The organism is Streptococcus chenjunshii, assembly GCF_003086355.1.
In the GTDB taxonomy this organism is placed as follows: Bacteria; Bacillota; Bacilli; order Lactobacillales; family Streptococcaceae; genus Streptococcus; species Streptococcus chenjunshii.
On the sequence record NZ_CP031733.1, the window covers coordinates 1 to 57,671 of the forward strand.

47 protein-coding genes, 18 tRNA genes and 3 rRNA genes are annotated in these 57,671 nt (G+C 40.8%); 64 read left to right on the forward strand and 4 right to left on the reverse strand.

The window, feature by feature from the left end; all coding sequences use genetic code 11:
* The 6 genes from dnaA to DDV21_RS00030 all read left to right on the forward strand — a co-directional run bounded on the left by dnaA (position 1) and on the right by DDV21_RS00030 (position 5,228).
* Positions 1 to 1,362 (forward strand): chromosomal replication initiator protein DnaA, encoded by a 1,362-nt coding sequence (gene dnaA / locus DDV21_RS00005; protein ID WP_116878856.1) that lies wholly within the window; start codon positions 1 to 3, stop codon positions 1,360 to 1,362.
* Positions 1,363 to 1,516: 154 nt separating this feature from the next.
* Positions 1,517 to 2,650, forward strand: coding sequence for a DNA polymerase III subunit beta (dnaN, locus tag DDV21_RS00010; RefSeq protein WP_116878855.1), 1,134 nt, complete (start codon positions 1,517 to 1,519; stop codon positions 2,648 to 2,650).
* A gap of 358 nt (positions 2,651 to 3,008) precedes the next feature.
* Positions 3,009 to 3,890, forward strand: a complete 882-nt coding sequence (locus DDV21_RS00015; protein ID WP_116878854.1) for a diacylglycerol/lipid kinase family protein — start codon at positions 3,009 to 3,011, stop codon at positions 3,888 to 3,890.
* Between the two features lie 82 nt (positions 3,891 to 3,972).
* Positions 3,973 to 4,179: a DUF951 domain-containing protein gene (locus DDV21_RS00020; protein ID WP_116878853.1), complete on the forward strand. Its 207-nt coding sequence runs from the start codon at positions 3,973 to 3,975 to the stop codon at positions 4,177 to 4,179.
* 135 nt (positions 4,180 to 4,314) lie between these two features.
* Positions 4,315 to 4,632 carry a helix-turn-helix domain-containing protein gene (locus tag DDV21_RS00025; protein ID WP_116878852.1) on the forward strand — a complete coding sequence of 106 codons (318 nt, stop codon included), beginning with the start codon at positions 4,315 to 4,317 and terminating at the stop codon, positions 4,630 to 4,632.
* 80 nt (positions 4,633 to 4,712) lie between these two features.
* Positions 4,713 to 5,228, forward strand: a complete 516-nt coding sequence (locus DDV21_RS00030) for an RDD family protein (protein ID WP_116878851.1) — start codon at positions 4,713 to 4,715, stop codon at positions 5,226 to 5,228.
* A gap of 42 nt (positions 5,229 to 5,270) precedes the next feature.
* Here DDV21_RS00030 and DDV21_RS00035 read toward each other — a convergent pair whose 3' ends face one another.
* Positions 5,271 to 5,489: a hypothetical protein gene (locus tag DDV21_RS00035; protein ID WP_116878850.1), complete on the reverse strand. Its 219-nt coding sequence runs from the start codon at positions 5,487 to 5,489 to the stop codon at positions 5,271 to 5,273.
* Between the two features lie 197 nt (positions 5,490 to 5,686).
* On the opposite strand from DDV21_RS00035, the gene DDV21_RS00040 reads away from it, so the two are divergent.
* From DDV21_RS00040 to DDV21_RS00210, 35 genes are all read left to right on the forward strand, one after another.
* The gene (locus tag DDV21_RS00040; RefSeq protein ID WP_241964680.1) at positions 5,687 to 6,136 is read left to right on the forward strand and encodes a helix-turn-helix domain-containing protein; all 450 of its coding nucleotides are present in this window, start codon (positions 5,687 to 5,689) and stop codon (positions 6,134 to 6,136) included.
* Positions 6,137 to 6,360: 224 nt separating this feature from the next.
* Positions 6,361 to 7,476 carry a redox-regulated ATPase YchF gene (gene ychF / locus DDV21_RS00045; protein WP_116878848.1) on the forward strand — a complete coding sequence of 372 codons (1,116 nt, stop codon included), beginning with the start codon at positions 6,361 to 6,363 and terminating at the stop codon, positions 7,474 to 7,476.
* 133 nt (positions 7,477 to 7,609) lie between these two features.
* Positions 7,610 to 8,179 carry an aminoacyl-tRNA hydrolase gene (gene pth, locus DDV21_RS00050; protein ID WP_116878847.1) on the forward strand — a complete coding sequence of 190 codons (570 nt, stop codon included), beginning with the start codon at positions 7,610 to 7,612 and terminating at the stop codon, positions 8,177 to 8,179.
* A gap of 2 nt (positions 8,180 to 8,181) precedes the next feature.
* Positions 8,182 to 11,679, forward strand: a complete 3,498-nt coding sequence (gene mfd / locus DDV21_RS00055) for a transcription-repair coupling factor (RefSeq protein ID WP_116878846.1) — start codon at positions 8,182 to 8,184, stop codon at positions 11,677 to 11,679.
* A gap of 175 nt (positions 11,680 to 11,854) precedes the next feature.
* Positions 11,855 to 12,127, forward strand: a complete 273-nt coding sequence (locus tag DDV21_RS00060) for an RNA-binding S4 domain-containing protein (protein ID WP_116878845.1) — start codon at positions 11,855 to 11,857, stop codon at positions 12,125 to 12,127.
* On the forward strand, positions 12,114 to 12,485 hold the full coding sequence (locus tag DDV21_RS00065; protein WP_116878844.1) for an FtsB family cell division protein: 372 nt from the start codon (positions 12,114 to 12,116) through the stop codon (positions 12,483 to 12,485). Before DDV21_RS00060 ends, DDV21_RS00065 begins: the two co-directional genes overlap by 14 nt.
* A 4-nt stretch (positions 12,486 to 12,489) precedes the next feature.
* Complete coding sequence (locus DDV21_RS00070) at positions 12,490 to 12,618, forward strand: SP_0009 family protein (RefSeq protein WP_116878843.1); 129 nt, start codon at positions 12,490 to 12,492, stop codon at positions 12,616 to 12,618.
* Positions 12,618 to 13,904 (forward strand): serine hydrolase, encoded by a 1,287-nt coding sequence (locus DDV21_RS00075; RefSeq protein WP_116878842.1) that lies wholly within the window; start codon positions 12,618 to 12,620, stop codon positions 13,902 to 13,904. Before DDV21_RS00070 ends, DDV21_RS00075 begins: the two co-directional genes overlap by 1 nt.
* A 1-nt stretch (position 13,905) precedes the next feature.
* Positions 13,906 to 15,183, forward strand: a complete 1,278-nt coding sequence (gene tilS / locus DDV21_RS00080) for a tRNA lysidine(34) synthetase TilS (RefSeq protein ID WP_116878841.1) — start codon at positions 13,906 to 13,908, stop codon at positions 15,181 to 15,183.
* A 4-nt stretch (positions 15,184 to 15,187) separates the two neighbouring features.
* On the forward strand, positions 15,188 to 15,733 hold the full coding sequence (gene hpt / locus DDV21_RS00085) for a hypoxanthine phosphoribosyltransferase (protein ID WP_116878840.1): 546 nt from the start codon (positions 15,188 to 15,190) through the stop codon (positions 15,731 to 15,733).
* A 24-nt stretch (positions 15,734 to 15,757) separates the two neighbouring features.
* On the forward strand, positions 15,758 to 17,719 hold the full coding sequence (gene ftsH, locus DDV21_RS00090; RefSeq protein WP_116878839.1) for an ATP-dependent zinc metalloprotease FtsH: 1,962 nt from the start codon (positions 15,758 to 15,760) through the stop codon (positions 17,717 to 17,719).
* 403 nt (positions 17,720 to 18,122) lie between these two features.
* Positions 18,123 to 19,679, forward strand: a 16S ribosomal RNA gene (locus DDV21_RS00095).
* Positions 19,680 to 19,751: 72 nt separating this feature from the next.
* A tRNA-Ala gene (locus DDV21_RS00100) sits at positions 19,752 to 19,824 on the forward strand.
* Between the two features lie 205 nt (positions 19,825 to 20,029).
* Positions 20,030 to 22,929 (forward strand): 23S ribosomal RNA (locus DDV21_RS00105).
* A gap of 58 nt (positions 22,930 to 22,987) precedes the next feature.
* Positions 22,988 to 23,103: ribosomal RNA gene (gene rrf, locus DDV21_RS00110) — 5S ribosomal RNA — on the forward strand.
* Together the 16S, 23S and 5S rRNA genes with 18 tRNA genes alongside form the textbook arrangement of a ribosomal RNA operon.
* 4 nt (positions 23,104 to 23,107) lie before the next feature.
* Positions 23,108 to 23,180 (forward strand) — tRNA-Val (locus DDV21_RS00115).
* A gap of 79 nt (positions 23,181 to 23,259) precedes the next feature.
* Positions 23,260 to 23,332: transfer RNA gene (locus DDV21_RS00120), tRNA-Asp, on the forward strand.
* 13 nt (positions 23,333 to 23,345) lie between these two features.
* Positions 23,346 to 23,418: transfer RNA gene (locus DDV21_RS00125), tRNA-Lys, on the forward strand.
* A 14-nt stretch (positions 23,419 to 23,432) separates the two neighbouring features.
* Positions 23,433 to 23,516 (forward strand) — tRNA-Leu (locus DDV21_RS00130).
* Positions 23,517 to 23,526: 10 nt separating this feature from the next.
* Positions 23,527 to 23,599 (forward strand) — tRNA-Thr (locus tag DDV21_RS00135).
* Between the two features lie 2 nt (positions 23,600 to 23,601).
* Positions 23,602 to 23,673: transfer RNA gene (locus tag DDV21_RS00140), tRNA-Gly, on the forward strand.
* Between the two features lie 6 nt (positions 23,674 to 23,679).
* Positions 23,680 to 23,765 (forward strand) — tRNA-Leu (locus DDV21_RS00145).
* A 14-nt stretch (positions 23,766 to 23,779) separates the two neighbouring features.
* Positions 23,780 to 23,853, forward strand: a tRNA-Arg gene (locus tag DDV21_RS00150).
* 5 nt (positions 23,854 to 23,858) lie between these two features.
* Positions 23,859 to 23,932, forward strand: a tRNA-Pro gene (locus DDV21_RS00155).
* 7 nt (positions 23,933 to 23,939) lie between these two features.
* Positions 23,940 to 24,013: transfer RNA gene (locus DDV21_RS00160), tRNA-Met, on the forward strand.
* A 26-nt stretch (positions 24,014 to 24,039) separates the two neighbouring features.
* A tRNA-Ile gene (locus DDV21_RS00165) sits at positions 24,040 to 24,113 on the forward strand.
* 10 nt (positions 24,114 to 24,123) lie between these two features.
* Positions 24,124 to 24,213: transfer RNA gene (locus tag DDV21_RS00170), tRNA-Ser, on the forward strand.
* Positions 24,214 to 24,290: 77 nt separating this feature from the next.
* Positions 24,291 to 24,364: transfer RNA gene (locus DDV21_RS00175), tRNA-Met, on the forward strand.
* Between the two features lie 14 nt (positions 24,365 to 24,378).
* Positions 24,379 to 24,451, forward strand: a tRNA-Phe gene (locus tag DDV21_RS00180).
* Positions 24,452 to 24,458: 7 nt separating this feature from the next.
* Positions 24,459 to 24,529, forward strand: a tRNA-Gly gene (locus tag DDV21_RS00185).
* Positions 24,530 to 24,558: 29 nt separating this feature from the next.
* Positions 24,559 to 24,632: transfer RNA gene (locus tag DDV21_RS00190), tRNA-Ile, on the forward strand.
* Positions 24,633 to 24,653: 21 nt separating this feature from the next.
* Positions 24,654 to 24,741, forward strand: a tRNA-Ser gene (locus tag DDV21_RS00195).
* A gap of 82 nt (positions 24,742 to 24,823) precedes the next feature.
* Positions 24,824 to 25,651: a rod shape-determining protein MreC gene (gene mreC / locus DDV21_RS00200; RefSeq protein WP_116878605.1), complete on the forward strand. Its 828-nt coding sequence runs from the start codon at positions 24,824 to 24,826 to the stop codon at positions 25,649 to 25,651.
* Positions 25,651 to 26,154 (forward strand): rod shape-determining protein MreD, encoded by a 504-nt coding sequence (gene mreD, locus DDV21_RS12035; protein ID WP_116878604.1) that lies wholly within the window; start codon positions 25,651 to 25,653, stop codon positions 26,152 to 26,154. The genes mreC and mreD overlap by 1 nt, the downstream gene beginning before the upstream one ends.
* Before the next feature lie 105 nt (positions 26,155 to 26,259).
* A complete protein-coding gene (locus DDV21_RS00210) occupies positions 26,260 to 27,684 on the forward strand; it encodes a PcsB-like coiled-coil domain-containing protein (RefSeq protein WP_116878603.1) in 1,425 nt (474 codons plus the stop codon).
* Between the two features lie 372 nt (positions 27,685 to 28,056).
* On the opposite strand, the gene DDV21_RS00215 is transcribed toward DDV21_RS00210, so the two are convergent.
* From DDV21_RS00215 to DDV21_RS00225, 3 genes are all read right to left on the reverse strand, one after another.
* Entirely contained in the window at positions 28,057 to 28,689 is a 633-nt protein-coding gene (locus tag DDV21_RS00215; protein ID WP_241964681.1) for a CPBP family intramembrane glutamic endopeptidase, read from the reverse strand.
* Between the two features lie 423 nt (positions 28,690 to 29,112).
* Positions 29,113 to 29,574, reverse strand: a complete 462-nt coding sequence (locus DDV21_RS00220; RefSeq protein WP_116878602.1) for a CAAX protease — start codon at positions 29,572 to 29,574, stop codon at positions 29,113 to 29,115.
* 136 nt (positions 29,575 to 29,710) lie between these two features.
* Positions 29,711 to 29,905: a helix-turn-helix transcriptional regulator gene (locus DDV21_RS00225; protein WP_116878601.1), complete on the reverse strand. Its 195-nt coding sequence runs from the start codon at positions 29,903 to 29,905 to the stop codon at positions 29,711 to 29,713.
* Between the two features lie 466 nt (positions 29,906 to 30,371).
* Here DDV21_RS00225 and DDV21_RS00235 point away from each other — a divergent pair, with 466 nt between their 5' ends.
* The 23 genes from DDV21_RS00235 to DDV21_RS00345 all read left to right on the forward strand — a co-directional run bounded on the left by DDV21_RS00235 (position 30,372) and on the right by DDV21_RS00345 (position 57,500).
* Positions 30,372 to 31,349, forward strand: coding sequence for a ribose-phosphate diphosphokinase (locus DDV21_RS00235; RefSeq protein ID WP_116878599.1), 978 nt, complete (start codon positions 30,372 to 30,374; stop codon positions 31,347 to 31,349).
* Between the two features lie 358 nt (positions 31,350 to 31,707).
* The gene (locus DDV21_RS00240; protein ID WP_116878598.1) at positions 31,708 to 32,883 is read left to right on the forward strand and encodes a pyridoxal phosphate-dependent aminotransferase; all 1,176 of its coding nucleotides are present in this window, start codon (positions 31,708 to 31,710) and stop codon (positions 32,881 to 32,883) included.
* Positions 32,873 to 33,637, forward strand: a complete 765-nt coding sequence (recO, locus tag DDV21_RS00245; protein WP_116878597.1) for a DNA repair protein RecO — start codon at positions 32,873 to 32,875, stop codon at positions 33,635 to 33,637. Before DDV21_RS00240 ends, recO begins: the two co-directional genes overlap by 11 nt.
* Positions 33,638 to 33,811: 174 nt before the next feature.
* The gene (gene plsX / locus DDV21_RS00250) at positions 33,812 to 34,810 is read left to right on the forward strand and encodes a phosphate acyltransferase PlsX (RefSeq protein ID WP_116878596.1); all 999 of its coding nucleotides are present in this window, start codon (positions 33,812 to 33,814) and stop codon (positions 34,808 to 34,810) included.
* Between the two features lie 18 nt (positions 34,811 to 34,828).
* The gene (locus DDV21_RS00255; RefSeq protein WP_116878607.1) at positions 34,829 to 35,071 is read left to right on the forward strand and encodes an acyl carrier protein; all 243 of its coding nucleotides are present in this window, start codon (positions 34,829 to 34,831) and stop codon (positions 35,069 to 35,071) included.
* A gap of 126 nt (positions 35,072 to 35,197) precedes the next feature.
* Positions 35,198 to 35,908, forward strand: coding sequence for a phosphoribosylaminoimidazolesuccinocarboxamide synthase (gene purC / locus DDV21_RS00260; protein ID WP_116878595.1), 711 nt, complete (start codon positions 35,198 to 35,200; stop codon positions 35,906 to 35,908).
* Between the two features lie 253 nt (positions 35,909 to 36,161).
* Positions 36,162 to 39,887 carry a phosphoribosylformylglycinamidine synthase gene (locus DDV21_RS00265; protein ID WP_116878594.1) on the forward strand — a complete coding sequence of 1,242 codons (3,726 nt, stop codon included), beginning with the start codon at positions 36,162 to 36,164 and terminating at the stop codon, positions 39,885 to 39,887.
* 213 nt (positions 39,888 to 40,100) lie between these two features.
* On the forward strand, positions 40,101 to 41,552 hold the full coding sequence (gene purF, locus DDV21_RS00270; RefSeq protein WP_116878606.1) for an amidophosphoribosyltransferase: 1,452 nt from the start codon (positions 40,101 to 40,103) through the stop codon (positions 41,550 to 41,552).
* 170 nt (positions 41,553 to 41,722) lie between these two features.
* Positions 41,723 to 42,751 (forward strand): phosphoribosylformylglycinamidine cyclo-ligase, encoded by a 1,029-nt coding sequence (gene purM, locus DDV21_RS00275; RefSeq protein WP_116878593.1) that lies wholly within the window; start codon positions 41,723 to 41,725, stop codon positions 42,749 to 42,751.
* Positions 42,744 to 43,286 (forward strand): phosphoribosylglycinamide formyltransferase, encoded by a 543-nt coding sequence (gene purN, locus DDV21_RS00280; RefSeq protein ID WP_116878592.1) that lies wholly within the window; start codon positions 42,744 to 42,746, stop codon positions 43,284 to 43,286. The genes purM and purN overlap by 8 nt, the downstream gene beginning before the upstream one ends.
* 57 nt (positions 43,287 to 43,343) lie before the next feature.
* Positions 43,344 to 44,015 (forward strand): GNAT family N-acetyltransferase, encoded by a 672-nt coding sequence (locus DDV21_RS00285; RefSeq protein WP_199286022.1) that lies wholly within the window; start codon positions 43,344 to 43,346, stop codon positions 44,013 to 44,015.
* A 44-nt stretch (positions 44,016 to 44,059) separates the two neighbouring features.
* The gene (gene purH / locus DDV21_RS00290) at positions 44,060 to 45,607 is read left to right on the forward strand and encodes a bifunctional phosphoribosylaminoimidazolecarboxamide formyltransferase/IMP cyclohydrolase (RefSeq protein WP_116878590.1); all 1,548 of its coding nucleotides are present in this window, start codon (positions 44,060 to 44,062) and stop codon (positions 45,605 to 45,607) included.
* Between the two features lie 39 nt (positions 45,608 to 45,646).
* Positions 45,647 to 46,399: a hypothetical protein gene (locus DDV21_RS00295; protein WP_116878589.1), complete on the forward strand. Its 753-nt coding sequence runs from the start codon at positions 45,647 to 45,649 to the stop codon at positions 46,397 to 46,399.
* Positions 46,400 to 46,995: 596 nt separating this feature from the next.
* Entirely contained in the window at positions 46,996 to 47,943 is a 948-nt protein-coding gene (locus DDV21_RS00300; RefSeq protein WP_116878588.1) for a sugar-binding transcriptional regulator, read from the forward strand.
* A gap of 173 nt (positions 47,944 to 48,116) precedes the next feature.
* Entirely contained in the window at positions 48,117 to 48,914 is a 798-nt protein-coding gene (locus DDV21_RS00305; protein WP_116878587.1) for an SDR family oxidoreductase, read from the forward strand.
* A 610-nt stretch (positions 48,915 to 49,524) separates the two neighbouring features.
* Positions 49,525 to 49,953, forward strand: coding sequence for a PTS sugar transporter subunit IIA (locus DDV21_RS00310; protein ID WP_116878586.1), 429 nt, complete (start codon positions 49,525 to 49,527; stop codon positions 49,951 to 49,953).
* On the forward strand, positions 49,950 to 50,441 hold the full coding sequence (locus DDV21_RS00315) for a PTS sugar transporter subunit IIB (protein WP_116878585.1): 492 nt from the start codon (positions 49,950 to 49,952) through the stop codon (positions 50,439 to 50,441). The genes DDV21_RS00310 and DDV21_RS00315 overlap by 4 nt, the downstream gene beginning before the upstream one ends.
* Before the next feature lie 35 nt (positions 50,442 to 50,476).
* Positions 50,477 to 51,274 carry a PTS mannose/fructose/sorbose transporter subunit IIC gene (locus DDV21_RS00320; protein WP_116878584.1) on the forward strand — a complete coding sequence of 266 codons (798 nt, stop codon included), beginning with the start codon at positions 50,477 to 50,479 and terminating at the stop codon, positions 51,272 to 51,274.
* A 200-nt stretch (positions 51,275 to 51,474) separates the two neighbouring features.
* The gene (locus tag DDV21_RS00325) at positions 51,475 to 52,317 is read left to right on the forward strand and encodes a PTS system mannose/fructose/sorbose family transporter subunit IID (RefSeq protein WP_116878583.1); all 843 of its coding nucleotides are present in this window, start codon (positions 51,475 to 51,477) and stop codon (positions 52,315 to 52,317) included.
* 26 nt (positions 52,318 to 52,343) lie between these two features.
* On the forward strand, positions 52,344 to 53,558 hold the full coding sequence (locus tag DDV21_RS00330) for an iron-containing alcohol dehydrogenase (protein WP_116878582.1): 1,215 nt from the start codon (positions 52,344 to 52,346) through the stop codon (positions 53,556 to 53,558).
* 198 nt (positions 53,559 to 53,756) lie between these two features.
* On the forward strand, positions 53,757 to 54,989 hold the full coding sequence (locus DDV21_RS00335) for a zinc-binding dehydrogenase (RefSeq protein ID WP_116878581.1): 1,233 nt from the start codon (positions 53,757 to 53,759) through the stop codon (positions 54,987 to 54,989).
* Positions 54,990 to 55,136: 147 nt separating this feature from the next.
* A complete protein-coding gene (locus tag DDV21_RS00340; protein WP_116878580.1) occupies positions 55,137 to 56,132 on the forward strand; it encodes a Gfo/Idh/MocA family protein in 996 nt (331 codons plus the stop codon).
* A 207-nt stretch (positions 56,133 to 56,339) separates the two neighbouring features.
* On the forward strand, positions 56,340 to 57,500 hold the full coding sequence (locus DDV21_RS00345) for a LysM peptidoglycan-binding domain-containing protein (RefSeq protein ID WP_116878579.1): 1,161 nt from the start codon (positions 56,340 to 56,342) through the stop codon (positions 57,498 to 57,500).
* Positions 57,501 to 57,671: the final 171 nt, after the last annotated feature.

Genomic DNA, 57,671 nt, shown 5'->3' on the forward strand with positions numbered 1-57,671 from the left:
ATGACTGAAAATGAACAAATTTTTTGGAATAGGATCTTGGAACTGGCTAAAGGCCAATTAAAACAGGCAACTTATGAATTTTTTGTTTTAGATGCTAAATTGATTAAAGTTGAAAATCAGGTTGCTATTATCTATCTTGATCGCATGAAAGAGTTATTTTGGGAGAAAAACCTCAAACCTGTTATTTTGACAGCAGGTTTTGAAATATTTAATGCCGAAATTTCAGTAGAGTATGTTTATGATGAACAGGCTGCCTTCCAGGAAGAACAAACAGCATCAGGACAAAGTTTCAATACTGCACCTGTTACAGCTCCTTTAGCACCTATCCAATCAGACTTAAATCCAAAATACACTTTTGATAACTTTATTCAAGGGGATGAGAACCGCTGGGCCGTTGCCGCTTCAATTGCTGTAGCAAACACACCTGGAACTACCTATAATCCTTTATTTATATGGGGAGGACCTGGTCTTGGAAAAACTCACCTTCTTAATGCCATTGGAAATTCTGTTTTGCAGGATAAGCCTAACGCCCGTATAAAATATATTACAGCTGAAAATTTTATCAATGAATTTGTTGTCCATATCCGCTTAGATACGATGGATGAATTGAAAGAAAAATTTCGCAATCTTGATATCCTTCTTATAGACGATATCCAGTCTTTAGCTAAAAAAACGTTATCAGGTACACAGGAAGAATTCTTTAATACATTTAATGCTCTCCATAATAACAATAAACAGATTGTTTTGACCAGCGACCGCACTCCTGATCATCTTAATGATTTAGAGCAGAGGCTGGTCACGCGCTTCAAATGGGGACTGACAGTTAACATCACGCCTCCTGATTTTGAAACACGTGTCGCGATTTTAACAAATAAGATTCAGGAATACAGTTTCGTTTTCCCTCAGGATACTATTGAGTATCTGGCGGGGCAGTTTGACTCAAATGTCCGTGATTTGGAAGGGGCTTTAAAGGATATCAGTCTCGTAGCCAATTTTAAACAAATTGAAACAGTTACAGTGGATATTGCAGCAGAAGCTATTCGTGCTCGTAAGCAGGACAGTCCCAATAGAATTACAGTAATTCCAATTGAAGAAATCCAAAGTCAGGTTGGGAAATTCTATGGAGTCACTGTAAAAGAAATAAAAGCGACTAAACGAACGCAAGATATTGTCTTAGCCAGACAAGTTGCTATGTTTCTTGCGCGTGAAATGACGGATAACAGCCTTCCAAAAATCGGTAAAGAATTTGGCGGACGTGATCATTCAACTGTTCTCCATGCTTATAATAAAATAAAAAATATGATTTCTCAGGATGACGGACTGCGTATTGAAATCGAAACGATAAAAAATAAAATTAAATAGTACAGTGGATAAAAGGGGATTTTAGGCTAAAGTTTTCCACAGCTTGTGAACAAGTCTCAGCCTTAGAGACAGTTCTAATCAGCTTATTTATACACTGTATACACAAGACCTACTATTACTACTAAACTAATACTAATAAAATAAAGGAGCTCCCATGATTAATTTTTCAATAAATAAAACTTATTTTCTTCAAGCTTTAAATGCTACAAAGAGAGCTATATCTTCGAAAAACGCGATTCCTATCCTTTCTGCTTTAAAGATTGAAGTCAGTTCACAAGATATCACCTTAACAGGTTCTAATGGACAAATTTCTATTGAAAATACTATTCCAGCTTCAGATGAAAATGCTGGTTTATTAATTACCTCTACTGGATCTATTCTCTTAGAAGCCAATTTTTTTATTAATATCGTATCCAGTCTTCCAGATATTACTTTAGATTTTTCAGAAATTGATCATCATCAAGTTGTCCTGACAAGCGGAAAGTCAGAAATTACGCTAAAAGGTAAAGATGTTGAACAATATCCGCGCCTGCAGGAAATTGAAACAGATAGCCCGCTTGTATTGGAAACAAAATTATTAAAATCAATTATTTCTGAAACAGCTTTTGCAGCCAGTTTACAGGAAAGCAGACCTATTTTAACCGGTGTTCATATGACGCTTAATAATAAAGAATTTAAAGCAGTCGCAACTGATTCACATCGTATGAGCCAGCGTCAGGTAACCTTAGATCATGCTGCCAATGACTTTGATGTTGTTATTCCAAGCAAGTCTTTACGGGAATTTGCTGGCGTTTTTACAGATGATATTGAAACTGTAGAAGTTTTCTTTTCAGCAAGTCAGATGCTTTTTAGAAGTGAACATATCAGTTTTTACACTCGTTTACTTGAAGGAAATTATCCTGATACTGACCGTCTGCTCGTAAAAACATTTGAAACAGAAGTCACTTTTAATACTGCTGTTTTACGTTCTGCTATGGAGCGAGCTCATCTGATTTCAAACGCTACTCAAAATGGGACAGTTAAACTTGAAATTGTGAATAACGGTGTTTCAGCACATGTTAATTCACCTGAAGTTGGGAAGGTTAATGAGGAATTGGATACAGTTGGCCAGTCAGGCGAAGACTTAACAATCAGCTTTAATCCAACGTACTTAATTGACGCTTTGAAAGCACTTAAAAGTGAGGAAGTTCTCATCCGCTTTATTTCTCCGGTTCGTCCGTTTACTCTAACACCTAAAGATGATAAAGAAGATTTTATTCAGCTGATTACCCCTGTGCGTACCAATTGATAGCTAGTACAATTCAAGACAAATTAAACAATCTGGAGGCAGGGACAAAAGTCCTGCCTCGTTTTACTTTTTTTAACAGTTGAGTTGCAGTAGTTGATTGGAAGTTTTTAACCCTTATTACTCATGGGATAGCAGCCTCCCTAATCAACTGTGCGGGGATGGGACAACAAAATCAAAATCGTCACTTTATGACAATTTACCAATTTTTGCCCCACTCTCTCTTAACTATTATTGGGAGACAAATCTCACAGACTGTTAAATAGTTTTCTTTCAGTAAAGCAGGTTAATATTTGCTAATATTATATATTGTTGAAGGGTTGTCCTTCTATTAGAATTTTTTGTTATAATAACAGTTATTATGACACTTTATATTATTGCTAACCCTCATGCCGGCCGTCATCAGGCCAGATTAATTGTTAAACAGATTAAGGAGCTGTCATCAGCGCAAGATGTAAAAAGTTTTTATACACGCTATAAAGATGATGAGCGCAGACAGGTAAACACAATTCTTCAAGAATTTCAGGAAAAAGACTTTCTTTTGATTATTGGGGGAGATGGGACACTTTCAAAGGTGCTTTACTATTTGCCGCAGCATATTCCTTTTGCTTACTATCCGTCTGGTTCAGGTAATGATTTTGCGCGTGCCCTGTCTTTGCCCGATTTAAAAACAACACTTGCTTTATGTCAAAAAAGAAGTGTGAGAGAAATTACAGTATTTACATATGAAAACGGCTTGCTTTTAAACAGTTTAGATGCAGGTTTTGCAGCCTGGGTCATCCAAAAAGCCGAAAACTCTTCCTTAAAAACGTTTCTCAATAAATGTCATCTAGGCAGCTTAACCTATCTTGTTATTGCTGTTAAATTGCTGTTAAGCAAGCCTACAGCTGATATAACAGTTACGAATAGAGATGGGAGCATCAGGCATTTTCAAAAAGCTTTTTTCTTTTCACTAGCCAATAATACCTATTTTGGCGGGGGAATTATGATTTGGCCAACAGCCAGCGCTTTTAACAGGAATTTAGATTTTGTCTATGCTGCTGGAAAAACTTTTCCTCAACGTATCAGTATTTTACTAGCCCTTGTTTTTAAAAAGCATGATATTTCTCCCTATTTTTATCATGAAGAAATGGAGAAAGTATCTCTGGAATTTCCTAAAAATACTTTAGTCGAAATCGACGGAGAAATTGTCAATGCTAACAGGATTACTTTGAAAGCTCAGAAACGCTATATTTATCTGTAATTCATATAAAAAACAGTTAAATGCTTGAGCAAAAATGCAAATTTTTGGCAATCTTTGTATCTTAGTAAGGAGTAAGAAATAAATGCATAAATATGAAATCGGAAGTTTCATTGAAATGAAAAAACCTCATGCCTGTGTTGTTAAAAAAACTGGTAAAAAAGCAAATAGGTGGGAAGTTATACGTATTGGTGCAGATATTAAAATTCAATGCACTAATTGCGATCATATTGTTATGATGAGCCGATATGATTTTGAACGCAAAATAAAAAAGATTTTTTCGCAACCGTAAAAATCCTATTAATTTAGGATTTTTATGCTGATGTGCAACTTAGAGTAGCCAATATTTTACTTGTTTAGCTTTATCTTTGCTGTTAAATGTTCAGGTTTTTTCGTAAACTGGTATTAAGAAAGAGAGGAAAACACAATGTTACTATTTCCAAATCAGTTAAAAAAATATCGAACTGAGCGCGGTATGTCGCAAGAAGAATTGGCAAATAAACTCTTTATTTCACGGCAGGCTGTTTCAAAATGGGAAAAAGATGAGGCAAAGCCTGATTTAGATAATGTTGTAAAATTATCTGAGATTTTTGATATCAGCTTAGATGAGCTTATTTTGGGAAAAGAAAGTACAGTTCAGCCAGTTTATGAGTCTGAATTTCTCTCTAATCCTAATACTGGTACTTATGAAAAACAAAGAAAGCCAAAAATAGAAAATTTTTATGACTTTGTGGCTCACTTTTGACCGCTGTTGCTGATTGTTTTTTGGGGAGTGTCTTACTTTATCTATAAAATTATTGAATTGTTTATGGTGAGGAAATAGCTATGGTAACAGCAAATAATGATATCTCATTAAAATCCCGTATCAAAGAGCTGTTCGTTGACTATCTGCTGATTATTGCTTATCTCATTATTTTACTTCTACTGTCGCTTAGTTTCTATATTTTTATTTTCGGCAAAATTCCCTACCTCACTTTGCTTCAGTCGCAGCTAATAGCTGGGTTAACTTCTGTTGTACCAGTTGTTATAGGTTTTTCATGGATGGATTATTGTGGTGGCAGTTTCGGGAAAAGAAAGGCAGGACTCAGACTTTCCTATCAGAAAAAGACATTTTTGGCTGCTTTAATTCGTAACATCATTAAATTTCTCCCTTGGCAGTTAGGGCATATGGGAACGATTGATGGTATTTATACAGATTATACCAGTTTATTTGGCCATATTTGCACTTCTGCTAGTTTGATTTTACTGTTTATTTTGCTATGGATGGGACTTTTTAGGAAGGATAAGCGCCATTTAGGAGATTTGTTAGCAGGAACTCAAGTTGTAAAAAAAAGAGTCTGAAACAAGAACGTTCAAACTCTTATATAGTGTGACAGACTGAGCTTATCCTTTTTGTACTAGCCCATTTAATTTCAGTGATTTTTTTATTTTAAACCAAAAACGAATTTGATAAAATAAGGCAAATAAGGTGGAAATTAAAAATCCCAGCATAAAAATTTTTTCTCTCCAAGCAAAAAAAGCAATATAAATAAGTATAGCTAAGAGATAAAAAACAATTAAATAATGCTGTTTTTGGATTTGTTTATTAACATAGTCTGACATCAGCAACTCCTCCTTTTTTATTTTTTTATTTATTATAACTTTTGATATTTCGTCTGAAAAGAAATATGGAGTGGCATTAAGGTTATTTAACGTAGCATAGGCTGACACAAAGAATGATTTATTTTAAAATAAAAGCAGGTTGACAGTCTTGTAGATATTTTGTCAATATTTATGTCAACAGCACAGAAAAGGAGAATATGATGCAAAAAAGCAGAACAACTGTTCCAGTTCACAGCTTAGGTGAAAAAATAAAAACTCAGCGTAAATATTTGGGCTTATCTCAGGAAGAATTGGCAGAGAAACTTCATGTATCTCGTCAAGCAATAACGAAGTGGGAAAATAACAGAGGTATTCCAGAAATCGGAAATCTGATAGCTATCTGTGATTTTTTTAATTGGGAGTTGGATAGCCTTATTAAGGATAATCAGCTGGTCAAAGAAAAATTAATCGCAGACAGTGCTTCAAAAAAGTGGCACTTACTGGTCATTATATATTTACTTGCTGTCGTCATTTATATTATAGTATTGACCTTTACAGCAAGAATGTTCATGGTTGGTCTCTTAATTGCAACAGTCTTTATGCTTTTTTATGAATTAAGAATTTTTGTCAAAGAGAAAATTTATCAGCAACGTCTCCCTAAGAAATAAATATTATAAAGTAACCAGAAGCTGCAGCTGGAAATACTGATTTTTATGGAAAAAGACTCATGGTTGATTTAGAGAATTCATAATTGATTACTAATAGATTGCTCCTCTGATGATATTGATACATCAGAACGGCTCTACAAATATTTGGAGAATTGCTGAGCTTTTTTCTCTAGTTTTTGTTATAATAAACAGTGTTAAAATTTTAATGACGGAGAAATAAAAAAATGGCTTTAACAGCAGGTATTGTTGGTTTACCAAATGTTGGTAAATCAACTTTATTTAATGCAATTACAAAGGCAGGAGCAGAAGCTGCCAACTATCCTTTTGCGACTATTGATCCAAATGTCGGAATGGTAGAAGTTCCGGATGAACGTTTACAGAAACTGACAGAACTTATTAAGCCGAAAAAAACAATTCCGACAACTTTTGAATTTACAGACATCGCCGGTATTGTTAAAGGAGCATCACAGGGAGAAGGGCTTGGAAATAAATTTCTTGCCAATATCCGTGAAGTTGATGCAGTTATTCATGTAGTGAGAGCTTTTGATGATGAGAATGTTATGCGGGAACAAGGCCGCGAGTCCGATTTTGTTGATCCGATTGCTGATATTGAGACGATAAATTTGGAGCTGATTTTAGCTGATTTAGAGTCAATCAATAAACGTTATGCACGTGTTGAGAAAGTAGCCCGTACACAAAAAGATAAGGATTCTGTAGCCGAATTCCATATTCTACAAAAAATAAAACCTGTCCTTGAAGATGGAAAATCAGTCCGGACCATTGAATTTACAGATGATGAACAGAAAATTGTTAAGCAACTGTTTTTATTGACAGCGAAACCAGTTCTTTATGTTGCAAATGTTGATGAAGATAAGGTTGCTGATCCGGATAAGATAGCATATGTTCAGGAAATTAAGAAGTTTGCACAAACTGAAAATGCTGAAGTTGTTGTTATTTCAGCACGTGCTGAGGAAGAAATTTCAGAATTAGATGATGAAGATAAAGAACTTTTTCTTGAGGACTTAGGCTTGCATGAATCCGGTATCGATAAATTAACACATGCCGCCTATTATTTGCTGGGACTTGGGACTTACTTTACAGCAGGTGAGAAAGAAGTGCGTGCTTGGACCTTTAAACGGGGAATTAAAGCTCCTCAAGCTGCAGGAATTATCCATTCAGATTTTGAAAAAGGTTTTATTCGTGCAGTGACAATGTCTTATGATGATTTAATCAAGTATGGCAGTGAAAAAGCGGTAAGAGAAGCCGGACGTCTTCGTGAAGAAGGCAAAGACTATGTTGTTCAGGATGGCGATATTATGGAATTTAGGTTCAATGTATAGTCATACTAGCATTTTAACAGTTTAGAGGCTGAAATATGCTTGTCTGTCTTGCTGATTAAGCAAGCTTGATAAAAAGGAGCTGAGACGGCTGTCCCAGCTCCATTTTTGACATTCTAAGCAGAAAGGAAGATGAATGGTAAAATTGATTGCAGGACTGGGAAATCCAGGTTCAAAATATAGGGAAACTCGCCATAATATTGGTTTTATGGCAATTGACAATATTGTAAAGGATTTTGACATTACATTTACAGAGAATAAAATTTTTAAAGCAGAAATAGGTAGTACTTGGGTAAACAATGAGAAAGTCTATTTTGTTAAACCAACTACCTTTATGAATAATAGTGGGATTGCTGTTAAGGCTTTACTAACTTATTATAATATTGCAATAGAAGATTTTGTTGTGATTTATGATGATTTAGATATGGAAGTAGGGAAAATCCGTTTTCGTCTAAAAGGTTCTGCTGGCGGACATAATGGAATAAAGAGTATTATTGCCCATTTGAGAACACAAGAGTTTAAGCGAATAAAAATTGGAATCGGCAGACCTAAAACAGAAACAAATGTTATCAATTATGTACTAGGAAATTTTGATACAAAAGATAAAACAATTATTATACAAACACTTGACAATGTTGACAAGGCTGTCAAGTTTTATCTAAACGGCAGCAATTTTGAGAAAACGATGCAGAAATTTAGTGGGTGAATATGAATATTAGTGATTTATTTAATAAAAATCAAGCAATCCAAAACTGGCATACTGGCTTATTAACACAAAAACGTCAGCTTCTTATGGGACTTTCAGGCTCAAGCAGAGCCGTTGCAATCGCTTCAGCATATCAGAGTATGGAGGGGAAACTTGTAATCATTACTTCAACTCAAAATGAAGCTGAAAAACTCATTCATGATCTATCCTGCCTTGTTGATGAAGAAAATATTTATCAATTTTTTGCTGATGATGCCGCAGCTGCAGAGTTTGTTTTTGCATCATTTGATAGATCGGCTTCTCGTTTAAGGGCACTGCGTTTTTTAAGTTCTGAAAAACAAGTAGGTATTTTAATTACCAATATATCTGGTATGAGAATTCTTTTGCCTGATCCAAAAACATATCAAGAAAGCTATCTAAACTTTGAAATAGGAGCAGAATATCAGCTTGACAGTGTTGTAAAACAACTGTCAAATATGGGTTATAAAAAAGTAAGCCAAGTTTCTAATTCTGGTGAATTCAGCCAAAGAGGAGCTATTTTAGATATATATGATATTAATCAGAGTTCACCTTACCGTATTGAATTTTTTGGAGATGAGATTGATGGTATTCGGCAATTTGATAGTGAAAGCCAGAAATCTTTGAATCATGTTAATAAAATTATTATTGGACCATCGGATGATGTCATCTTGACTGTTCAGGATTTTGAGCGTTCAGTATCTGCTTTAAAAAGGCATATGTCAGTTATAAAGGATAAAAATTTGTATGCTTATCTCAATGACTTGCTGTCAGCCAGTATGAATCATTTTAGGCATGAAGATATACGTAAATTTTTAAGCCTTTTCTATGAAAAAGAGTGGACTTTATTGGATTATATTCCTAAAAACACTCCAATATTTTTTGATGATTTTCAAAGAATCACAGATTATAATAATCAATTCAGTTTGGAGGCTGCTAATATCTTGACAGATGATTTACAAAAGAGTAAAGCTTTGTCAAGTTTGAATTACTTTGCTGATATTTACACTGAGTTACGAAACTATGCTCCTTCTACTTTCTTTTCAAATTTTCAAAAAGGTTTAGGAAATATAAAGTTTGATAAAATTTATCAGTTCACACAGTATGCTATGCAGGATTTTTTCAATCAATTTTCTATACTTGTTGATGAAATCAAACGTTATCAAAAAGCACAAAATACCATCTTAATACAAGCAAGTTCACAGAATAATTTACAACGTTTACAGGAAACTTTACAAGAATATAACCTTGAAGTTCCTATTAGTTCAATGAATGCTGTTCAAAATAAGCAAACACAGATTGTTATGGGCAGCTTATCAAATGGTTTTTATTTCGCTGATGAAAAGATTGTTTTAATTACAGAGCATGAGATCTATCATAAACGCTTAAAAGGAAGGGTTCGCCGTTCAAAGAACATTAGCAATGCTGAACGTTTAAAAGACTATAATGAACTGGCAAAGGGAGACTATGTTGTTCATAATATTCATGGAATTGGTCGCTTTTTAGGAATTGAAACGATTGAAGTAGCTGGTGTGCATCGTGACTATGTCACAATTCAATATCAAAATTCAGATCGGGTTTCTATTCCTGTTGAACAAATTGAAATGCTGTCTAAATATGTGTCAGCTGATGGTAAAGAGCCAAAAATAAATAAACTCAATGACGGCCGTTTTCAAAAGACAAAACAAAAGGTTACCAGACAAGTAGAGGATATTGCAGATAATCTTTTGGATTTATATGCTGAGCGCAGCCGCTTAAAAGGCTTTCAATTTTCAGCGGATAATGATTTGCAGCAAGCATTTGAAGATGATTTCGCTTATGTAGAAACCGAGGATCAGTTGAGATCAATTAAAGAAGTGAAGTCGGATATGGAGAGTTCTCGGCCAATGGACCGTCTTTTGGTGGGAGATGTTGGTTTTGGTAAGACAGAAGTTGCGATGCGTGCAGCTTTTAAGGCTGTCAATGATCATAAACAAGTCGCTGTGCTCGTTCCAACAACTGTTCTTGCTCAGCAGCATTATAATAATTTTAGGGAACGTTTTGAAAATTATCCAGTTAATATTGATGTCCTTAGCCGTTTCAGAAGTAAAAAAGAACAGCTGAATACGCTTGAACAGTTAAAAAAAGGGCAGATTGATATCATTATCGGTACCCATCGCTTATTATCAAAGGATGTTGTTTTTTCAGATTTAGGTCTTATTGTTATAGATGAAGAACAACGTTTTGGGGTGAGACATAAGGAAAGGCTGAAAGAATTAAAAACTAAGGTTGATGTGCTGACTTTAACAGCAACACCGATTCCACGGACACTTCATATGTCTATGCTGGGAATTCGTGACTTATCTGTAATTGAAACACCTCCTACAAATCGTTATCCAGTACAAACTTATGTTTTAGAAAATAATGCAGATTTGATTCGTGAAGCTATTATTCGAGAAATTGACAGAGAGGGTCAGGTTTTTTATGTTTACAATAGAGTTGACACAATTGACAAAAAGGTTTACGAGCTGCAGAAACTGGTCCCAGAAGCTAATATAGGTTTTGTTCATGGTCAAATGAGTGAAATTCAGCTGGAGAATACTCTCATAGATTTTATCAATGGCAATTACGACATACTGGTTGCAACAACAATTATTGAAACAGGGGTAGATATTGCTAATGTCAATACACTATTCATTGAAGATGCTGACCGTATGGGACTGGCCACTTTATACCAGCTTCGCGGTCGTGTTGGACGTTCTAACCGAATTGCTTATGCATACCTGATGTATCATCCTGCTAAAATGCTGTCCGAAGTATCTGAAAAACGGCTAGATGCTGTCAAAGGTTTTTCAGAACTTGGATCAGGCTTTAAAATAGCTATGCGTGATTTGGCTATTCGAGGAGCTGGTAATATTTTAGGTGCTTCGCAAAGCGGCTTTATTGATTCAGTTGGATTTGAAATGTATTCACAGCTTTTGGAAGAAGCTCTTGCTGTTAAACAGGGAAAATCTAAAACAAGACAAAGGGGCAGTGCTGAAATCAATTTACAGATTGATGCTTATCTGCCAACAGACTATATTGAAGATGAACGTCAAAAGATAGAAATTTATAAACGCATTCGGCAGATTGAAAGCCGCAGTGACTATGAAAATTTACAATCTGAGATAATTGATCGTTTTGGAGATTATCCGGATCAGGTGGCCTATTTGCTTGAAATCGGCTTGCTGAAAACGTATTTGGACATTGCTTTTGCAGAATTTCTTGAACGCAGACAAAACACAGTGAAGATACGATTTGAAAAAGCTTCTTTACAATTTTATTTGATACAGGATTATTTTGAAGCGTTAGCAAAAACCAGTTTAAAAGCTAGCATTGGTGAGCAAGACGGAAAAATAGAAATTGTCTTTGATGTAAGAAGAAAAAAAGATTATGAAATTTTAGAAGAGTTGATAAAATTTGGGGAGGTGCTGGAAATAATTAAAAACAGAAAAATAAATTAAAAGGTTGAAGACGGGAATCCCTGTTCTCAGTTTTTTTGAAATGGTAAGGGTTGGTTGCTGCGCAGTCTATTCATTGATGATGAGCAAATAAAAAATTTCTTTTACCGCTATTACAGCCTTTTTCTGTTATTTAAACCAGAAAAATGGTAGAATAAGAAGATAATAGGAGGGCTTTATGCGACTTGACAAATTTTTAAAAGTATCCCGTATTATTAAGCGTCGCCCTGTAGCTAAAGAAGTTGCTGATAAAGGCCGTGTGAAAGTTAATGGTATTTTAGCTAAAAGTTCGACAGATTTGAAAATTAACGATGAGGTTGAAATTCGCTTTGGTAATAAGTTTTTGACCGTACGTGTTTTGGAAATGAAAGACAGTACAAGAAAAGAAGACGCAGTTAAAATGTACGAAATAATAAGTGAAACAAGGATTGAAGACAATGGAAAAACCTAATGTTGTCCAATTGAACAATCAGTATATTCATGATGAAAATCTAAAAAAGCGTTATGAGGAAGAAGAAACACGCCGCCGTAATCGTTTTATGGGATGGATTTTGATTTTTATTATGCTGCTGTTCATCCTGCCGACTTATAATCTTGTAAAAAGTTATATGATTTTACAAGAACGTAAAGAGCAGGTTGTAAAATTGGAAGAAGAATATGATGAACTGGCAGAAAAAACAGAAGCTGAAAAACTTTTAGCAGAACGTTTAAAAGATACTGAATATGTTGAAAAGTATGCTCGCGCCAAATATTATCTTTCAAGAGAAGGAGAGACAATTTATCCAGTGCCAAGTTTATTGCCGAAATAGAATTATGGAAGATTTAGTTGAAACAATTGAAAAATTTTTAATTTACTCTGATGATAAATTAGAGGAATTATCAGAAAAAAATCAAACATTGAGAGAAGAGAGTGTGTTAAAATCGATTGAAAGGAAGAGTTGATGAAACAGTTGTTAGCTTTTATGTTAATGCCCTTTTGTATGACTCCTCTTCATCTATTTAGTTCGGAAAAAAATGTAGAATGGCCGAATGAAATGCAGTATGAGCTGTCATCTAATGCTGCAACAGCTGCCTTTTATTTTGATACCATTCCAAATAATCCTAATCTTTACAGTTCCACTCCTGTTTACAAAAACAGCAGTCTGACAGTAGTTTCAAAAACGATTAAGCCAAACAGCAAAATCACGATTACCGATTTTCTTATCAATGACGATTTGATTCCGGTCTTTATGCTGGCAGACGGGACATATATTGAGGCCAGCCATAGGCTGATTTATGATGATATCGTTTACAGCAAAGAAAATGTAGACTTGAATTACTGGCTTAAAGATAATTTTAAGGTTTACAATCAGCCTCTTGTTTACGGAAGCAAGGAAGTAAAGAGCTCTTTAACTGCGTATACTCAAATCCATCTGACAGAAAAAGCAGTGACTGAACAAGGAGTTTATTATAAAGTTTCTGGTAAGGGCTGGATTAGTGAAGAGGATTTGTCAGCTGAAGATAATCGTATGCAAAAAGTTCAAAACTTGCTGACACAAAAGTATAATCAGTCTAATTACTCCATTTTTGTTAAGCAGTTAAAAACTCAAAAAAGTGCAGGGATTAATGAAAATACAAAAATGTATGCAGCCAGTGTAGCTAAGTTAGCAACACTTTATTATACACAGGAACAGATTCAAAACGGCAACATTAAGCTAAGTGATAAATTAAAATATACCAGTGATGTAAATAGTTTTAAGGAAGCCTACAATCCAAGCGGCAGCGGGAAGATCAGCAAAACTGCTGATAACAAAGAATATAGTGTTGAAACACTGCTAAAAGCTGTTGCACAGAATTCTGACAATGTCGCTACTAATATTTTAGGCTATTATGTAGCTAAACAGTATGACAATGATTTTCAGACTGAAATTGATAGTCTATCTGGAATGAAGTGGGACATGAAAGAAAGGAATATTTCTGCCAAAGCAGCTGCTAATATGATGGAGGCAGTTTATTATCAGGATGGAAAAATCATTGAATATCTGTCTGCAACAGATTACGATGACAGCAGGATAGCAAAAGATATTTCTGTACAGGTTTCTCATAAAATTGGAGATGCTTATGATTATAAACATGATGTTGCCATTATTTATGCAGAAGAACCTTATATCGTTTCAGTCTTTACAGATAAAGCTACGTATGATGATATCACTAAAATCGCTGATGATATCTATGCTGTTTTAAAATAAAATGTATCGTAAAATTTTAAATCATATCCGACAAAAAGCCTATTTTGATCGGCACCAAAATGTTTTAATTGCTGTATCAGGCGGGGCAGACTCAATGAGTTTACTCTATTTCCTACATCTTTATCAAGAAGAATTGGCAGTTAAAATTGGTATTGCTCATATTAATTATAAACAACGTCCGGAAGCAGACGAGGAGGAAACTTATTTAAGACGGTGGGCCTCTGATCATAATGTCCCTATCTTTGTCAATCACTTTTCCGGAACTTTTTCAGAAAATACAGCACGCCAGTTTCGTTATTCTTTTTTTAAAAAAATCATGTCTGGGCATAATTACACTGCTCTGGTTACAGCCCATCATGCTGATGATCAGGCTGAAACTGTTTTTATGCGTATACTTCGCGGTAGCCGTCTGCGCCACTTATCTGCTATTCCGGAATGTCAGGTTTTTGGGGACGGAGAACTTATCCGTCCTTTTTTGCCTTTTTCTAAGAAAGAACTGCCAACTGTTTTTCATTTCGAAGACACTTCTAATTACAGGTCAACTTTTTTAAGAAATCGTATCCGCAATCACTATTTACCAGCTTTAGAAGCAGAAAATCCACGATTGAAAGAGAGCCTTCAAAGCTTAGGCAGAGAAAGTCAGCTTGTTTTTCAAGCTTTAAAAGATTTAACCGAAAATATTAAAATAACGGACTGCTGTGAATTTCTACAGCAATCTGAACCGGTTCAGACTGTCTTATTGCAGCTGTATTTGGAAAAATTTCCAGATTTAAAAGTAAATAAACGGCAATTTAATGAAATTTTGCATCTTATTCAAACACAAGCGAACTGCCGTTATCCTATAAAAAAAGGCTATTACCTTTTTAAAGATTATTCATCGTTTGAAATCAAAAAAATCAGTCCTCAGACCTATGGGTCAAAAAAGAGAAAAGTGGTAGAATATGACAGTATAGTCAAATATGGTCAGTATCGTTTTTCTTATGAACAATGCACAAGTGAAAATAAAAAAACAGGTATCCCAATTTTTAGTTTAAGTCCAATCTTATTAAGAAGGAAGCAAGACGGAGACAGTATTAATTTTGGAAAGTTCACAAAGAAATTACATCGGCTTTTTATCGATGAAAAATTTTCTTTTCAGGAACGATCAGATGCTGTTGTAGGCGAACAAGATGGTGACATTATTTTTGTGGTAGTTGCCGGTAAAACTTATTTGAGAAAAGCATCTAATCGTGATATAATGAAAGCCAAATTGCATATTGAGAAATTAGAAAACAGGTGAAGTCATGCTTGAACAGGATATTGAGAGAGTCCTTTATTCAGAAAAGGAAATCATTGATAAAACAAAAGAGCTCGGGGCACAGCTGACAAAGGATTACCATGGAAAAAATCCGCTTTTAGTAGGGGTTTTAAAGGGTTCAGTCCCTTTTATGGCTGAATTGATGAAACATATTGACACTCAAATTGAAATTGATTTTATGGTTGTGTCAAGCTATCATGGCAGAACAAGGAGCAGCGGCGAAGTAAAAATCCTTAAGGATGTGGATACTAATGTTGAAGGCCGTGATGTTGTCTTTATTGAAGATATTATTGATACCGGACGTACTTTAAAGTATCTGCGTGATATGTTTAAATATAGGCAAGCAAAATCTGTAAAAATTGCGACTTTATTTGATAAGCCGGAAGGCCGTGTGGTTGATATTGATGCAGACTATATTTGTTATAATGTACCAAATGAATTTATTGTAGGTTTTGGTTTAGATTACGCTGAGAATTACCGTAATCTCCCTTATGTCGGTATTTTAAAAGAAGAAGTATATTTAAATAATTAGGTAGAAAAAGGTCGTTTTCACTTTATGAAAAATAATAATAATGGTTTTGTACGAAATTCTTTTGTTTATATACTGCTAATTGTTCTGGTTATAACTGGACTGCAGTATTATTTGAGAGGAACAAGTACACAGAGTCAGCAAATTAGTTACTCAAAATTAATTAAACAAATAGAAGCTGGCAATATTAAGTCAATTACTTACCAGCCTAATGATAGTGTGATTGAAGTTACAGGGAAGTATAAGCAAGCTCAGAAAATTAAAACAGATGCGAATCTGTCTTTTCTTGGGTCGCCAACAACTACCGTAACTAATTTTACCTCTATTGTGCTTGCTAATGACAGTTCAATTGAAAAAATTACAGCAGCCGCAGAAGAATCGGGGACAGCGCTCAGAGTTAAAAGGGAAAGTTCAAGCGGAGCTTGGATTTCACTTTTAGTCAGCTTTTTGCCTTTAGTTATAGTTATTGTCTTCTTTATGATGATGATGAATCAAAACGGCGGCGGCGCTCGCGGAGCGATGAGCTTTGGTAAGAATCGAGCAAAAACTCAAAGTCAGAGCCATATTAAAGTACGTTTTTCAGATGTTGCTGGTGCTGAAGAAGAAAAACAGGAACTGATTGAAGTTGTTGACTTCCTCAAAAACCCAAAAAGGTATAAAATGCTTGGGGCTCGAATTCCTGCCGGTGTCTTGCTTGAAGGCCCTCCGGGAACAGGTAAAACACTCCTTGCGAAAGCAGTTGCAGGTGAAGCGGGTGTGCCTTTCTTTAGTATTTCTGGTTCCGATTTTGTAGAAATGTTTGTTGGAGTCGGAGCAAGCCGTGTTCGCTCCCTTTTTGAAGATGCGAAAAAGGCAGAGCGCGCTATTATTTTTATTGATGAGATTGATGCAGTCGGTCGGCGCCGCGGAGCCGGCATGGGCGGCGGAAATGATGAACGTGAGCAGACCCTCAACCAATTGCTTATTGAAATGGATGGTTTTGAAGGCAATGAAAACATTATCGTAATTGCTGCAACAAACCGCAGTGATGTTTTGGATCCAGCTCTTCTTCGTCCAGGACGCTTTGACCGAAAAGTATTGGTAGGAAGTCCTGATGTTAAAGGGCGCGAAGCAATTTTACGTGTTCATGCCAAAAATAAACCATTAGCGGATGATGTTGATCTTAAGGTTGTAGCTCAGCAAACACCAGGTTTTGTTGGTGCCGATCTTGAGAATGTCTTAAATGAAGCAGCTCTCGTTGCGGCTCGTCGTAACAAAAAGACAATTGATGCTAGTGATATTGATGAAGCTGAAGATCGTGTTATTGCTGGACCATCTAAAAAGGACAAGACGATTTCGCGGAAAGAACGTGAAATGGTTGCTTACCATGAAGCGGGTCATACTATCGTAGGTCTTGTGCTTTCCAATGCGCGTGTTGTACATAAGGTTACTATTGTACCGCGCGGCAGGGCAGGAGGTTATATGATTGCTCTTCCTAAGGAAGATCAAATGCTGCTGTCCAAAGATGATATGAAAGAACAATTGGCCGGACTTATGGGAGGCCGTGTTGCAGAGGAAATTATTTTTAATGCTCAGACAACAGGTGCTTCAAATGACTTTGAACAGGCCACACAAATGGCCCGTGCCATGGTTACAGAATATGGGATGAGTGATAAATTAGGTCCTGTACAGTATGAAGGAGATCACTCTGTTATGTTAGGACAAATGAGTCCAGAAAAATCCTATTCTGCACAGACTGCACAGATAATTGATGATGAAGTCCGTGATTTACTGAATAATGCACGCAATAAAGCAGCTGAAATTATCCAAGAAAATCGTGAAACCCATAAACTGATTGCTGAAGCTCTCCTTAAATATGAAACATTAGATGCTTCACAAATTAAATCCATTTATGAGACTGGCAAAATGCCGCAGGAAACAGACAAGGAAGGGGAAGCCCATGCCTTATCTTATGACGAAATCAAAGAGAAGCTGTCTGAACAAGAATAAGCTGCTGCAACAGTCAGTTGGTTAAGCCAACTATATTGTAGAGGACCGTCAGGTCCTCTTTTTCTAAAGGCTGCCGGAATAGAGATGAAGAACTTTCACCAAAAAACCTCTTGACAAGCAAGAAGGAGAGATGCTATACTAATGAAGCTGTCAGAGGGGGGAAGGGTTTCTGTAGGCCCAATCTTTCTTTAAGAGGCTTTTGATATGTGATGAGCGTGAAAAAAAGTCCAAAAGGTTCTTGACAGCCGAGTCGGGATTTGCTAGAATAAAGGAGTTGGTCTCGCAGGAGGACATGACCTTTGAAAACTGAATAAAAACCAAGACGTGCGGGTTAAGGAATTAACCTGTCAAAAAAAAGAATCTGTCAGCGGACAGAAAAGACGAGCAAGAACAAGCTCATATTAGTGATGAGAGTTTGATCCTGGCTCAGGACGAACGCTGGCGGCGTGCCTAATACATGCAAGTGGAACGCTTCTTTCTTACCGAGTGCTTGCACTCACAAGGAAGAGGAGTCGCGAACGGGTGAGTAACGCGTAGGTAACCTGTCTTTAAGAGGGGGATAACTATTGGAAACGATAGCTAATACCGCATATTTTTCTCAGACGCCTGTTTGAGGGAAGAAAGGGGCAAGAGCTCCGCTTAGAGGTGGACCTGCGTTGTATTAGCTAGTTGGTAGGGTAAAGGCCTACCAAGGCGACGATACATAGCCGGCCTGAGAGGGTGAACGGCCACACTGGGACTGAGACACGGCCCAGACTCCTACGGGAGGCAGCAGTAGGGAATCTTCGGCAATGGGGGGAACCCTGACCGAGCAACGCCGCGTGAGTGAAGAAGGAATTCGTTTCGTAAAGCTCTGTTGTAAGTGAAGAACGTGCTTGAGAGTGGAAAGTTCAGGCAGTGACGGTAACTTACGAGGAAGGGACGGCTAACTACGTGCCAGCAGCCGCGGTAATACGTAGGTCCCGAGCGTTGTCCGGAATTATTGGGCGTAAAGGGAGCGCAGGCGGTTTTGTAAGTCAGAAGTCAAAGGCATTGGCTTAACCAATGTATGCTATTGAAACTGCAGGACTTGAGTGCAGAAGGGGAGAGTGGAATTCCATGTGTAGCGGTGAAATGCGTAGATATATGGAGGAACACCGGCGGCGAAAGCGGCTCTCTGGTCTGTTACTGACGCTGAGGCTCGAAAGCGTGGGGAGCAAACAGGATTAGATACCCTGGTAGTCCACGCCGTAAACGCTGAGTGCTAGGTGTTAGGCCCTATCCGGGGCTTAGTGCCGGAGCCAACGCAATAAGCACTCCGCCTGGGGAGTACGACCGCAAGGTTGAAACTCAAAGGAATTGACGGGGGCCCGCACAAGCGGTGGAGCATGTGGTTTAATTCGAAGCAACGCGAAGAACCTTACCAGGTCTTGACATCCCTCTGCTAGGTCTAGAGATAGACTTTTCCTTCGGGACAGAGGAGACAGGTGGTGCATGGTTGTCGTCAGCTCGTGTCGTGAGATGTTGGGTTAAGTCCCGCAACGAGCGCAACCCTTATGGTTAGTTGCCATCATTCAGTTGGGCCCTCTAGCCAGACTGCCGGTAATAAACCGGAGGAAGGTGGGGATGACGTCAAATCATCATGCCCCTTATGACCTGGGCTACACACGTGCTACAATGGCTGGTACAACGAGTTGCGAGTCGGTGACGGCAAGCTAATCTCTGAAAGCCAGTCTCAGTTCGGATTGGAGGCTGCAACTCGCCTCCATGAAGTCGGAATCGCTAGTAATCGCGGATCAGCACGCCGCGGTGAATACGTTCCCGGGCCTTGTACACACCGCCCGTCACACCACGAGAGTTTGTAACACCCGAAGTCGGTGAGGTAACCTAATGGAGCCAGCCGCCGAAGGTGGGATAGATGATTGGGGTGAAGTCGTAACAAGGTAGCCGTATCGGAAGGTGCGGCTGGATCACCTCCTTTCTAAGGAAAAGAAGTCGCAAGACTTTAGAACGGATACGTCAGAGGTTTTTATTCAGTTTTGAGAGGTCATGTGGGGCCTTAGCTCAGCTGGGAGAGCGCCTGCTTTGCACGCAGGAGGTCAGCGGTTCGATCCCGCTAGGCTCCATTATCTAGGGGAACCTAGATAAAGAGATAGGACGTATGCCGCCTCATGCGCAAGTCGCAGGGGGGATGGTTCTATGCTTTAGTCCATTGAAAATTGAATACCTCAACCACATTTATGATGGCAGGTCAGAGAGAGGTCTGTGCCTGCCATGATAGAACATAAAAAGAAACCGAAACGCTGAAAGAAGACCGAAGAGAGAAAATAAGGTTAAGTTAGTAAGGGCGCACGGTGGATGCCTAGGCACTAGGAGCCGAAGAAGGACGTGACAAACAACGAAATGCTTTGGGGAGCTGTAAGTAAGCGAGGATCCAGAGATGTCCGAATGGGGGAACCCACCAGCTAGAGGCTGGTATCCCACACGATAGCGTGTGAGGAAGGAAGACGCGGTGAACTGAAACATCTCAGTAGCTGCAGGAAGAGAAAGCAATAGCGATTGCCTGAGTAGCGGCGAGCGAAAGGGCAGGAGGGCAAACCGGAGTGTTTACACTTCGGGGTTGAAGGACTGCCGTCAGGTTACATAGAGCTATAGAAGAATTATCTGGGAAGATAAGCCAGAGAGAGTAAGAGCCTCGTATTTGAAATAGTTATATATAACCGGCAGTATCCTGAGTACGTCGGGACACGAGGAATCCCGACGGAATCTGGGAGGCCCATCTCCCAACCCTAAATACTCCCTAGTGACCGATAGTGAACCAGTACCGTGAGGGAAAGGTGAAAAGAACCCCGGAAGGGGAGTGAAATAGCCCCTGAAACCGTGTGCTTACAAGAAGTTCGAGCCCGTTAATGGGTGAGAGCGTGCCTTTTGTAGAATGAACCGGCGAGTTATGTTTAGATGCGAGGTTAAGCTGAAGAGGCGGAGCCGCAGGGAAACCGAGTCTGAAGAGGGCGGATGAGTATCTAGATGTAGACCCGAAACCAAGTGACCTACCCATGAGCAGGGTGAAGGTGCGGTAAAGCGCACTGGAGGCCCGCACCAGGGCACGTTGAAAAGTGCTTGGATGACTTGTGGGTAGCGGAGAAATTCCAAACGAACTTGGAGATAGCTGGTTCTCTCCGAAATAGCTTTAGGGCTAGCGTCGGTGTGAAGGAGTCATGGAGGTAGAGCACTGTTTGGGTAAGGGGTCCTTCCCGGATTACCAAACTCAGATAAACTCCGAATGCCATAGACTTCCGCCCGGCAGTCAGACTGCGAGTGCTAAGATCCGTAGTCGAAAGGGAAACAGCCCAGACCACCAGCTAAGGTCCCCAAATAACTATTAAGTGGAAAAGGATGTGGGGGTGCAGAGACAACTAGGATGTTAGCTTAGAAGCAGCTATTCATTCAAAGAGTGCGTAATAGCTCACTAGTCGAGTGCCCCTGCGCCGAAAATGTACCGGGGCTGAAATAGTTTACCGAAGCTGTGGATACCGCAAGGTATGGTAGGAGAGCGTTCTATGTTCGGCGAAGGTGTACCGTGAGGAGCACTGGAGGGCATAGAAGTGAGAATGCCGGTATGAGTAGCGCAAGACAGGTGAGAATCCTGTCCACCGCAAGACTAAGGTTTCCAGGGGAAGGTTCGTCCGCCCTGGGTTAGTCGGGTCCTAAGGAGAGACCGAAAGGTGTATCCGATGGTCAACAGGTTGATATTCCTGTACTGGTATCAGGAGAGAAGGAGGGACGCAGGAGGCTAGCTCAACCGGACGAATGGAAGAGTCCGGCCAAGCAGTGAGGTGAGTGAAGAGTCAAATGCTTATCACTAATGACACTGAGCTGTTAAGGGGAGCGAAGTTAATAGTAGCGAAGTGAGTGATGTCCCACTGCCAAGAAAAGCTTCTATCGTAGAGAGATACCACCCGTACCGCAAACCGACACAGGTAGTCGAGGCGAGTAGCCTCAGGTGAGCGAGCGAACTCTCGTTAAGGAACTCGGCAAAATGACCCCGTAACTTCGGGAGAAGGGGTGCTGACTAAGGTCAGCCGCAGTGAAGAGGCCCAAGCAACTGTTTATCAAAAACACAGCTCTCTGCGAAATCGCAAGATGATGTATAGGGGGTGACGCCTGCCCGGTGCTGGAAGGTTAAGAGGAGCGCTTAGCGGAAGCGAAGGTGTGAATTGAAGCCCCAGTAAACGGCGGCCGTAACTATAACGGTCCTAAGGTAGCGAAATTCCTTGTCGGGTAAGTTCCGACCCGCACGAAAGGCGTAATGATTTGGGCGCTGTCTCAACGAGAGACTCGGTGAAATTTTAGTACCTGTGAAGATGCAGGTTACCCGCGACAGGACGGAAAGACCCCATGGAGCTTTACTGCAGTTTGATATTGAGTATCTGTAAGACATGTACAGGATAGGTAGGAGCCAAAGAAGGAGGGACGCCAGTTTCTCTGGAGGCGTTGTTGGGATACTACCCTTGTGTTACGGCTGCTCTAACCCGGTAGGTTATCCCTTACGGAGACAGTGTCTGACGGGCAGTTTGACTGGGGCGGTCGCCTCCTAAAAGGTAACGGAGGCGCCCAAAGGTTCCCTCAGATTGGATGGAAATCAATCATAGCGTGTAAAGGCAGAAGGGAGCTTGACTGCGAGACATACAGGTCGAGCAGGGACGAAAGTCGGGCTTAGTGATCCGGTGGCACCGTATGGAAGGGCCATCGCTCAACGGATAAAAGCTACCCTGGGGATAACAGGCTTATCTCCCCCAAGAGTTCACATCGACGGGGAGGTTTGGCACCTCGATGTCGGCTCGTCGCATCCTGGGGCTGAAGTCGGTCCCAAGGGTTGGGCTGTTCGCCCATTAAAGCGGCACGCGAGCTGGGTTCAGAACGTCGTGAGACAGTTCGGTCCCTATCCGTCGCGGGCGTAGGAAATTTGCGAGGGGCTGCTCCTAGTACGAGAGGACCGGAGTGGACTTACCGCTGGTGTACCAGTTGTTCTGCCAAGGGCACAGCTGGGTAGCTAAGTAGGGGAAGGATAAACGCTGAAAGCATCTAAGTGTGAAGCCTGCCTCAAGATGAGATTTCCCATAACAGTAGGTTATTAAGAGCCCTGAGAGAAGAACAGGTAGATAGGTTAGGAGTGTAAGTAGTGTGAGCTATTAAGCGGACTAATACTAATTGCTCGAGGACTTAACCAAGGCGTAAGGAGAGGGAGAGGTATTCAATTTTGAGTAGACTAGAGGTTTATTCATCGAGTTAAGTGACGCTAGCCTAGGGGATACACCTGTACCCATGCCGACCACAGCAGTTAAGCCCTAGAACGCCGGAAGTAGTTGGGGGATGCCCCCTGCGAGATAAGGAAGTCGCTTAGCAAGGGGGAGTTTAGCTCAGCTGGGAGAGCATCTGCCTTACAAGCAGAGGGTCAGCGGTTCGATCCCGTTAACTCCCATAAAAAGTAACTAAGGGCGTTAAGAAAGGCGCATGCTTTTAGCCTGAGTACTATTTATTTGATTGTACAAGAGTTACCTGGTCCCGTGGTGTAGCGGTTATCACGTCGCCCTGTCACGGCGAAGATCGCGGGTTCAATTCCCGTCGGGACCGTTAGGCAGTAGAGGACTCGTTAGCTCAGTTGGTAGAGCATCTGACTTTTAATCAGAGGGTCACTGGTTCGAGCCCAGTACGGGTCATGAGGGGAGAAGAGGCGGGTGTGGCGGAATTGGCAGACGCACCAGATTTAGGATCTGGCGCTTAAGGAAGCGTGGGGGTTCAAGTCCCTTCACCCGCATAGAGGAAAGGCCGGCTTAGCTCAGTTGGTAGAGCATCTGATTTGTAATCAGAGGGTCGCGTGTTCAAGTCATGTAGCCGGCATAGCGAACGTAGTTCAGTGGTAGAACATCACCTTGCCAAGGTGGGGGTCGCGGGTTCGAATCCCGTCGTTCGCTTTTAGCGCCGGGGTGGCGGAACTGGCAGACGCACAGGACTTAAAATCCTGCGATGGTTTCACATCGTACCGGTTCGATTCCGGTCCTCGGCATTAAAAGGTAATCAGCACCCTTGGCTCAACTGGATAGAGTACCTGACTACGAATCAGGCGGTTGCAGGTTCGAATCCTGCAGGGTGCATAGAGCGGGAAGTAGCTCAGCTTGGTAGAGCACTTGGTTTGGGACCAAGGGGCCGCAGGTTCGAATCCTGTCTTCCCGATGCGCATGGCGGTGTAGCTCAGCTGGCTAGAGCGTCCGGTTCATACCCGGGAGGTCGGGGGTTCGATCCCCTTCGCCGCTATTGTATTTATATTGTTTGATGACTTGGGACCTTTAGCTCAGCTGGTTAGAGCACTCGGCTCATAACCGAGCGGTCGTAGGTTCGAGTCCTACAAGGTCCATAGTGCTATTGGAGGATTACCCAAGTCCGGCTGAAGGGAACGGTCTTGAAAACCGTCAGGCGTTTAACAGCGTGCGTGGGTTCGAATCCCACATCCTCCTTTTTGGCGTCCTTGTTGTATGGACGCTTTAGGAATTGTCCCTATTGTTAGAGGGCAAACTCACTTTATTAATATTATCGCGGGATGGAGCAGTTAGGTAGCTCGTCGGGCTCATAACCCGAAGGTCGTAGGTTCAAATCCTGCTCCCGCAATTGGAAAAACATTTGGCTCGGTAGCTCAGTTGGTAGAGCAATGGATTGAAGCTCCATGTGTCGGCGGTTCGATTCCGTCCCGCGCCATCTTTCTGCGGGTGTAGTTTAGTGGTAAAACTACAGCCTTCCAAGCTGTTGTCGCGAGTTCGATTCTCGTCACCCGCTTTTTAATTTCTACTTCCCAAGTTTTTCTTGGGCGCGTAGCTCAGCTGGTTAGAGCGCACGCCTGATAAGCGTGAGGTCGGTGGTTCAAGTCCACTCGTGCCCATTAATAAATAATTTTATAGATGGAGAATTACTCAAGAGGCTGAAGAGGACGGTTTGCTAAATCGTTAGGTCGGGTAACCGGCGCAAGGGTTCGAATCCCTTATTCTCCGTACTGTTTTAAACGAGATTATCTTTGAGATATCTCGTTTTATTGTTTTTTTGAGGCTGGTATATATCTATTTTGGGGGCGGAATGAAAAAATTACGGGTGTCTCGTTTTATTCTTTTTTGTGTAGTTAGTACACTTATTTTTTTTACATTTATTTTTTTTATTTTAAGGCATTCTTCGGTTATATCTGCTATTGCTAAACCCGTTAATTCTGTTGTTTCAAGGGTCGACTTTGTCGTGTCAACGCCTTTCAGATACATTAATTCTATTGGTGAAGAGGTTTCTTCTTTACTAAATACTTATTCCGAAAATGAAAAATTGAAAAAGCAGATTGAAGAGCTGACTGCCCAGCAGAAACTGGTTGATGATTTGACAGAAGAAAATGCTGAGTTAAAGAAGTCATTAGGAAGTGCAGGCAACCGTTCTTCGGCGGTGGTTTCAGCACAGGTAATTGTCCGCAGTCCAGTGTCCTGGTATGATTCTTTGACTATTGATGCAGGGAAAAAAGATGGTGTAGAAAACGATATGCTGGTTGCGACTAATAATGCCTTAATCGGAAAAGTGGCTGGCGCAAATCAGACAACCGCAAGTATTAATCTATTTTCCAGCGGTTCAAATTTGGATATACCAGTAAAGATCACGACTTCAAACGGCAATATCTACGGTATATTGATGTCGTACGATTCTGAGAAGAATCTGTTCCTAGTTTCTGAATTAAATTCTTCAGATAGCATTAATGCAGGTAATCAAGTTGTCACAAGTGGATTAGATGGTAAAAGCACAGCTAATATAACAGTGGGAACTGTTGGTAAAATAGAAGATTCAAAGGACAGTTTAAATCGAAAAGTCTACATTATTCCGGCAGCGGACTTCTCTGATATAACATATGTGACTGTTATAGGTGAGCAATAATGTCTTGGGTGAAAAATAAATATATTTTACTGTTCTTAATCTTTTTGTTGTTCCTAATAGATGGTCAGATCTCTTATTTGCTTAATTCATTTTTAAATTATACTGTTATTATTTCCAGTCAACTTTTTTTGGCAGCTTTGCTCTTTATGCACCGCAGTAAAAGCTCTGCTTTTGTTATTTTTACATCAGTTGCCTTAGGTCTGCTGTTTGATTTTTACTATTTAAATCACATTGGTGTTGTGACGCTTGTTTTACCTTCTCTTTCTTTTTTTACAGCTAAGCTGGACAGTAGGTATTTCATAAATTTTTTCAGCAATTTGGTTGTTTATTTGATTTTTGTTTTCTTTTTCAATATTTTCAGCTACTTTCTTTCGTTTTTATATGGGTTTACTGCAGTCTCTTTGCCATTTTTCATCACTTTTAATTTGGCTCCAACTTTAGTATTCAATATTCTCGCTTTTTCTTTTTGCCGCAAGGCATTAAAAAGACTGTTTTTAAGCTGAATTAAAATATAAATTTAAACATAATTGTAACAATTGCGTAATATAAAGCGTCTGTTTTTTTGGTACAATAATAAGGTCTTATCAAAAAGGAGTAGTTTTTAAAATATGAAGAAAAGAATTTTATCTGCAGTTCTTGTCAGTGGTGTAACTCTTGGGACAGCTGCTACCCAAGTAAACGCTGAGGACTATGATTCACAGATAGCGGCACAAGATGCTGTCATCAGCAATCTTACAGCTGAACAAGCGGAGACACAAACTAAAGTAAGTGCACTTCAAGCTGAAGTAAGTACACTTCAAAGCCAGCAAGCTGAATTAGAAGCTCAGAATGCTGAACTTGAAACACAGTCTCAAACTTTAAATGACGAAATCCAAGCACTTTCAAGTAAAATTGTTGCTCGCAATGAAGCGTTAAGAAAACAAGCACGTAGTGCACAAAAAGGCAACAGTGTAACAAGTTATATTAACACTGTTTTAAATTCTAAGTCTATTTCAGATGCTATTAACCGTGTAGTTGCTATTCGTGAAGTTGTTTCTGCAAACGAAAAAATGTTAGAGCAGCAAGAAGCTGATAAAGCTGAATTAGAAGCTAAACAAATCGAAAATCAAGAAGCTATCAATACTGTAGCAGCAAACAAAGCTGTTATTGAAGAAAATTCAGCTGCTTTGTCAACTCAACAAGCTCAATTGGAAGCAGCTCAATTAGATTTGGCATCTCAGTTAGCTACAGCTGAAGGTGAAAAAGCTACTTTAGAAGCAGAAAAAGCTGCCGCTGAGCAAGCTGCTGCGGAAGCTGCTGCTGCTCAAGCCGCTGCAGAAGCTCAAGCCGCTGCAGAAGCCCAAGCACAGGCTGATTCAATTGCTGCCGCTCAGACAGCAATTGAAAACAATACAGCTACTACAGATACAGTAACAGAAACAACAGATTCAACAGAGTCGCTTGCTTCATCAGAAGCGACTTCTGAAACCGTTGAGGAAACTGTAGCTGTTGAATCAGAAACAGCTGAGGTTGCAGAGGCACCTGCTGCCGCTTCATCAGAATCAGAAGCAGAAACTGTTCAGTCAGAAGAAGCTGCGGCTCCTCAATCTGAAGCACCAGCTCCTGCTGCAGAAGAAGCACCTGCAGAAGCACAGCCAGCAGAAACAGCTACTACAGCAAGTTCAAATGCTGCGACAGCGGCAGCAAACGCTTCAGCAGCAAATACTTATCCTGTTGGACAATGTACTTGGGGAGCTAAATCTTTGGCAAGCTGGGTAGGCAATTATTGGGGTAATGCTAATCAATGGATTTCCAGTGCACAAGCTGCAGGATTTTCAGTTGGTACTACACCAGTTGCCGGCGCAGTAGCTGTATGGCCAAATGATGGTGGCGGCTACGGACACGTTGCTGTTGTTGTCTCAGCATCAGGTTCAAACTCTATTCAAGTTATGGAATCTAATTACGCTGGTAATTCAAGTATTGGTAATTACCGTGGAACTTTCGACCCTACTGCTTCGACATGGGGTGGTTCAGTTTACTACATTTACCCATAAACACATTTATAATTACAATTTGAGACAAGGTTTTTGGCCTTGTCTTTTTGCATGTTATCAGTACCCCTGTACATTGACAGCACACTTTTCGGTTATTTCTCTACCGGTGCACCGATCAGTAATACCAAAGCCTAGTTATTGTGAGGACGAGAGAATGAGCAGCTCTCCTGTAGAACATATCATAAGAAGACTAAGATAAGAGCTTTACTTTACAATTCAGTGGTCATCCTAGCCCGCTATGTGAGGCAAGAGTTAGCATGTAGCAGTTTTGACGACCTGAGTTTTTTGTTCAGCCAAAAATAACGGAAAACTTTTTTCGTTAAGCATCCCGTCCTGTTTTTGTTTTAAGAATTAGTTAATATAAGCTATATTTTATAGGAACATCAGAGTAATAGCGACAAAATTGTTCAGAAAGTGAATCATAAGAGCATGTTCGATTTTCTTGCTGTGTTTATAAACCATTCCTAACACTAATCCCATACCTCCATAAATAATCCAACTGCCAAAATCCATCGGAGTATGTAAAAGAGCAAATAAGAAACTGCTCACAGCTATACCAGCATAGGAGAAATGAAAGGTTTTATTTAGGATCAATCCTCGAAATACCATTTCTTCTACGATAGGGGCAGTTATAACGGTTATGATGAACAAGAGGATAGGAGTTACAGTGAGTTGCTCTAAAGCTGATTGGTTGGCTGTAGTTGCACCGTTCCCTTTTTCTATGACTAAGACAATACCGCCTGTAATTTTTAAAATAAATAGACTAAAGAAGCCTATTAAGCTGATTTTCCATGTTTGCCACTTTCCCAGAATGTTTTCTGAGCTAATTATAGCCAGTCGTTTGCCGATCCATAACGTTCCAAGACTGATAAACAGAAAAACAGTTATCAAAAGCCATACTTGCCATAAAGGTTGGTTCGCTTTTAAATAAAAAGTTGGATACTGCTCAACAGCAATGATTCCAATCGCTAGTAAGAAATATTTCATATCTTTTATTTTTTCCATTATTTTCACCTCTATTAAGATACAAAGACCGTTAAAAAAGCTGTATGAAATAGGGCCTGACAAATGATGTTTGGGCATCACGCTGGCATCCGTACTTACAGAAGCAGCCACACTCGTATGTCAGCCTGCAGCTTCCAACGATTACGTCTCTTTTCAATAGGATTTTAGAGCGTGCTCAGTTCCACCAAGATACAAAAGTCGTATAAAAATTCGCATGAAAATGACGGTAAGTTCGAAATCTGTGATTTCGCAGACACCCCCAGTTAAAACGACTAGAAGGGGATACAGAATCTTAATTTTAAAACGTTTTCAGCATGTTGTGCAAGATGCAGTATTGTATCTGTTTTTTAAGTTTCAAGGTGTCTGGAGCTAACTCATGGAGACCTTTAATCTTTTTTATACAGCTCCTGACTTGTATTTGATTTAGATTATTTTACCAATAAGCCAATGTAAGAATGCAAATCCATATGTTAGCAGATACGTTAACAGGATAAGTAAAAGATCATAAGTCAGTTTGATACCGGCAAAAGTTGATAACATAAGCAAGATAAAAATTGTTAAGATCAGCAGTGTCAAGGTCAGTTGGGCTGTAATACTGGTAATTTTCTTATTACGCTCATCAATTAGATCAATATACATTTGATGAAGCTGTTTTGGATGGTGAAAGACCCATTGGAAATATAGACCTAAAATGAAACTGGTGACGACTATTCCAACAGTCATGCCTCTGGCAAAACTATTGCTTAAATTGGACTGTCTGATAAAGATAATTCCTAAAAGGCCCAAGCTTAATAAGGACAGACTTAGCTTGAAAATTCTCTTTTTAAAGGCACTTTCAGTTGGTTTTTCTTTAAATCTGTTAATTATCTTCAGTTTTAACAACATTATCGTATCTCCTTTTTATGATAACTTCTCACTCGTAAGAGTTAATGGAACTTAGGGATATGGATTTTTATGATTTCAATATTCCCCTCTTAACTCTTATATCCGATATTAAAAATATGTACAGCCGATCCTGTTCTCATTCTTCAAAAAGAAAAATTTCTTCAATTGTTTTTCCAAAAAAATGTGCAATTTTATGGGCTAACTCCAAAGAGGCATTGTAACGGCCTTTCTCCAAAGAGATGATAGTCTGCCTGGTGACCTCAACAGCATCGGCTAATTCTGCCTGACTAATTTTGTTAGCCTTACGGAATTCTTGAATTCTTGTCTTCATTTTTCTCCTTTCATCAAAATACAACGGCCATTGCTCACAGCAAAATAGGCGGTAAGTCTGAAATCTCTGATTTCGCAGACGCCTCCCTGTCAGGACGACAAAGCTTTCAGGATGGCTGGCCAATGCTTGATTTGAGTCAACACTGGATATATGTTCCTTTTTTTGCAAAGATCTTAGGCCGTATTCAGCGATACTATCTAATATTGCTGGTTAGAAAAATGTCAGGTTTCCTTTACATTTTTAGTATAGCAAGCTTTACATTTTTTGTCAAGCTAACTTTACAAAAAAAATAAGCAGCTGGATCAAAATTAAAAAAACCTGAGCAGCAATTATTATGGTTTTGTTATTCAATTAATCGGCAGATCATAATTTTTCTATTTTCTTATGTTTTTCATTTTTACTTTCATTTGAAAAAAAAGTTAAAAAAAGTTAGAATGATAAGGGATAAATTTTTTTGGAGGAAAACATGTCTTATTCTGATTTAAAGTTGTTTGCGCTGTCTTCGAACAAGGAATTGGCAGAAAAAGTTGCCTCGACAATCGGGATTGAACTTGGGAAATCAACCGTCCGGCAGTTTTCGGACGGGGAGATTCAGGTCAATATAGAAGAGTCTATTCGCGGCCATCATGTTTTTATTTTACAGTCAACAAGTTCTCCTGTTAATGATCATTTAATGGAAATTTTGATTATGGTAGATGCTCTGAAGCGGGCCAGTGCAGAAACAATTAGTGTAGTTATGCCGTATTACGGATATGCACGTCAGGATCGTAAGGCACGTTCGCGTGAACCAATCACATCGAAATTAGTTGCTAATATGTTGGAAGTTGCGGGTGTTGATCGCCTGCTTACTGTTGACTTACATGCTGCACAGATTCAAGGTTTCTTTGATATTCCGGTTGATCACCTCATGGGAGCCCCTCTAATTGCTGACTATTTTGACCGCAATGGTTTGGTTGGGGATGAAGTTGTTGTCGTCAGTCCGGATCATGGCGGTGTAACGCGAGCACGTAAATTAGCTCAATTCCTCCAAACACCTATTGCCATTATTGATAAACGCCGCAGTGTGACAAAAATGAATACCAGCGAAGTTATGCATATTATTGGAAAAGTCGCTGGGAAAACCTGTATTCTTATTGACGATATGATTGATACTGCTGGGACAATATGCCATGCAGCAGATGCATTGGCCGAAGCTGGGGCAACACATGTTTATGCTTCATGCACTCACCCAGTTTTGTCTGGGCCGGCACTTACTAATATCCAAAATTCAGCTATTGAAAAACTGGTAGTATTAGATACTATTTATTTACCTCAAGAGCGTTTGATTGATAAAATTGAACAGATTTCGATTGCTGATTTGATTGCAGAAGCGATTATTCGTATCCACGAAAAACGGCCTCTCTCCCCTTTATTTGAAATGGATAATGCTAAAGCAGCTAAATAGATCAAAAAAACAGCCTTCGCAGAGGCTGTTTTTTGTTTCATATATTATTAAACCAATTAGAATCTAAAAGGAAAATAGGCCGCAAGTCCGAAATCTGTGATTTTGCAGACGTCTACGGCTGGAAGGAGACGTAAAGTCTTGGATTCTAAGATTTTTGGCAAGCAGCAGTATAGCGGCAGATTACTCATTTCTAAAATTTTCAGGTCTTACGGGAATTGTTCATAGTTAACAAGCAGTCATTTTATTTTTTAGGCTGAGTTGTGAAGATAAGGAAAAGCTATTTCTCTTTTTTGCAGAGAATGCAAATATTCAGAATTTTTTGTATAATAGAGTTACTTATATTGTTGAGGTGAGAAATGTGGATTTAACAAAACGGATGAATAAGAATTTGGATAAGATAGAAGTTTCGTTGATTCGTCAATTTGATCAATCTATTTCTGATGTACCCGGAATAATGAAATTAACCTTGGGAGAGCCTGATTTTGCAACACCCGAGCATGTCAAAGAAGCTGCAAAAAGAGCTATTGATGCTAATCAGTCTCATTATACGGGAATGAGCGGTTTGCTTGAGCTGCGTCAGGCTGCAGCAGATTTTGTAAAGGAAAAGTACGGTCTGACTTACCATCCTGAAGACGAAATTTTGGTTACTGTCGGAGCAACTGAAGCACTGTCTGCAACTCTGACAGCTATTTTAGAACCGGGAGATACTGTGCTGCTTCCTGCTCCGGCCTATCCGGGCTATGAGCCGATTGTTAATCTGGTAGGAGCTGAAATTGTTGAAATTGACACAACAGCTAATGATTTTGTTTTGACACCAGAAATGCTGGAAAAGGCAATCCTTGAGCAAGGAGAGAAACTTAAGGCTGTTTTGCTTAACTATCCTGCCAATCCTACCGGTGTGACATATTCACGTGAGCAGATTAAAGCTCTGGCAGAGGTATTGAAGAAATATGAAATATTTGTAGTCAGCGACGAAGTCTATTCGGAATTAACCTATAATGAAGAAACGCATGTTTCAATTGCGGAATACCTGCCGGAACAAACCATTTTGATTAACGGTCTGTCAAAATCTCATGCGATGACTGGATGGCGTATCGGCTTCATTTTTGCTTCGGCGGTTTTAACAGCACAATTAATTAAGAGCCATCAGTATTTAGTGACAGCTGCGGCAACTTCGGCACAGTTTGCGGCGATTGAAGCCTTATCTGCCGGCAAAGATGATGCTTTTATTATGAAGCAGGAATATATAAAACGCCGTGATTTTATTATTGAGAAAATGTCAGCGCTTGGATTTAAAATTATTAAACCTGATGGCGCTTTCTACATTTTTGCTAAAATTCCCGCAGGTTATGAACAAGATTCCTTTAAATTCTGTCAGGCTTTTGCGCGTGAAAAGGCAGTTGCTTTTATCCCTGGAGTAGCTTTTGGCAAGTATGGGCAAGGATATGTGCGTCTGTCCTATGCGGCCAGTATAGAAACAATCAGCACTGCTATGAATCGTTTGGAAGAATTTATGGAAGAACATGCAGACTAAAGAAACTAAGGGGCTTGTCCTTTACAGCCGTAATTACCGCGAAGATGATAAGCTGGTTAAAATTTTTACTGAGACAGATGGGAAGCGCATGTTTTTTATAAGGCATGCTGGGCAATCAAAGATAACTTCTGTTATTCAGCCTTTAACGGCTGCAGATTTCATAGTGAAAATCAATGATAAGGGCTTGTCTTACATTGGAGATTATAAGGAAGCAGAATTTTATAAAACTGTCAATGAGGATTTATTTATCCTTGCTTATGCTTCATATGTAGCTGCTCTGGCAGATGCAGCAATTGCCGACAATACTGCTGATCCGCAGCTCTTTACTTTTCTGAAAAAGACGCTAGAATTGATGGATAAAGGGCTTGATTATGAAATTTTAACTAATATTTTTGAACTTCAGGTTTTGGAGCGTTTTGGGGTCGGTCTGAATTTCCATGAATGTACTTTCTGCCACAGAGTCGGTCTGCCTTTTGACTTTTCTTATAAATTTTCCGGTTTGCTCTGTCCGGATCATTATATAGAAGATGTTCACCGCAAACATCTGGATCCGAATGTTATTTATCTTTTAGACCGTTTTCAAAATGTTTCCTTTGAAGAACTGCAAAGTATTTCAGTTAAACCAGCAATGAAACAGCAAATTCGTCAATTCTTAGATGACATTTATGATAACTATGTGGGTATCCATCTTAAGAGCAAGAAATTTATTGATAACTTGGACAAATGGGGCGGTGTAATGAGAAACAAACCGTGAGTTAGATGACTGCTAGAGTTTATACAGCAAAATAAAAGAGGATTAGCGGTCTTTTATTCGCCTTCTTAAAACCGCTGTTTGTTCAAATTTTACATTTGCAGATGGCACTGAAATTTTTGCGAATTAGTGCTATAATAAGAAAACATTGAAACAGCATGTGAGAGGAATTTATTAATGAAAAAGATAGCTGTAGATGCAATGGGCGGCGATAATGCGCCTCAAGCTATTGTTGAAGGTGTTAATCAGGCCTTAGCCGAATTTGAAGATATTGAGATTGAACTTTACGGGGATGAAACAAAAATAAGAGAATATTTGACAGTTTCTGAGCGCGTAACGATCAAGCATACAGATGAAAAAATTGACTCTGATGATGAGCCTGCTAAAGCCGTTCGGCGCAAGAAAAAGGCCAGCATGGTGCTCGGCGCGCAGGCTGTTAAACAAAAGGAAGCTCAGGCACTGATTTCTGCAGGCAATACGGGTGCATTATTGGCAGCGGGGCTTTTTGTCGTAGGCCGTATCAAGGGGATTGACCGGCCGGGCTTAATGTCTACTCTGCCAACTGTTGACGGTAGTGGGTTTGATATGCTGGATCTTGGTGCCAATGCTGAAAATACAGCTCATCATCTGCATCAGTATGCTGTTCTAGGCTCTTTTTATGCAGAGAATGTGCGTGGTCTTGCTAGGCCTCGCGTCGGTCTGCTCAACAATGGAACAGAAGATACCAAGGGGGATCCTTTGCGCAAAGAGGCTTATAGTCTTTTAGCAGCTGACGCGTCCCTTAATTTTGTTGGAAATATTGAAGCACGGGAGTTAATGAACGGTGCAGCAGATGTCGTTGTGGCAGATGGTTTTACAGGGAATGCTGTTCTTAAAACGATGGAAGGAACCGGGATGAGCATCGTGGAAGTCCTCAAATCGGCGATTAAGACCGGCGGGGCTAAAGCAAAGTTAGGCGCTTTTTTCCTGAAAGACAGTCTTTATAATTTGCGCGATCTTATGGATTATTCAAGTGCGGGCGGCGCTGTTCTTTTTGGACTTAAAGCACCGGTGGTTAAATGCCATGGTTCAAGTGATGCTAAATCGGTCTATTATACAATCAAACAGGTACGCACCATGTTAGAAACGGATGTTATCAGCCAACTGACAGAAGTATTTGCATCAGAGGAAGAGTAGAGGGAGATTGCGGCTGTGGTGACCAAAGAAGAAATTTTTGACAAAATAAGCAAGATGCTGGCAGAACAAATGCATCGAGGGGATTTAGATATCAGTCCAGAAACGTCTTTGCAGGACGATTTAGGGGTCGATTCAATCGGCTTGATGGAGTTTGTGATCAATCTGGAAGATGAGTTTCATTTAGATATCCCCGATGAGGCTATTGAAGAAATAGAATCCATGGGTGAGATGGCAGACTATCTTTATCAGAAACTTGCTTAATCTATAAAACGTTCGTTAAAAGCGGACGTTTTTATTTTTGTTATGATTTAAAGTTTGTGAAGCGTTGAAATTTAAATTTTCTTGTGTTAAAATTTAGTAAAACAAGGGTGAAAGGCGAACGAAAAAATGTCACGCAAACTGATTTATACGGGAAAAGCTAAGGATATCTATATAAGTTCAGAAGATGAGGATATGATTGTCTCGGTCTATAAAGATCAGGCCACTATGCTAAATGGAGCTCGCAAAGAGACCGTTGCAGGAAAAGGGGCTTTAAATAATCAAATCTCATCTTTAATTTTTGAAAAACTGAATGCAGCGGGAATTCAGACGCATTTCATCAAACAGCTGTCAAAAAACGAACAATTGAATAAAAAAGTGACTATTATCCCTTTGGAAGTTGTTTTGCGCAATGTAGCTGCAGGGTCGTTTTCTAAGCGTTTTGGTATAGAGGAGGGAATTGAGCTTGAGAGGCCGATTCTTGAATTTTACTACAAAAATGATGACCTTGATGATCCTTTTATCAACGATGAACACGTTCTGTTTTTAGATATTGCGGATACAGATGAAATTGCTTATCTAAAAAAAGAAACGCGCCGTATTAATAATTTGCTGAAAAAATGGTTCGAGCAAATCGGACTGACCTTGATTGATTTTAAGCTTGAGTTTGGGAAAGATGCTGACGGCCGCATCATTTTAGCCGATGAATTTTCACCTGACAACTGCCGGCTTTGGGATGCTCAGGGACATCATATGGATAAAGACGTTTTTCGCCGGGATCTTGGGAGTTTAACAGATGTCTATGAAACGGTATTGGAAAGGTTGCAAAAATTAACCTAATTGTCGGTAAATCTAAGAAAGATATGCCGGCAAAGTGCTACAGACAGCAGCACAGAAGTGGTACACAGGCAGCTGAGACACCTAAAAATGGCACGATAGTAAGTTTTACTGTTTCTTGTTGCTAGTTTGTTTTTAGATTTTTAATTGAAAGGAGACAGAGTCTGCCCGGAAAGTATCAAAAGGCAGGAAATTTCTGGATTGTCAGAATTTCTTTACTGTCAGAAGCTTTCTGATTGGATTTAGTAGCTTAAGGATGGATAAACGGATTTTTGTTGAGAAAAAAAGAGATTTTCAGGTAAAAGCGCAGTCACTTAACAAAGAATTAACCCATAATCTGCAGTTGAAAACCCTGTCAGATCTGCGAATCGTGCAGATTTATGATGTCTTTGATTTAGCAGAAGAACTGTTTGAGCCTGCAGAGAAACATATTTTTTCTGAACAGGTCACAGATAATGTCTTGACTGAGAATGATATAGCTGATGAGTTGCCGCATTATGCTTTTTTTGCGATTGAAGCTCTGCCCGGCCAGTTTGACCAGCGTGCGGCTTCAGCGCAGGAAGCCTTGCTGCTGCTTGGAAGTTCAAATAAGGTGAAGATACAGACGGCTCAGCTTTATTTGGTTAACAAAGATATCAACAGCGCAGAGCTGGAGACGGTGAAAAACTATTTGCTTAATCCTGTGGATTCTCGTTTTAAAGATATTACAGCAGGTATCGTTCATCATAACTTTTCAGAATCTGATAAGACGATTCCAACCCTAGATTTTTTTGAGACTTACACAGCCGAAGATTTTGCCGATTATAAAGTTGAGCAGGGCTTGGCTATGGAAGTGGACGATCTCCTTTTTATTCAGGATTATTTTAAATCAATCGGCCGCCCGCCAACCGAAACGGAGCTGAGAGTTTTGGATACCTATTGGTCAGATCACTGCCGCCATACAACTTTTGAAACAGAGCTCAGGCATATTGATTTTTCGGCTTCGTCTTTCAAGGAGCAGCTGCAGGCGACTTACGATAAGTATATCAGCATGCGGGATGAGCTGGGACGGTCTGATAAACCGCAGACTCTTATGGATATGGCGACTGTTTTTGGCCGTTATGAGCGTGCGAATGGACGCTTGGATGATATGGAAGTATCTGAAGAAATCAACGCCTGTTCAGTTGAAATTACAGTAGAAGTTGACGGTCAAAAAGAGCCCTGGCTTCTTATGTTTAAAAATGAAACACACAATCATCCAACAGAAATTGAGCCTTTTGGCGGAGCTGCGACCTGCATTGGCGGAGCTATTCGTGACCCTTTATCCGGCCGTTCTTATGTTTATCAGGCTATGCGAATTTCTGGTGCCGGCAATATTACCGCTCCTATCGCTGCCACACGTGCTGGGAAATTACCTCAGCAGGTCATTTCAAAAGCCGCAGCACAGGGATATTCTTCATATGGAAACCAAATCGGTTTGGCGACAACCTATGTAAAGGAATATTTCCATCCGGGTTTTACGGCTAAACGTATGGAACTAGGGGCTGTTGTTGGTGCAGCTCCTAAAGATAATGTTGTCCGAGAAAAACCACAGCCAGGTGATTTTGTTATTCTTTTGGGCGGAAGAACCGGACGTGATGGTATCGGCGGGGCAACAGGCTCATCTAAGGTTCAGACAGTTGAAACTGTTGAAAAAGCAGGTGCTGAGGTTCAAAAAGGGAATGCTGCTGAAGAGCGCAAGATTCAGCGTCTTTTCCGTAAGAAGAGTGTTACCCGCCTCATAAAGAAATCGAATGATTTTGGTGCCGGCGGTGTTTGTGTAGCGATTGGAGAGCTTGCTGACGGCCTTGAAATCGATCTTAATAAGATTCCTCTTAAGTACCAAGGTCTCAATGGTACGGAAATTGCGATTTCAGAATCGCAAGAACGTATGTCAGTAGTGATTCGCCCTGAGGATACAGAGCAATTTATTGCAGAATGCAGGAAAGAGAGTATAGAGGCTGCAGCAGTAGCAAGGGTTACTGAAAAACCAAATCTTGTCATGACTTGGAACGGGCAGATAATTGTTGATATTGAACGGAGTTTTCTTGACAGCAACGGTGTCCGTGCAGCTGTTGATGCGAAGGTTGTTGACAGTATAGCGGATTTGCCAGGGCAGCGTACCACTGCAGCAGAAACACTTGAGTCGGATACCGTTAAACTTCTTTCCGATCTTAACCACAGCAGCCAAAAGGGACTGCAAACGATTTTTGATTCTTCTGTCGGCCGATCCACGGTCAATCAGCCGATTGGCGGCCGTTATCAGATAACGCCGGCAGAAAGTTCTGTCCAAAAGTTACCTGTTCAGCATGGTGTAACAAATACCGCTTCAGTTATGGCACAGGGCTTCAACCCTTATATTGCCGAATGGTCTCCCTATCATGGTGCAGCTTATGCTATTGTTGAAGCCGCAGCACGTTTGGCAGCGACGGGAGCAGATTGGTCTAAGGCACGTTTTTCTTATCAGGAGTATTTCCAGCGGATGGATAAACAGCCTGATCGTTTCGGACAGCCAGTTTCGGCCCTTTTAGGGGCTATTGAGGCTCAAATCCAGCTCGGATTGCCTGCAATTGGCGGCAAGGATTCTATGTCCGGAACGTTTGAGGAACTGACAGTCCCACCGACTCTTGTCGCTTTTGGTGTGACGACAGCAGATATTCGTAAGGTTCTCTCACCTGAGTTTAAAGCGGCTGGTGAATATATTTATTATCTTCCAGGACAGGCTATTTCAGAAGTTATCGATTTTGACCTTATTAAGGCTAATTTTGCCAAATTTGAAGCTATTCAGGCGGCTCACAAAGTGACTTCTGCTTCAGCGGTCAAGTACGGGGGTGTTATTGAAAGTCTTGCTTTAGCAAGTTTTGGGAACCGTATCGGTGTTTTTGTTGAGATAGAAGACTTGGAACACAGTTTAGCAGCACAGCTGGGCGGTTTTATCTTTACTTCCAGTGAAGAGATTGCTGATGCTGTTAAAATTGGGAAGACAAGTCAGGAGTTTGCGCTGACTGTCAATGGTGTCCATTTGGCTGGAAAAGTCTTACTTGATGCGTTTGAAAAAACTTTAGAGGGTATTTACCCTACAGAATTTGTCCAGAGCAGTGAATGTAAAGAAGTTCCGGCTGTTCTTAAAAATGTACCGATGCAGGCTAAAGAAAAAAAGAAGCGGCCGCTGGTCTATATTCCAGTCTTTCCCGGGACTAACTCCGAGTATGATTCAGCTAAAGCTTTTGAACAAGAAGGCGCTGAGGTTCGCTTAGTGCCATTTGTAACACTTGATGAGCAGGCTATTGAGCAATCAGTTGCTCTGATGGCAGATAATATTGAAGAAGCCGATATTATTTTCCTGGCCGGCGGTTTTTCAGCTGCTGATGAACCGGATGGTTCAGCAAAATTTATTGTCACTATTTTACTTAATGAAAAAGTTCGTTCAGCGATTGAACGTTTCATTGATCGCGGCGGCCTCATTATCGGCATCTGCAACGGCTTCCAAGCCCTTGTTAAATCTGGCCTTTTACCTTATGGCAGCTTTGAAGCTGCGACTGAAAATTCGCCGACCCTCTTTTATAACGATGCCAATCAGCACGTAGCTAAGATGGTGGAAACGCGGATTGTCAATACCAATTCACCTTGGCTGGCCGGTGTTGAGATTGGTGATATTCATGCTGTTCCGGTTTCTCATGGTGAAGGTAAATTTGTGGTGACGGCGGAAGAATTTGAAGAGCTTCGGGATAACGGTCAAATCTGGAGCCAGTATGCTGACTTTGAAGGCAAGCCAAGTATGGATTCTAAGTACAATCCTAATGGTTCTTTATACGCTATTGAAGGCATCAGCAGCAAAAACGGCCAAATCATTGGGAAAATGGGACATTCTGAGCGTTATGAAGAGGGGCTTTTCCAAAATATTCCCGGCAATAAAGAGCAGAGCCTCTTTGCTTCTGCCGTTAAATATTTCACGGGGAAATAGGCTTACAGGGAGAGTTTACAGGCGGTTTTGCCGCAGCAGCGCTTCCTTTGATTCACTACTGAGGGCTTGGAAACATCTTTTTGGCCTTTCAGTTTGTGAATGGAAAGTTTGATGCCATGTGGTGAATCTTACAGCCTTTAGAACTGTCTCATTTCCTATCTCTCCTGTTTGGTTTTACAGCAGCAGAAGATGAAAACACGAAAAGGTAAAAACATGACATATGAAATAAAATCTCTTAATGAAGAATGCGGTATTTTTGGCATTTGGGGTCATCCTCAGGCTGCACAGATAACCTATTTCGGTCTTCATTCCCTGCAGCACAGAGGTCAGGAAGGAGCAGGCATACTGTCAAATAACCGAGGCAAATTAAATGGCCATCGGGACACTGGTTTACTGTCAGAAGTGTTTAAAAATCCAGCTGATCTTGAAAAGCTGGAAGGGACGGCTGCAATTGGGCATGTTCGCTATGCAACGGCCGGGGAAGCTTCCATTGATAATATTCAGCCCTTCCACTTTAAGTTTCATGATATGCAGTTTGGTCTTGCCCATAATGGTAATTTGACCAATGCAGTATCTCTTCGCAATGAATTGGAAGATAAGGGAGCGATCTTTTCTTCCACATCCGATACTGAAATTTTGGCTCACCTTATTCGCCATAGCAAGCAGAAAAACTTTATGGATAAGCTCAAAGAAGCACTTAATGCTGTCAAAGGCGGTTTTGCCTACCTGCTTATGCTTGAAGATAAGATGATTGCAGCTTTGGACCCGAATGGCTTTCGGCCTGTTTCTGTTGGGAAGATGAAAAACGGGGCCTGGATTATTTCTTCTGAGACGTGTGCTTTTGAGGTGGTTGGTGCAGAATGGATCCGTGATGTTAAACCGGGCGAAATTGTTGTTGTAGATAGTGACGGGATTCGTACGGATTATTTTACAGCAGATACTCAGCTTGCAGTCTGTTCAATGGAATATATTTATTTTGCCCGTCCGGATTCAAATATTCACGGCGTTAATGTACATACAGCCCGCAAACGTATGGGGGCTCAGCTAGCGCGTGAATGTAAATATGAGGCTGATATTGTTGTCGGCGTCCCCAACTCTTCTCTTTCAGCTGCTATGGGCTTTGCTGAAGTTTCAGGGCTTCCTAATGAAATGGGTCTTATAAAAAATCAGTATACCCAAAGGACTTTTATCCAGCCAACACAGGAACTGCGTGAACAGGGAGTTCGTATGAAACTGTCTGCGGTGTCCGGTGTTGTCAAAGGGAAGCGTGTGGTCATGGTTGATGATTCTATCGTCCGAGGGACAACTTCACGCCGAATCGTACAGCTGTTAAAAGAAGCTGGAGCCAAAGAAGTCCATGTTGCCATCGGCAGTCCTCCGCTTGCTTATCCTTGTTTTTACGGAATTGATATTCAAAGCCGTCGTGAACTGATTGCGGCTAACCATACGGTAGAGGAGATACGGCATATTATTGGTGCAGACAGTTTGACTTATTTGTCCATTGAGGGGCTGATTAAGTCTATCGGGCTGGATACCGATGCGCCTAACGGCGGGCTCTGCGTTGCCTACTTTGACGGCCGGTATCCGACACCGCTTTATGACTATGAAGAAACTTATCTCAAAAGTCTAGAAGAGAAAACACGTTTCGATAAGGAAAAAGGTTAAATGTTTCAGTCTGTTTATTGTTTTCTGCTGAAAGAAAGGGATATTTGGCAGCAAAGCTTATGCTCGGCGGTTAAATGCTGACCGAGAAGCCGCTTTTTGTCCGGCGGGATAAAAACTGAAATTTTGAAAAAGGCAGCAATTCTTTATTGACACTAAAAAAGGAAAATACTATGACAGAAAAGAATGCATATGCAAAATCAGGTGTAGATGTTGAAGCAGGTTATGAAGTTGTTGAACGTATAAAGAAACATGCGGCCCGCACACAACGTGCAGGTGCCACGGGAGCTCTCGGCGGATTTGGCGGTATGTTTGATCTATCACAGTTCAGTGTGAAAGAGCCTGTTCTTATTTCGGGGACGGATGGTGTTGGGACAAAGCTAATGCTGGCGATCAAATATAATAAGCATGATACAATCGGTCAAGACTGTGTGGCTATGTGTGTCAATGATATCATTGCTGCGGGGGCTGAGCCGCTTTATTTTCTGGATTATATCGCAACTGGTAAAAATAAACCAGAGCAGCTGGAACAAGTTATTGCCGGAGTAGCGGAAGGCTGCCTGCAGGCGGGCAGTGCTCTCATCGGCGGCGAAACGGCTGAAATGCCTGGTATGTATGGCGAAGATGATTATGATTTAGCCGGTTTTGCAGTCGGTGTTGCTGAAAAATCGCAAATTATTGACGGCTCTAAAGTTGCTGAAGGTGATGTACTTCTTGGCCTCGCTTCAAGCGGTATCCATTCAAACGGCTACTCGCTGGTTCGCCGTGTCTTTGCCGATTATACAGGTGAAGAAGTACTGCCCGAACTTAAAGGAAAAAAACTCAAAGAAGTTCTCCTTGAACCTACCCGTATCTATGTGAAAGCGGTGCTGCCGCTTATCAAAGAGGGTCTGGTTAACGGGATTGCCCATATCACAGGCGGCGGTTTCATTGAAAATGTACCGCGTATGTTTTCGAATGACTTAGCTGCTGAAATCGAAGAAGATAAAATACCGGTTCTTCCAATCTTCGAGGTTCTTGAAAAATACGGTCAAATTAAACATGAAGAAATGTTTGAAATTTTCAATATGGGAATCGGTCTTATGCTGGCAGTCAGTCCCAAAAAGGCTGACCGTGTTAAGGAGCTGCTTGACGAACCGGTTTATGAACTTGGTCGTATTGTCAAAAAAACAGGGACAAGTGTGGTGATTTCTAATGGCTAAAAAGATTGCCGTTTTTGCTTCAGGCAATGGATCAAATTTTCAGGTCATCGCAGAAGCTTTTCCGGTAGCATTTGTCTTTTCTGATCATCGTGATGCCTATGTACTTAAGCGCGCTCAAGTGCTGGACGTCAAAGCTTACGCTTTTGAACTTAAAGAGTTTGCCAATAAGGCAGCCTATGAACAGGCTATCGTTGAACTATTAGAACAGCACCAAATTGACTTGGTCTGTCTGGCAGGCTATATGAAAATCGTAGGGCCGACTCTTTTAGCTGCTTATGAAGGCCGCATGATCAACATTCACCCCGCTTATCTGCCGGATTTTCCCGGGGCTCATGGCATAGAAGATGCTTGGGAAGCAGGAGTTGACCAGTCTGGAGTTACAGTTCACTGGGTGGACAGCGGTGTTGATACAGGACAAATCATTGCACAAGTGCGCGTGCCGCGCTTGGCAGATGATACCATCGAAAGTTTTGAAGCACGGATACACGAGGCAGAGTATCAGCTGTATCCTAAAGTAATTAAAGACTTACTGTAGAGTGCAGCACAAATATTAGAGGGAGATAAGATGGCGATAAATGAATTTGGCCAAGAGATAGGAGAGCAGCTGAATAATGTTCAAAAAGGGATACTTCCTCAAGTGACAGCATTAGAAGGCCAGACGGTAAAAGTTGTTAAGTTAGAACAAGAACATATCGAAGGACTTTATGATGTTTACGGTCCTAGCTCTCCTCTGGAAAACTGGACTTATCTCCCCATTGAGCCGTTTACTGATTTTACGGCTTATCAACAGTTTATGGAAGATAATGTAAAGTCACAGGATCCTTATTATCTAGTTATATTAGACAATAAAACCGGGGAGGCTTTAGGAACCTTTTCACTAATGAGGATTGATCTGCAAAATCGTGTAGCCGAAATGGGTTGGGTCGTTTACTCAGAACGATTAAAAAGGACACGGATGGCTACAGAAGCTCAGTTTCTGGTGATGGAATATGTATTTGAAGACATGCACTGTCGCCGCTATGAATGGAAATGTGACCATTTGAATCAGCCTTCCCGGCAAGCAGCCCTGCGCTTGGGTTTCAAATACGAAGGAACTTTCAGACAAGCAGCAATTTATAAAGGGCGCAATCGTGATACGGACTGGTTTTCGATGTTAGACCAAGAGTGGCCTGAAAATAAGAAACGCTTCACAAAGTGGCTCTCCGATGATAATTTCACTGCCTCTGGTGAACAAAAAGTGGCTTTGCAAAAAATAAACGTCTAATTAAAGTATCTCAATAAGAAAAAAATAAGTGAGGAAAATAGGACATGACAAAACGCGCATTAATCAGTGTATCTAATAAGGAAGGCATCGTAGAGTTTGCTCAAGAATTAAGGAAACTGGGCTGGGATATCATCTCAACCGGCGGCACCAAAGCTGCTCTTGACAGTGCTGGTATAGACAGTACTTCTATTGACGATGTGACAGGTTTTCCTGAAATGATGGATGGCCGGGTTAAGACGCTCCATCCCAATATTCATGGTGCCCTTCTGGCACGCCGTGATCTAAAGAGCCATCTGCAGGCAGCCGCTGACAATAAGATTGAACTGATTGACTTGGTTGCGGTTAATCTTTATCCTTTTAAAGAAACGGTTCTCAAGCCGGATGTTACCTACGCGGATGCGGTGGAAAATATTGATATCGGCGGTCCATCAATGCTGCGCTCTGCAGCAAAAAATCATGCCAGCGTCACAGTCATAGTTGATCCGGCAGACTATGCAGCAGTTTTAGAAGAATTAGCAAATGCAGGCGAAACAACCCTTGCAACCCGTCAGCGCTTAGCTGCCAAAGTTTTCCGCCACACGGCAGCCTATGATGCTTTGATTGCAGAATACTTCACAGCCCAAGTCGGAGAAAGCAAGCCTGAAAAGCTGACCCTCACTTATGACCTTAAACAGTCCATGCGCTATGGTGAAAATCCACAGCAAGACGCAGATTTCTACCAAACAGCCCTTCCGACAGCTTACTCTGTTGCTTCAGCTAAACAGCTTAACGGTAAAGAATTATCCTTCAATAATATTAGGGATAGCGATGCTGCTATTCGTATTATCCGTGATTTCAGGGACCGTCCGACCGTTGTAGCTCTCAAACATATGAACCCTTGCGGTATCGGACAGGCTGATGATATCGAAACAGCTTGGGATTACGCTTATGAGGCTGATGCTGTCTCAATCTTTGGCGGAATTGTTGTTCTTAACCGAGAGGTTGACGCTGCGACAGCAGAGAAGATGCATGATATTTTCCTCGAAATTATCATTGCTCCAAGTTACTCAGAAGAAGCGCTGACTATTTTAACCAATAAAAAGAAAAATCTGCGTCTTCTGGAACTGCCGTTTGATGCACAGGAAGCCAGCAAAACTGAAAAAGAATACACAGGTGTTGTTGGCGGCCTTCTTGTGCAAAATCAGGATGTCGTTGCAGAAAACCCAGAAGACTGGCGGGTAGTGACAGAACGCCAGCCGAACGATAAAGAGACAGCAGCTCTTGAGTTCGCCTGGAAAGCTATCAAGTATGTTAAATCTAATGGAATTTTAATAGCCAATGACCGTATGACCTTAGGTGTCGGTCCTGGTCAGACCAATCGAGTCGGTGCAGTGCGTATTGCCATTGAGCAAGCCAAAGACCGCCTTGACGGTGCTGTTCTTGCCAGTGATGCTTTCTTTCCTTTTGCTGACAATATTGAAGAAATTGCCTCTGCAGGCATCAGAGCTATTATACAGCCTGGCGGCTCGGTCCGCGATCAGGATTCTATTGATGCTGCGAATAAGCACGGCATTGCAATGGTGTTCACGGGCGTAAGACATTTTAGGCATTAAGTATTTAAATAAGGAAAATAAGGAGCAAAGAGGAGATTTATGGGAAAATATGTTAAAGAAAATTGGAAAATTTTATTATTAATTATTACAATGGTGATAGTATCAGGCCCTGTTTTTTCAGTTGTAATCTCTTCTTTTTCAAAGTATTTGAACCATGACTTAGGAGATTGGCTCAGCTTTTATGGAGCAATAACAGGAATTGTCATCTCTCTGGTCATTATTCATTTGCAGTTAGCTCTTGATAAGGAAAAAGAAAAAAAGCTAAATCGACCAGTTCTTTTTCTGGAGAATGATTATCAAGTTATTAAAAGTAACAGTCTTGTTTATTATCACGATAAATACTGGTTTAGTTTAATTCAAAGAAATAATAAGACAAAAAAGTTAACCGCTCAATCATTGAGAAATTCTTACGCCGAGAAAGGTAAAAGGGATAAGACCTTATCTTTGGAGATTGTCAATAATCAGAGGATATTTAATCTCCATATCCAGTTTGGTGATAAAGGAAGTATCGCCGTTATTCCACAATTATCAGAAAACCAAAAAATTTATGTCATTTCAAAGGAGCACCAAAACGCTATAGCTGCCTATTTACTAAATAATGACTCTTCGGCCTTTGATCATGTGCCGGAAGTCATAAAAATTTATTTTACGACTTTATCTGGTGAGAAAATCTATCAAAAGTATCAAGTTGATGCAAAAGGTTACTGTCAACTGACAAAAGAAAAATACGATGTGATTTACCCTCATCTACCTATGGGGTATTATATTTGTGATTATTTCATCAAAAGCTGACTTAAGCCATAACTTGTTTTTCTACTATATGATTGGCATTCTCTCGGTCTTTCAATTACTGACTAGTTTGTTGGTCCTGTATCTCTTATCATTTAAGTTTTCTGCAAGGAAACGTTAAGCTTCAATTAAGCTGTTCTCTGTATACTATAACCATCCTAAAACTTTTCTTTTTCATAAATCTCCTAGGAACTCCCAGTCTAAAGGTTGGGAGTTTTTTTTGAAATCGACAAGTTTTTTAATAGCCTTCATTTTGCTTTGATTCCAACTTTTTAAAAATTCTGTCAGAAGGGAAGATAGAAGCCCAAGCCAGAAAGTTTATGCTTTTATCCCGCATCATTAAGAAGAATATGCATCTGTATTTATTGTCATCAATTAGTGCCATCAGGACCTATCTAAAAATGAAAAATCAGCTAGAAAACTGCTAGCACACAATTGACATTACTAGAAGGGCTATGTTTGATGACTATCAATAAAATCATGGAAGAAGCAGACAGGTTAACTGTTTATAATCACATTAGTGATTGATTCACAACAATTGAAATAATTCTGTTTTATGCTAAAATACTAGCATAGATTAGAGATTTAGAGGTAAAAGCATGTTTGCTGAAGATAAGCTACTTGTTAAAATTGCAGAAATGTACTATCAGGAAAACAAAACACAGAATCAGATTGCCAAAGAGTTGGGAATTCATCGAACCACAATCAGCCGCCTGTTAAAGCAATCCAGAGAAGAAGGGATTGTTCAGATTAGTATTAAATATGATAAAGCTGGGACTTATAATACTGAAAAGCAGCTGGAGAGAGCTTTCAACTTGCAAAAAGCTATTGTGGTGCCGGTGGCTCATGATTTGGATCGCAGGCAGAAAGATATTTTATTAGCCGAGGCGTTAGCGATTTATTTAAAAAATATTCTGCATGATGGCATGACGATTGGTTTTTCATGGGGAGCAACCATGTCAGCTGTTGCCAGCTGTATGCCGGAACTTAATTTGTCAGATATTGTCTGTGTTCCGATGATTGGTGGCCCATCAGGCCGTCTGATAAGTGATTACCATGTTAATACCATTACCTATGAAGCGGCTAAAAAACTGCATGGCATTGCACTTTTAATTGATTCTCCGGCAATCCCTGAAACAAAATCTTTGAAAGAAGAACTGTTAAAAAATGTTTTTAATCAAGAACTGATAAGGCTCTGGGATCATCTTGATATGGCTGTGATGGGTGTAGGAAGCCCTGTCCTTAAGAATAACCAGACATGGCAGGATTTTTATGGGGTAGATATCATTGAGAGCATTAAAGGGCAAGATGTTGTCGGCGATGTCGTATCAAGGTTTTACAATATTCATGGTGAGCATATAATAAACGAGCTTGATGACCGGCTTATCGGAATCGAAGCAGATAAGCTGCGTGAATGCCCCTACCGTATCGGTGTCGCAGAGTCTAGGGACAAAGTTTCGGCACTTATCGGAGCCCTCAGGGGAAACTATATTAATATTTTAGTAACTACAGAAGAAACTGCCAGAGGAATTTTGGATTCTATTTGAAGAATAGCTGAGAGTAAAAGTCTCAGCTGTTTTTTTATGCTCTATAAAAAAACCACAAATGTTATTGTTGTTTAAAAAACGTGAAAAACCGTTGACAACCAAAACATATGGTGTTATAGTTAGTTTGTAACAAATGTTATACAAAAATCACAATTGATAAAAAGGAGGAGGTTATGTCTTGGTTGGGGATTGAAAACAAGATAGCTGTGGTTACCGGCGGTTCATCTGGGATTGGAGAGGCTATTATTAAAGAACTGCTGGTTAATGGTGCAAAAGTAGCTAATTTTGATATTGCTGAGCAGACCTATACAGATGACAATTTACTTTTTATCCAGACGGATATCAGTTCACGGCCTGCGGTGGAAGAAGCAGTAGAAAAAGTTGTTGAGCAATGGGGGACAATTGACGGTCTTGTTAATAATGCAGGTATCAATATCCCTTGTTTATTAGTGGATAAACGGCAGCCTCACAGTAAATATGAGCTGAATGATGATATTTTTGACCGCTTAGTTGCTGTTAACCAAAAAGGTCTTTATTTAGTCAGTCAGGCAGTTGGGCGTATTTTAGTCTCTAAAGGAAGCGGTGTTATTGTCAATATGGCTTCTGAAGCAGGACTTGAAGGGTCAGAAGGGCAAAGCATATATGCTGCCACTAAAGCTGCCGTTTACAGTTTCACTCGGTCTTGGGCCAAAGAACTTGGCAGATATGGTATCCGTGTAGTTGGAGTAGCTCCGGGAATTATGGAAGCCACAGCTCTTAGAAGCTTGGCTTACGAAGAAGCTCTAGCTTATACGCGTGGCAAAACAGCTGAGGATATCCGAAAAGGCTACTCCTCTGTCAGCACAATACCTTTAGGCCGAAGCGGGAAATTAAATGAGGTGGCTGATTTGGTTCTTTATTATCTGTCAGATCGTTCTGCCTATATCAGCGGTGTTACAACCAATATTTCTGGTGGGAAGACACGGGGATAAAAGCTAAATCTGATTTGAAATTCTAAAGCTGACTTTGTTGACAGCCTGCCGCATCCTTCTAGCCGTCCTGTAGAGGTGCGCCTACGAAATCGGAGATTTCGGACTTACCGTCAGCCGTAGCCGTCTGAAGGCTTTGTCGTCTTGACAGCCGACCGCATCCTTCTAGTCGTCTTGGCAGAGGTGCGTCTGCGAAATCGAAGATTTCGGACTTACCGTCTTTCATACGGATTTTTAAACGACCTTTGTATCTTGTTGAAATTGAATATGGCCTAAACGCTGCGGGAAGAAGACTGCCCTCCCTTGAGTCTTTAGTGACTCAGCGGTTAGGCGCCTATTTTCCCATTGCGTTCTTAACGGCCTTTGTATCTTACAGAACTGAACACGGCCTAAAATCCTAGTGAAAAAGATGAAGTCCGTCGCGATGCGGGCATATTGCAAAACAACCCTAGCCGTAGACGTCTGAAAGCTTTGCAGTCTTAACAGCCTGCCGCAGCTTTCTAGTCGTCTTGGCAGAGGTGCGCCTACGAAATCGGAGATTTCTGGCTTACCGTCATTTTCACACGGATTTCTTAACGGCCTTTATATCTTAATAAAAGGAGAGGTGAGGTTAATGAATCAGGTTATTTTAATCGCCCATGGCCATTTGGCTGCAGAAATGAAGGCTTCGGCAGAAATGCTGTTTGGAGAATTGCCTCAGTTTCATACCATTGATTTTTTGGAAGAAGACGGTTTAGAAAGTCTGTCATCAAAAATTTACCAAAAAATGAAAACGCTTAACTGCCCGCTGCTTATTTTTACGGATCTATTTGGCGGCACACCGTTTAATGCAAGCTGCTCAGTTGCTTTGCGGCATCCTGATTTAGAGACTGAGATTGTTTCAGGGATGTCTCTGCCTCTCGTGTTAGAGTTAGCTGCAATCCTTAATAGCCGTCCGCTTAAGGAAATAGCTTCTGCTCTTCCTAGTTTAGTGGCCGGCAGTGTAAGGCTGTTCGATCGGCAGTTAAATCAGCCTGAAGCAGAAAGGGAGGACTTATTATGAAAGTTAAACTGGCTAGAATTGATGACCGGTTGATTCACGGTCAAGTCACAACAGTATGGGCTAAAGAAGCGGCCGCAGAGCGGATTATTATTCCAAGTGATGAGGTAGCTAGCGATGAAATCAGACGTACTTTAGTTAAACAGGCTGCCCCTCCAGGTATTAAAGTAAATGTTGTCACCCCAGAAAAAGCGGTTAAAGTTTATCATAATCCCAAATACAAAGATGAAACGGTTTTTTATTTATTTACTAAACCTCAGGAAGTCGTCGATTTAGTGAAGGGAGGCGTTCCTATTGACAGTATCAATATTGGCGGTATGCAGTTTAAAGTCGGACGTGTTCAGCTGACAAAGGCAGTTTCGGTTTCTAAAGAGGATGTTGCTGCTTTTTATGAATTAATTGATTTAGGGGTTAAACTGGATTGTCGTGTGGTAGCAACAGACAGTCCTAAGGATTTTGAAATATTGCTTAAGCAGGCAGTTTTTAATTAATTTTTGCCTGGCAAAGCAGGAAAGAGGGGGATGAGATGGCTCTATCAGTTTTGCAAATTATACTTATATTTATTTGGTCAAGTATCACCGGTATGGGCAGTGTTTTAGATGAGTTTCAGACCCATAGACCGCTTATCGCTTGTACTGTAACCGGTCTTATTTTAGGGGATATCACAACCGGTATTATCCTTGGGGGAACACTTGAATTAATTGCCTTAGGATGGATGAATATTGGGGCAGCTCAATCTCCGGATTCTGCCTTAGCAAGTGTGATTTCAACTATCTTAGTTGTTGTCGGGCATCAGGATATCCAAAAAGGGATTGCTATTGCCTTGCCGGTAGCGGTTGCCGGTCAAGTGCTTACTGTTTTGGTCAGAACAGCAACTGTTGCGATTCAGCATGCTGCGGATAGGGAGGCTCAGGAAGCACGCTTCAGCAAAATCATTTTTTTGCACTTCTTTGCTCTGGTATTTCAAGCTATGCGGGTAGCTATTCCCGCGACCCTGGTAGCTATATTTGTTGATGCATCTGCAGTAACCAGAATGCTTGATGCGATACCGGAAGTGATTACAGGCGGTCTTGCAGTAGCCGGAGGCATGATTGTTGTAGTCGGTTATGCGATGGTACTTAATATGATGTATATAAAATATTTGCTGCCCTTCTTTTTTGCAGGGTTTATTCTAGGCGGCTATCTGGATTTCAGCCTGCTGGCTTTTGGTGTTTTAGGCTTGGTTATTGCTTTGATATATGTGCAGTTAAATCCTCATTTTGCTAAAACAGTTAATGCCGGAAATGAAAATACCGTTTTAGCCGACGATGAGTTAGAAGATTAGTTAAACAAAGGCTAAAAGCGAGGAAAATAACAGTCTGCCTTGTTTTTTAAACGGTCTTTGTATCTTGATGAACTGAACACGGCCTAAACGCTGCGGGAAAAAGACCGCCCTCCCTTGAGTCTTTAGTGACTCAGCGATTGGGCGCCTATTTTCCCATTGCGTTCTTAACAGCCTTTGTATCTTGGTAAGGAGGGTTAATTATGGCAAATCATAGCCTAACAGCAAAGAACAAAATAAATAAACAAGATTTATTTAAAGCATTTATCTATTCCAATTTTCAGCAGGCTTCATTTAACTATGAGCGAATTCATGCACTGGCTTTTTGTGTTGATATGATTCCGGCAATCAAGCGGATTTATAGCAGTAAGAAAGATCAGGCTGCTGCTTTGAAACGTCATCTGACTTTCTTTAATGTGACACCGGCTATGTGCGGTCCGGTTATCGGAGTTACCATGGCTATGGAAGAAGCGCGTGCCAATGGCGCAGATCTGGATGATGGGACAATTAGCAGTTTGAAAATCGGCTTAATGGGACCTCTTTGCGGTGTGGGAGATCCTTTGATTTGGGGGACCTTACGTCCTGTTACTGCAGCGATTGGAGCATCGATGGCTTTAAGCGGGCAAGTGCTGGGGCCGATTGCTTTTTTCCTAGCCTTTAATATTATCAGATTAGCGATTAAGTGGTATGGCTTAAGTTATGGTTATAAACAGGGGCTGGGGATTGTTAAGAATTTATCTGGGAATATTCTTCCAAAGTTAACAGAAGGTGCAACTATTCTGGGGCTCTTTGTCATGGGAGTCTTGGTTACTAAATGGACCAGTATCAATGTTTCCCTGGCGGCATATAAAACCACGGGAGCAGATGGTAAAACCGTGGTTACCACTATTCAAAATATCTTAGATGACTTGGTTCCTGGCTTGTTACCCTTGGCACTCACTTTTGCGATGATGTATTTTCTTCGAAAAAAAGTCAGTCCAATACTGCTGATTTTTGTCTTGTTTGCTGTCGGGATTGCTGGGTATGCGCTGGGAGTACTATCATAGCTAAATGGAATTGCAGGAGGCAGACAATGGAGAATTTTCGATTATGCATACCGACAGATATTCGTTTTGGCAAAGAGCGATTAAGTGAACTACCAGAAGCGCTTGAGACTTTTGGAAAACGTGTCTTATTTGTTTATGGCGGCGGTTCAATAAAAAAAATAGGCCTATATACCAAACTCATGGCCTTATTGAAAAAGAATGATTTTATAGTAGCTGAATTATCCGGCGTTGAGCCCAATCCACGTATCGAATCAGTTCGTGAAGGGATAGCTATCGCACGGCAGCAGCAAGTAGATGTCATTTTAGCTGTTGGCGGCGGTTCTGTTATCGACGCCAGCAAAGTGATTGCAGCTGGTGTCTATTATGATGGAGATGCCTGGGATTTAATTACAAACAAAAATTTGGTGGGGGAAGCCCTCCCTCTTGTTACTATTTTGACACTGGCTGCGACCGGCACGGAGATGAACCGCAATGCGGTTATCTCAAATCTTGCGACTAAAGAGAAACGGGGGACCAGCGGCTGGGAATTGATTCCGCGTGTATCGTTTTTAGATCCAAGCTTGACTTATACTGTATCCAAGTGGCAGACAGCAGCAGGTTCAGCTGATATGATGAGCCATTTGTTTGAGCAGTATTTCAACAGAACTGAAGGAACCGATGTTCAGGACAGTATTGCCGAGGGTCTTTTAAAAACCATTATTACACATGCTCCAGTAGCTATTCGGGAGCCTGAAAATTATATCTCTCGTGCTAATTTGTTATGGGCATCAACCTTAGCTCTGAACGGGTTGGTCGGTCAAGGCCGTTCGGGGGCATGGAGCTGCCATGCCATTGAACATGAACTGTCTGCATACTATGACATTACTCATGGTATAGGGTTGGCTGTTATCACGCCCCGATGGATGAAGTACTGTATAGACAGAGATGCCAGTACACATGCTAAGTTTGCAGATTATGCCCGCAATGTTTGGGGACTGACAGATGGGACTGATAAAGAACTGGCACAAAAAGCCGTTCGGCAGACCTATCGCTTTTTCAAAGATCAGTTGGGTATTCCGATGACTCTGCCGGAAGTAGGGATTAAAACACAGGATATTCTTGCAGAAATGAGCCAAAAGGCTGTTGAACATGGAAATTTATCTGAAAACCGTTTTGTCAACTTAGAGGCAGAGGTTGTTGAGCAGATTTTAAGGGCTTCCTTTGAACCAATGGATAATAATGAACCTGAAAGTAAATCCTAAAACAAAAACTATTAACTGCAGAGGCTGTTTATGGAATCATGGCTAAAAAGCGAAGATGACAAAAATTAAAGACACCATATTAAATGCTGCTTAATTGCATATAGCATCATTTAAAAAATGGTGTTTACAGCGGGGACCTTGCTCGTTCGATACTATTTAGCCTTTGTATTTTATTTTGGGAAGGAGTGAACTATTAGAATGAAAACCAAAGCAGTACGTTTGTACGGAAAGAAAGATTTACGATTGGAAGAATTTGAACTGCCTGCCCTCAAGGATAATGAAATTTTAGCATCAGTAGTTACTGACAGTATTTGTATGTCATCGTGGAAGCTGGCCAATCAAGGAGCTGATCATAAAAAAACACCGGACGATTTGGCTGCTAAACCCATTGTTATTGGTCATGAATTCTGCGGTGAAATTCTGGAAGTTGGGAAAAAATGGCAGAATAAATTTAAAAAAGGGCAGCGCTATGTTGTTCAGGCGAACCTCCAGTTGCCGGATCGTCCTGACTGTCCCGGTTATTCATACTCTTACACAGGGGGAGATGCGACCTATATTATCATCGATAAAGATGTGATGGAACAGGATTGTTTGATTATTTATCAGGGAGAAACTTTTTTTGAAGGCTCGCTGTTAGAACCTCTATCCTGTGTGATCGCGGCTTTCTCTGCTAATTATCATTTGATTGAAGGAAGTTATGATCATAAAATGGGAATCAAAGATGGCGGAAATTTACTTATTTTAGGCGGAACCGGACCGATGGGTTTGCTTGCGCTTGACTATGCTCTGCACGGACCGGTTAATCCTCGTCATCTTGTTGTGACGGATATTAATCAAGATAAATTGGAACGGGCTGAAAAATTGTATACCTCAACAGAAAAAACACAATTAAGCTTTGTGAATACTAAAAAACTGGACAATCAGGCCGATGTTTTACGGAAAACAGTCGGCAGACAGGGTTTTGATGATATCTTTGTACTCGTTCCTTCAGAGTCGCTTATTACAATGGCTTCCAATCTTTTAAATCCTGATGGCTGTTTAAACTTTTTTGCCGGTCCTCAGTCCAAGGATTTCTCTGCTTCGGTTAATTTTTATGATATTCACTATGCATTCACTCATTATGTCGGTACATCGGGAGGCAGTGTTGCTGATATGCGCCGGGCAGTTGATGCTGTCGAAAAAAAGCAGGTGACTGCGGCTAATATTGTCACCCATGTACTTGGATTGAATGCTCTGGCAGAAACAACTTTGTCACAGCCAGACATCGGCGGCGGCAAAAAATTAGTTTATACACATAAAAACTTTAATCGTTTAGAGTTAGCTGAAGTTTGTCAAAAAGATCCTGATTTGGCCCGTATTTTAGATAAAACAGCAGGTATCTGGAGTAAGGAAGCCGAGGATCATGTTTTAAGCACTTACCCTGATATCTAAAAGTCTTGCAAATCTTGAAATAACTGGTGCACTATCCTATAATAAGAGCTGTAAACCAAAGGATGACAGCTGCAGTGGTCTTGTCTGTATCGGATATCAGGATAAGTTTGTGTTTTAGCAGCTATAGACTTAAGGGGGGATTATAATTTGGATAAAAAGTATAATTGGGCGACGCTAGGAACCGGGGTGATTGCTAATGAATTGGCACAAACTTTGGCCGTACAGGGGAGAAAACTTTATTCAGTGGCTAACCGGACCTATGATAAGGGGCTGGCTTTTGCCCAAAAATATGGCATTGAAAAAGTTTATGAAACGCTTGACGAAGTTTTCGATGATCCTGAGGTTGATATTATTTATATCTCAACTCCGCACAATACCCACATAGACTTTCTGCGAAAAGCCTTAAGCAAAGGGAAACATGTTCTATGCGAAAAATCGATTACACTCAACAGCGGGGAATTGGCAGAAGCGGTTCAATTGGCAGAAGAAAACCATGTCATCCTTGCAGAAGCAATGACAATTTTTCACATGCCGATTTACCGCAAGCTGTCAGCGATTGCAGATTCTGGAAAATTAGGAGAACTCAAGTTTATCCAGATGAACTTTGGCAGCTATAAGGATTATGACATGTCCAACCGCTTTTTCAGCCGCAGCCTTGCAGGCGGAGCTTTGCTGGATATCGGAGTATATGCCATTTCTTTTGTACGCTGGTTTATGCACTCAAAGCCGGATCAGCTTGCCTCGCAGGTAAAACTGGCTCCGTCAGGTGTTGATGAACAGGCAGGGATTCTCTTGACAAATGAAGCCGGTGAAATGGCCGCCATCGCTCTAAGTCTTCATGCTAAGCAGCCTAAACGGGGAACTGTCGCCTTTGATAAAGGCTATATTGAACTTTATGATTATCCGAGAGGCCAAAAAGCTGTTATCACATACACTGAAGACAGCAGCCAGGAAGTGATTGAAGCCGGTCAGACAGCAGATGCCCTTGCCTACGAAGTAGCTGATATGGAAAAGGCCGTTTCTGGGGAAGAGAACACAATGCATCTGGACTATACACAAGATGTTATGGGCATTATGACCCAGCTTCGCAGAGAATGGGGACTGATTTATCCCGAAGAAGAATCTCAGAACAATGTGCAGTAAATCTAAACACCGCCAGTTTGTAAACAATTGGGCGGTGTTTTTCGTTTTTCTTTTATCCACCAGTTATCAATAACTAGTAATATGTTACAAAACAAAGGCGATATTACATGTAAAAGACAGTTTCTTTAAATCGTTTCAGATACTCTTGTACTGCCCAGAATTTATGTTAATATATAAAAACAAGAAAAAAAGAAAAGGTAAAGAGTAATGAAAAAACATTATAAAATACTGTTAACATCTACCCTGCTTCTTTCAGCCTTTCCCAATTTGGCCGCACAGGCTCAGGAAACGGCAGTCGGGCGAAGCTGGACACCGCGAACTTTGGAAGAAGTAAAATCAGATGTCGTTCAGGCGGAAGATAACCGCACTTACACCGTCAAATACGGCGATACGCTGAGCACTATTGCTGCAGCTCTGTCTGTGGATATAGCTGATTTAGCTAAAATTAACCAGATTGCAGATATCAATCTGATTTTTCCGGATACTGTTTTAACCACAAGCTATGATGAACAGAATCAGGCAAAGGAAGTGACAATCGAAATTCCGGCTGCTGATGATGGTGCAGAACCGGTTGTAGCTGAAGCCGATTTGGCGAATAATGAGCTGGTGATTGAAGACCAAGCTATTCCTCTGGAAGATAGCGGTGCTGAACCAACTGCGGAGGAAACAGCTCCTGTGACCGAAATTCCGGAAACTGGCGAAGAATATTCAGAGCCTGCAGCTGATAACCAAGAGCAGGAGTTAGAGGGTGATACAGCAGACATCCAGGCTGATCAGCCCGCAGAGGAACTTCCTGCAGAGGAAGAATCTGCTCAGGAAGAACCGGCTGCTGAACCAGCTTTTGCAGAAGAGGAGACCACAGAGACTGCTGAAGCTTCAGAAGAAATTCCTGCGGCTGAAGACACAGCAGAAACGCCAGCTGAAGAGGCGGCAGAGCCTTCTGTAACTGAAATCACAGAAGACAGTCAAGAACTTGCGGCAGAAACAGCAGCAAGCACAGCTGCTGCTCTGACTAATCCTGAAAATGCAGGTTTGCAGCCGCAAGCTGTAGCCTTCAAGGAAGAAATCGCTTCTGTTTTTGGAATCAGCTCTTTCAGCCTCTTTCGGGAAGGTGCTGATGATGACCATGGGAAAGGCTTAGCTGTTGATTTTATGGTCCCTGAAAGTTCCGAATTAGGCGATCAGGTTGCGCAATACGCCATTGACAGTATCGGGGCCAATAACATTTCCTATATTATTTGGAAACAGCGTTTTTATTCACCGTATGACAGCATCTATGGCCCCGCCTACACATGGAATGACATGCCTGACCGCGGCAGTGTCACTGAAAACCACTACGACCATGTTCATGTGTCGTTTAATGGATGATTATCATCAATTGTACAAATATACCCAGCCATTTTTGGCTGGGTATTTTTTCAACGCTTTTTATGTATTCTTTTCGGGAATTTATGCTCTTTGGATTTCAAAACAATATAGCCACGTTTAGGATTGGCAAAAAATTTTGATAAAGATTCTGTTATCGCAAAACTGGCCCCA

What these genes read in the sequence shown, in the direction of transcription:
- dnaA (WP_116878856.1), top strand. Translation starts at nt 1, where the DNA reads ATGACTGAAAATGAACAAATTTTTTGGAATAGGATCTTGGAACTGGCT.
- dnaN (WP_116878855.1), top strand. Translation starts at nt 1,517, where the DNA reads ATGATTAATTTTTCAATAAATAAAACTTATTTTCTTCAAGCTTTAAAT.
- DDV21_RS00015 (WP_116878854.1), top strand. Translation starts at nt 3,009, where the DNA reads ATGACACTTTATATTATTGCTAACCCTCATGCCGGCCGTCATCAGGCC.
- DDV21_RS00020 (WP_116878853.1), top strand. Translation starts at nt 3,973, where the DNA reads ATGCATAAATATGAAATCGGAAGTTTCATTGAAATGAAAAAACCTCAT.
- DDV21_RS00025 (WP_116878852.1), top strand. Translation starts at nt 4,315, where the DNA reads ATGTTACTATTTCCAAATCAGTTAAAAAAATATCGAACTGAGCGCGGT.
- DDV21_RS00030 (WP_116878851.1), top strand. Translation starts at nt 4,713, where the DNA reads ATGGTAACAGCAAATAATGATATCTCATTAAAATCCCGTATCAAAGAG.
- DDV21_RS00035 (WP_116878850.1), bottom strand. Translation starts at nt 5,489, where the DNA reads ATGTCAGACTATGTTAATAAACAAATCCAAAAACAGCATTATTTAATT.
- DDV21_RS00040 (WP_241964680.1), top strand. Translation starts at nt 5,687, where the DNA reads ATGATGCAAAAAAGCAGAACAACTGTTCCAGTTCACAGCTTAGGTGAA.
- ychF (WP_116878848.1), top strand. Translation starts at nt 6,361, where the DNA reads ATGGCTTTAACAGCAGGTATTGTTGGTTTACCAAATGTTGGTAAATCA.
- pth (WP_116878847.1), top strand. Translation starts at nt 7,610, where the DNA reads ATGGTAAAATTGATTGCAGGACTGGGAAATCCAGGTTCAAAATATAGG.
- mfd (WP_116878846.1), top strand. Translation starts at nt 8,182, where the DNA reads ATGAATATTAGTGATTTATTTAATAAAAATCAAGCAATCCAAAACTGG.
- DDV21_RS00060 (WP_116878845.1), top strand. Translation starts at nt 11,855, where the DNA reads ATGCGACTTGACAAATTTTTAAAAGTATCCCGTATTATTAAGCGTCGC.
- DDV21_RS00065 (WP_116878844.1), top strand. Translation starts at nt 12,114, where the DNA reads ATGGAAAAACCTAATGTTGTCCAATTGAACAATCAGTATATTCATGAT.
- DDV21_RS00070 (WP_116878843.1), top strand. Translation starts at nt 12,490, where the DNA reads ATGGAAGATTTAGTTGAAACAATTGAAAAATTTTTAATTTACTCTGAT.
- DDV21_RS00075 (WP_116878842.1), top strand. Translation starts at nt 12,618, where the DNA reads ATGAAACAGTTGTTAGCTTTTATGTTAATGCCCTTTTGTATGACTCCT.
- tilS (WP_116878841.1), top strand. Translation starts at nt 13,906, where the DNA reads ATGTATCGTAAAATTTTAAATCATATCCGACAAAAAGCCTATTTTGAT.
- hpt (WP_116878840.1), top strand. Translation starts at nt 15,188, where the DNA reads ATGCTTGAACAGGATATTGAGAGAGTCCTTTATTCAGAAAAGGAAATC.
- ftsH (WP_116878839.1), top strand. Translation starts at nt 15,758, where the DNA reads ATGAAAAATAATAATAATGGTTTTGTACGAAATTCTTTTGTTTATATA.
- mreC (WP_116878605.1), top strand. Translation starts at nt 24,824, where the DNA reads ATGAAAAAATTACGGGTGTCTCGTTTTATTCTTTTTTGTGTAGTTAGT.
- mreD (WP_116878604.1), top strand. Translation starts at nt 25,651, where the DNA reads ATGTCTTGGGTGAAAAATAAATATATTTTACTGTTCTTAATCTTTTTG.
- DDV21_RS00210 (WP_116878603.1), top strand. Translation starts at nt 26,260, where the DNA reads ATGAAGAAAAGAATTTTATCTGCAGTTCTTGTCAGTGGTGTAACTCTT.
- DDV21_RS00215 (WP_241964681.1), bottom strand. Translation starts at nt 28,689, where the DNA reads ATGGAAAAAATAAAAGATATGAAATATTTCTTACTAGCGATTGGAATC.
- DDV21_RS00220 (WP_116878602.1), bottom strand. Translation starts at nt 29,574, where the DNA reads ATGTTGTTAAAACTGAAGATAATTAACAGATTTAAAGAAAAACCAACT.
- DDV21_RS00225 (WP_116878601.1), bottom strand. Translation starts at nt 29,905, where the DNA reads ATGAAGACAAGAATTCAAGAATTCCGTAAGGCTAACAAAATTAGTCAG.
- DDV21_RS00235 (WP_116878599.1), top strand. Translation starts at nt 30,372, where the DNA reads ATGTCTTATTCTGATTTAAAGTTGTTTGCGCTGTCTTCGAACAAGGAA.
- recO (WP_116878597.1), top strand. Translation starts at nt 32,873, where the DNA reads ATGCAGACTAAAGAAACTAAGGGGCTTGTCCTTTACAGCCGTAATTAC.
- plsX (WP_116878596.1), top strand. Translation starts at nt 33,812, where the DNA reads ATGAAAAAGATAGCTGTAGATGCAATGGGCGGCGATAATGCGCCTCAA.
- purC (WP_116878595.1), top strand. Translation starts at nt 35,198, where the DNA reads ATGTCACGCAAACTGATTTATACGGGAAAAGCTAAGGATATCTATATA.
- DDV21_RS00265 (WP_116878594.1), top strand. Translation starts at nt 36,162, where the DNA reads ATGGATAAACGGATTTTTGTTGAGAAAAAAAGAGATTTTCAGGTAAAA.
- purF (WP_116878606.1), top strand. Translation starts at nt 40,101, where the DNA reads ATGACATATGAAATAAAATCTCTTAATGAAGAATGCGGTATTTTTGGC.
- purM (WP_116878593.1), top strand. Translation starts at nt 41,723, where the DNA reads ATGACAGAAAAGAATGCATATGCAAAATCAGGTGTAGATGTTGAAGCA.
- purN (WP_116878592.1), top strand. Translation starts at nt 42,744, where the DNA reads ATGGCTAAAAAGATTGCCGTTTTTGCTTCAGGCAATGGATCAAATTTT.
- purH (WP_116878590.1), top strand. Translation starts at nt 44,060, where the DNA reads ATGACAAAACGCGCATTAATCAGTGTATCTAATAAGGAAGGCATCGTA.
- DDV21_RS00295 (WP_116878589.1), top strand. Translation starts at nt 45,647, where the DNA reads ATGGGAAAATATGTTAAAGAAAATTGGAAAATTTTATTATTAATTATT.
- DDV21_RS00300 (WP_116878588.1), top strand. Translation starts at nt 46,996, where the DNA reads ATGTTTGCTGAAGATAAGCTACTTGTTAAAATTGCAGAAATGTACTAT.
- DDV21_RS00305 (WP_116878587.1), top strand. Translation starts at nt 48,117, where the DNA reads ATGTCTTGGTTGGGGATTGAAAACAAGATAGCTGTGGTTACCGGCGGT.
- DDV21_RS00310 (WP_116878586.1), top strand. Translation starts at nt 49,525, where the DNA reads ATGAATCAGGTTATTTTAATCGCCCATGGCCATTTGGCTGCAGAAATG.
- DDV21_RS00315 (WP_116878585.1), top strand. Translation starts at nt 49,950, where the DNA reads ATGAAAGTTAAACTGGCTAGAATTGATGACCGGTTGATTCACGGTCAA.
- DDV21_RS00320 (WP_116878584.1), top strand. Translation starts at nt 50,477, where the DNA reads ATGGCTCTATCAGTTTTGCAAATTATACTTATATTTATTTGGTCAAGT.
- DDV21_RS00325 (WP_116878583.1), top strand. Translation starts at nt 51,475, where the DNA reads ATGGCAAATCATAGCCTAACAGCAAAGAACAAAATAAATAAACAAGAT.
- DDV21_RS00330 (WP_116878582.1), top strand. Translation starts at nt 52,344, where the DNA reads ATGGAGAATTTTCGATTATGCATACCGACAGATATTCGTTTTGGCAAA.
- DDV21_RS00335 (WP_116878581.1), top strand. Translation starts at nt 53,757, where the DNA reads ATGAAAACCAAAGCAGTACGTTTGTACGGAAAGAAAGATTTACGATTG.
- DDV21_RS00345 (WP_116878579.1), top strand. Translation starts at nt 56,340, where the DNA reads ATGAAAAAACATTATAAAATACTGTTAACATCTACCCTGCTTCTTTCA.